The following is a 57,671-nucleotide window of genomic DNA, read 5'->3' as shown; positions in this document are numbered from 1 at the left end:
GACAGTGGCGAGCTCAGGTGTTTATCGGCGGAGCGAGTATGGAAAGAAACGGAAAAATGTCTGAGTGAGGGGCGGCCGGGGGTCTTTTTTCGCACTTTAGCTGAGACCAACGCACTTGGAGACTGGTTTTCCGAATGGTTGCCACATACCGATGCTTTGATCGCTCTCATGGAACAGGGAACGTCAGCACAGGCGGCCCCGGAAGAAATATGGGCACTACTTGGCATCGTTCTTACTGACGTAAACATCATCGACTTGTGTACGAGATTGAAGTGTGCGAACAAGTATTCCGATTTAGCTGTCCTATGTGCCCGCTATCACGGGGCGTTGCGTTATACAGCAGCTCCCACATCTTTGCTGCCGGTGCTAAAGCGTTGCGATGCCTGGCGCAAACCAGAGCGCTTCGAACAACTGCTTACCGTTGTTGGTATTGCCGCTGACACCCAGGAGCAGCAACAATTTAACCAAGTAGTGTTGCGGGCGGTGGACGACGCGCGCAAGGTAAATGCTCAGGCGTTTGTGGAGCGGGGCTTACGCGGGCCAGAGGTGGGGAAAGCCGTCGATGCAGCGAGAGATTCTATAATCAGGCAGCAAATCTCTTACTGATTGCCTCGTACTGATACCCAAGGAGCATGTTGCGATGATATACTTGCCCTTTGTGTTGATTACTGTGATTTACCATGACGTTTGAAGAATTAGAGCTTGATGACAGCCTTTGTCAGGCTGTGACAGATATGGGCTATAGTAAACCCACGTCTATTCAGTCTCTTGTTATCCCCCCGGCGATGGATGGAAAGGATATCCTGGCCTCTGCGCCTACCGGCACGGGCAAAACAGCCGCGTTTTTACTGCCTGCCTGCCAGTATCTTTTGGACTTTCCCCGTCAGGAGCCCGGCGCAACGCGCGTTCTCATTCTTACTCCTACCCGTGAACTTGCCCTGCAAGTACATGAACAGGCCCGGGCAATTACTCGACATACAGAACTGGTATGTGGCGTTATTACCGGTGGAATAAATTACGGCACCGATAGAGAAACTTTAAGTCAGAATCTAGACATTTTAGTAGCCACACCAGGGCGACTTTTCGAACATATCGAAAAAGAATCTGCCGATTGCCGGGATATCGAATGCCTTATCCTCGATGAAGCAGACCGGATGCTCGACATGGGTTTCGGCGGCATTGTTGGTCAGATTGCTGCAGAAGCGCGGTGGAGAAAACAAAACATGTTGTTTTCTGCCACGCTGGAAGGCGTTGGTGTGAGAAATTTCGCCCGCGACCTGTTGCAAGACCCCGAAGTTGTCGAAGCCAACCCGTCCCGCAAGGAAAAAGCCAAAACACACCAGTGGTACCACCTCGCTGATGACATGGCGCACAAAGAAGCCATGTTGATTCACATCCTGAAAAACGACATTACCAACGCAGTGGTGTTTGTGAAAACCCGCGAGCGGTTACAGGCGCTAAAAGACAAATTACTCTCTGAGCACGTTGACGTTTGCTGGCTTCAGGGTGAGATGCCTCAAGACAAGCGAAACTCCGCTTTGGCGCGCTTTAAATCCGGAGAGGTTCCTGTGTTACTGGCCACTGACGTTGCGGCCAGGGGCATTGATGTTCCCAACGTGAGCCACGTTATCAACTTCGACATGCCCCGCAAAGCCGACATTTACGTACACCGTATTGGCCGCACCGGCCGTGCGGGCGCAAAAGGAACGGCAATATCCCTGGTTGAGGCTCACGATTTTGACGTGCTGGGCAAAGTAGAGCGTTATACAGGCGAGCCTCTAAAGGCTCGTTATATCAAGGGGTTACGACCGCAGCACAAAGCACCATCAACGACAGCTAAAAAGAAAAAAAAGTCTGCAACCACAAAGAAGAAAAGTAAGAAAACACGCTAAGGAATGTTTATGACCTTTCCCGAAAAAATCGTACTCGCTTCAGGTAACGCAGGCAAAGTAAAAGAATTTACCCGGTTGTTTTCAGAACGCAATGTTACCGTTATTCCTCAAAAAGAACTCGGGGTGACAGAGGTGCCGGAAACCGGCACAACGTTTGTTGAAAATGCTATCATCAAAGCCCGTCATGCCGCCCGGGAAACCGGCTTGCCTGCCATTGCTGACGATTCTGGCCTGGTGGTGAATGCATTGGGCGGCGCGCCAGGGATATACTCAGCCCGCTACGCGGGTGAAGATGCGCTCGATACAGACAATGTTCAAAAGCTACTCACGACGCTGTCAAACAATCAGGATCGCCGTGCCCATTTCTTCTGTATGTTGGTGTTTATGCGCCATAAGGACGACCCGGTTCCGCTTATCAGCGAAGGCTACTGGCATGGAACCATTGCCCACGAGGTTTCCGGTACTGGCGGTTTCGGGTATGATCCTGTTTTTCACGTGCCGTCCCACCATTGCACTGCTGCAGAGCTCGACAGACAGGTGAAAAACGCCATTAGTCACCGGGGTCAGGCCATGACCTTTTTGCTGGAAAAAATGAGACAGACCTTTGCGTAATCCGCCTTTGGGACTATACATCCACATTCCCTGGTGTGTGCAGAAATGTCCATACTGTGACTTTAACTCTCACGGTTTGAAATCCGAACTGCCAGAACAAGAATATACGTCCCATCTTCTGGATGACTTACGCCAGGATGCCGCCTTGGTCAACGGACGGGAAATAACAACAATCTTTATTGGTGGTGGTACACCAAGCTTGTTTTCAGCCAGTGGAATCGGGAACCTGTTAAAAGGCGTAAAACAGATTGTTAATGTAGCGAAAAACGCTGAAATTACGCTCGAAGCCAACCCAGGTACCGTAGAAGCCAATCGTTTTGACGGTTATGCAGAAGCCGGTGTGAATCGCATTTCTATGGGCATTCAGAGTTTTCAGGACACCCACTTACAGGCCTTGGGACGCATTCACGACTCTCAACAGGCCCAGTACGCCATCGCGCTTGCCAATGCAGCTCCCCTCAACAGCTTCAATATAGATTTAATGCACGGGTTACCCGCCCAGACGCTTGCCAACGCCCTGGAGGATTTACAAACCGGGCTCGCCCATAACCCAGCACACCTATCGTGGTATCAACTCACTATTGAACCTAATACGCCATTTTATTCCCGCCCGCCAGAACTGCCGGACGACGACATTCTTTGGGATATTCAGGCTAAGGGACACGCCTTACTGGAACAAGCGGGATACCGGCAGTATGAAGTATCCGGCTATAGCAAGCCTGGCTTTGAATGCCAACACAACTTGAATTACTGGCGATTTGGAGACTATTTGGGCATTGGTTGTGGTGCTCACGGCAAAATAACTCAAGTTCAAGACAATACCGTTACCCGTACAGTGAAAGTCAAACACCCTCGAGGTTATATGGATATAGCCCGCCCCTACCTCGATACCAGCACCCTAGTTGCAGAAGATGATCTGGCGTTTGAGTTTTTTATGAATAGATTTCGACTGGTGGAACCATGTCCGAAACACACCTTCGAGGACTATACAGGTACAATCCTCACCAATGCACAGCGTGAAGAACTGGCAAAGGCCGTAAACACCGGCTTGTTAACCGAGGACGAAAAAAACTGGCAGGTTACCAACACAGGCCGACGCTATCTGAATACCTTGCTCTCGGCTTTTGTATAGACGCAATCGGAAGCAGGGCAACTAGTACGAAATGATAACATCGTAAGGTTGGAATGTCGGTACGTCTTTGCGCAACTTTTCTTCCAGCATGTCGAGTTTATGTAACTTGTTGCAAAACCATTGTGCTTTGCTGTTCAATGATGCGGGACCATTGTCGAAGTCGAGGTGTTCACCTACGGCTTCCAGTTGCCTGGTAATCTCTTCCAGGCGTTCATCACTGATTTCCACTTTATTTTCATCCATACCGGCAATGGCCGATAAGATGCCACCTACAGACATGGAAATCGCCTCCTCGAGTTCTGCTTCTATTTCACTGTCGACAAAATCGTCAACACTTTCCAGCGAACCCGGACCAATAAAGTAGTGGTTGCTGGCGTGTCGGAACTTGTCTTTAACTCTGTTGCGCACCCGTTGCATGGCGGTTTGTAACTTTTCATAGCTCTCGTGATCGGCACCCACTAACCCCTGATAGACACTATCCACGGTGTCGGTAGCTAACTCTACACCTTCAGTGGCAAGAATTATCATCTTGGGAACCACGTAATGCAGTCCCTTCGCGTAATCTCGCAGCCAGCGGCGTTGCTGTACGGTAAGCTCTTGCCAGCGCCCTTTAATGAACAACTGATCTCGTTGATTGATCTGCACCACAGTGCGACTCTTATCCATAATGCGCAATTGGTTGTCGTTCACTGCAATGCCATATGCAAAATCGATATCACAGGATGAACCTGCTAATACCGATGCAGGCACGAGTAACAGTGCCACCAGGCAGGCGCGAATGAAGGAGGGCGTTATTTTCGTATTCATAATTGTGATTGTGTACGCGCAGCCCGGAAATAAAAAGCCGTGATGGGTTCAACATGCTAAAATTCAGGTTGAATAATCACGGCTTGGCAGACCTGTCTAAAGAGGAATCGCCTGCTAATCCCCTTGGGTGCGGACTAGCCTGACATAGACAAACCGGTCTTTTTCTTTTATTGAATGGCTGGCATTAAAAAACGCCACCACCCATGCCCGAAGCGGATCTTCTAATGACGGCGTAGAGGTCCAAAAGTCATCCGGTGGCGTATTGGGAAAAATCGTGTCGTTAATGGCCGGCCTTACACATTGCCTTTCTGTGATACTTGCCAGTTCCTTGATGTTAGGCAAGCGCCAGCCTAACAACACAGTGCTGTCTTCTTCCTGTGCTTTTAGCAACGCCTCTTGCCAATTGTATTTTACAGCCGTACCACTGCAGCTTGTACCGTCCCATGTTTGTCCCAGCGCACAACGCTGCCACACGAGATCGGTTGCGACGTGCAATACTGAACCATCGCCCTGATCAACAAATTCACTGTCCGCCGCCGTTTCAATTCCCTCGGATATACAGGTTTGTGCCAACGCAGAAAACGACACTAACATTGTGAATAAAGCCATATACCTCTTCATGAGTTATCTCCCCGCTCTAACCAGTCGGATACGCGCGGCGCTGGACTTATTGAGAAAATTATCCAGGCCAGAAGCAAAATCCATCGCCCAGGCATTTTGTGCTGCATCGCCCGACACACCGTCTGCACTGGGGATCCGCGTCCAATACCACAAACGTTTATCCAAATTATTTACTGAACCGGCATGGGGAAAATACTCTTCATCAAGCATCACACCGCTAGCCAGACCGAAGTGTAGCAACGACATTAGTTCTTCGTGCGTTGGAACACGCCAGTCGTAAAAACCACACAACCCCGCGCTATTCACAGCTGACACGTAGGCTTCCGTATTACAATTGGTTAGGGTACAAACGGCATCAGCGCCGTTCAACGTGCCCGCGAAGCCTCCATTTTCATCGGTGAAGTACCACGAATAAGTATTCTCACCATCCAGTAAACCACCATCATCGGTTTTCTTTTCCCACACCAATCCGGTAATGTTATCTCTAACGCATGACCACGCTTGTGAAGTATCGTCCTCTTCATCACCGTTACTGTTCAGTTTGGTAAAATCAAAACCGGCTTTGCCTCGACCCGCTTTTTCAAATAAACCTGCAGCGTTCACCGTATCACTCCCACGCTGGCCATCCTGACCTGGAAAGTCATTTTGCTGAGTATTAGCATAGGCATTGTTACTGGCCTGTACGGTTACGCCAGTATCATTCATCAAGGGGATGGGAAACGGACGCACCTTCACCTCAATGTCATCAGATACCAAATGACCAAAACTATCAGTCACATCCAGTGTGTATGTAATTGTTGTTTCCTCAGTCACTGCCGGCGCAATCGCGTAAGTTGACAGGTCTGATGCATTGATAATGGTGCCGGATGTCAACGCCGTGCCGTCCCACCTTGTATTGAGCGGTAAGCCGGCATTGACGGTAGTTTCTGCCAGGCCGTTCAATACAATGCGCTCACCGCTGAACACGGCCTGATTAACCCCGGCATTTGCTTTGGGCTCAGTTTCGCTTTCCGATAACACAAAGAGGGTTACCAACTCTGTATCAGTAGCACCTTCTCCGTCGGTAACAGTCAGAGTCAGGGTAATGGACTGACCATCGGCCTCCACTGGCATTACCACTGACAGACTGGCGGCATTTGTCACTACGTTATTTAGTACACTATCGCCAGAAGTTTGCTGCCACTCCCAGCTGCGAATAGGATTGTCGCTATCTGCAGCGTCTGCATCAGTACTGCTGCTGCCTGATAAAACCAGGGTACTGCCTGCCGAAAAAGTGTTGTCTGGCTGGCCACTCTCCTGCTCAAAGGTAATAACAGCATCTGGAGCCACATTAATAGGTTTCACCACCACATTGACGGTGTCTGTATCGCTGCTACCAGACGAGTTGGTAGCGGTAAGAGTTAGTACAAAAGTTGTGTCAGTGGTTACCGAAGGTGCCGCAAATATGGCATCCGCCAGCGCAGTATCAGTATGAGTAATGGTTGCCTGCGGTGATGAAGACCACTGCCATACCACAGTTTCAGCCTGGCCGCTTGCCTGACCGGAAATGGACACTTCGGTGTTTTCAACCGTTTGAATATCAGCACCAGCATTGACAAAGATAGCATTAGTGTTGTCGCTATTACCGTCATCACTTCCGCCACCACACCCCGTGAGAAAAAGGGCTAACAAACAAGATATCAATAGGTTTTTTGCTAACCTAAATATAAAAAAATGGCGCATCACAATCAGTCACCTCAAGGATAATAAGACTTATGCCGCTTATGTGTCCCTCATTCACCTGTCCAGTTGTGACTGGTTTTCTTCACTGCTCACCTGCATGGCTTCCAACTGTTTTTTGCCTGAAGCAATGTCTGTCATGTCGTAAACCATCAGGCTAATATGGTCCGTTTTGCCTGTTGCCGATGTGAGTGGAGCCAAGGTGATGTTCTGGTACATATAGGGCTCATTTCCAGTAATCGGCCGATAGTTGTGAAACTTGAACAAATGTGGTCGCTGTTCCCAGGTCATAAATGCGCGAGTTTGCAACTCGAAAACCGGTTTAGCTTTTTGCGCAAACCACGGTTCACTAATGTGAGGAAATACACTGAAAAGTGTTTTATCGCGAACATGGCTTGGCAATAGACCACTGTGGCATTCCATGAAGCCATTCCACATTTTAATCTTGAACGTTCTGTCGAGTACTACAATGCCCACATCCACGCATTGCAACATGTCCATCATCCAGTGGAATGATTGCATCTGCTCCAGTTCACTGTCGTTCATCAAATATCCTCCAGCAAATGGGCCAGTTTTGCATTCATTGTCTGCATGGAATCCTCGGTGAACAAAATAATGAGATCACAGCGCACGTTATACCCCTCAAGACCATAACTGAGCTCGATAGCCAGCGTGCGCTTCCACTTCATTTTGCTGGTTTGAATTATATCGGTAATGGCCCGGTGCTGCCCCAGTACCAACGGTTGACCCTGCGCAAAAGTCACGTCCATTTGTTGCGCCAAACCAGTTAAGCAAGTGCCAATCAAAATACTTGCCGCATCCATGAGCAGTTCCAGTTGCAGCTGGTCGTCAACATCTTCCTTCACATTGAGAATTTTAGCGACATCTTCGAAGCTCGAATCGCTAAGGATACACATAACCTCTCCGCGGATCCCGGACCCGATAAAGCCCTGGCAAATCGCGGTAACCTGTTCCTGGCTTTCGATATCGGATAGCATCATATGCATCTCAGATGCTTCGATAAGGTTGACGTTGGGAATGGGAAGATGAACAAATACACCCATTGTTCTTGCCAGGTGGTCACCTGCCCGACCCATGGCAATGTTAGTAATTTCCTGATAGCAATCGCGGATGTCCGGTTCTAATTCAGCTGCATCTTCCGCTTCTTCGGGACCTGACATCAATCTGTGTTTTAACAAAACCTTTTCAAGTGTCGTCGGGTCCACCGGTTTGCGAATGAATTCCAGCGCACCAAGACGGGTCACCCGGTCATGGGCTTCGGGTTGGATATCACCGGAAATCACCACCACCTTGGTATGCAGATTATTGTCGAGAATAGCCTGGAGGGTTTGGTAACCATCCATAACCGGCATATTTAAGTCGAGCAAAAGCAACTGCCCCTTTCCTTGCTTCAGCGCGGTAATGGCTTCCTCACCGTTTTTGGCAAAGTGAATAGCTACGTCCCAATCAGGAGGTAGACATTTGGCCACTTGTTTCCTTGCAACTAGCGAATCATCGCACACCAACACTGAAACCATATAAAGAAAACCTTAACTAAAATCCCTACTACATTTGTAGCATGAATAAATCATTTTTCCATTCGTCATTGGTGTAAAAAGGTGGATTAAATCGCGTTTTTGAATTTATCTTCACAATCAGGCGAACAGCAGTGGAAGTAAAAGCGCAGTCAGAACTCCATTCATACACAAGCCCAGCGTGGCCAGGGCACCAACCCGCTCACCCATTTGCAACGCCTTGGCAGTGCCCACGGCGTGACACACCGTGCCCAAGGCCACCCCCTGAGCCTGGGGTAAGGTAACGTTAAGCAAGGCATACAGACAGGGGGCCACTATTGCACCAACGATTCCAGTAGCGATGACAAAAACCGCAGCCAATGCTGGAACTCCCTGAATTTTAGCGCTGGTATCCATGGCCAGCGGCGTGGTAATGGATTTAGTCAACATTGTCATTTGAAGTGCGGTGGGCGTATCGAACATAAATAACACTCCCCACGCGGAAATCGGAGCAATAATCCCCGCCAATACCACCGTCAACACCAAACGCCAGCCCAATTCCCGAATTTTTCGCCATTGAGTATACATTGGCAAAGCCAGCGCAACGGTAGCCGGTCCAAGAAGCCAGTGAATCAGACCCACTTGCTGTTGATATTCTTCTACTTTGTGATTCGACATCAGCAGACACAAGCCCACCAGTAGTGTTGTAACTAATACGGGGTTTGCCAGCGGGTTGCCTCTACTCACCTTTTGACTTGCAATTGACAGCGAAAATGCCACTAAGGTAATTCCTGTCCACACGACGCCATCTAATGTTGCGACGCCGGTCAATAATTTTGCAGAACTCATCCACCAGTCAGCGAACGCTTCGCTCAGTGTCATTCGCCATCTCCCTTCGGTAACGGTTTCAGCACGCGCTGCGCCAACCAGCCTACCGCGCCCAGACTCACGATAGTGGTTCCTACAATGGCAATGGTTATGGCCAAGAGGTTTTCATCAATATGTTGCCAATACACAGCCACGCCAAGTACCGCAGGTATAAATAACACCGACATGTATTTTAACAAAGGGGCTCCACCGGCGTGGAGCGCGGGAGAGGGGCGTTTCTGAATAAACTGAAACGCCAGCAATAGCAGTAAACCTACCAGTGTACCGGGCAGAGGCAACATGAATACTCTGACGGCAATTTCACCGGCTAAATAGAACAAAAAAATAAGGCTAAAACCCAGGCACCGTTGTGCAATAGACGGCATAAAACGCACGCAATAAAAGACAAAACCACAGTGTATCTGAGTGCTGATTTACGTCAAACCGACATTGGTCTTACAACCATCTGTCCAATTGCTTCGGATCCATTAAATAGCGACGACTTACTTTCAGTCTCACGCCGTCCTGCAAAATTAAATACACCACCCGCTGTGCGGGCTTCTCTGCTCGCTGTATCGCGTCGCAATTGACAATAGTAGAACGGCTAATACGAATAAACTGCGGGCCAAGTTTGCGTTGCATATCACATAGCGTGCATCTTACCACGTGATTATCGTCGTAGCAGTGTACAACCAGATAGTCGCCAGCCGCGTCAATCCATCGTACGTCCTTTTGATCGAGATAAAGCCACTCACAGGCCGATCGCAATGCCAGCTTACCGTTGCCGCCGAACCGCTTGTTAATGCGATTTAAGCGCGCCATTAATGCTGCCCTTGAAATCCCCGACTGGAGAGACAAATCACGACAGACTCTCTCGTATATTCGACGTTGCTGACTTTTGTGAATTTCCCTTAAACGGCGGGCAAGACAAGCATTCAGTTTATCCAGGGAGACAGGATAATGAATAAAGCCTGCCGCCCGCGCAGAAAAGGCATGCAACGCTTCCGCGTTGGTTTTTCCTACCACCAATACAGAATTCGGCTGCCAAGCAGTGCGCTGGAAATGCTCAAAACAGCAGATGGTAATAACCCCGTCATTTGTAGACTGTATTGCAAGGCATTGGTCGTTATCGTTTACAATACAAACGCGCTGTACAAGAGGCGACGCTGATAAAGCCGCTGCCAAACTGTTCCGAAGGGCAGGTGACCCCACCCTAAGTAATACAGAAACAGCTTCCGGCGGCACACTATACACCGTTTCACAAGATGTGGACTTTACCGGCATCACGCGCATTGTATTTATCTACGAGCAGTCATCGTGCGTTCTGACAGACGTAAGCGGCGTGCCAGTAAATCGCCGGATTGTGTAGCATCGTGGCGATCAGCAAAGGTGAGCATATCGTCACCATTGCAACGCAGCCCTTCTTGCAGGGCTTTGACACGAATTTTACTGTCACGGATGGCGAAGCGCAGTTTAGTCGTATTATCATCTCGGATGGCTTCGCATATTTTTACCAGCTCATCTGTTTTATGAGTGGGGTAAGACTCAGCAGATACAGAGACTGAGAATAATACAGCCATCAATGATCCTGCCATCAAGACAGGTAAATGGCGGCCAAAACGAATATCAGTATTAATTGCATGTGAAGTAGTCATGACAAATCTCCTTTTGTGAGAAACCTGACAACGAAAACGTCACCAGGGACACTCATAAAGTAGAGAAAAGTGATTAAAAGGTTTGTATATTCTCGTTGAGTTACCGTCTTTTGAGATTTTGCGATAAACGGCTCAAATCTGCTGACAGCTTGCCCGCCGTGACGGTCAGTTATCGCCAGCGTTTAACATTCTGTAACAACTCGGCAACAGAGAAACAATAAGAACCCGAGCAAACTACATCGATGTGAACGCCGCAGAGACCACTCCCATCGATTTGTGTCGTTATTCAATATTCACACCACACAATGTGCAGCTAAAAGGACATGAGAAGGAAATTCGACGTTATAACTCTGTACCTGCGAAGAGGTGGGGACAGTGACTAGCCGAAGGTGAGAAAGCCACTTTACAAACGATATCGCTAAAAGGCGCTATCCAGATGCACTTTGATAAACATGGACGAATCGGCCTTGCTATAGTCGATTTTGTATTCTTTTCCGTTGATGGTCTGTATAAACACCAGAGTTTTTTCGTCACCGAAAATGTCACTGCTAGTGATATCTACCATTTCCATATCCATCATTTTAGCTTCCCGCTTATTATCGGGAGTCTTACCTTCGTATCGCTTGATGCCCTTGTACGTCACAAGTACCGGGGGGTTGTCATCGCCATTGATGATCAGTAAATCCCATTTTCTGACTTTGTGAATTATCGTATTTCGGCCGCTTACCAGAAAGGGTTTTTCGGTCATTCTTTTTCTCCGCGCTGGCTGCCTAGTCTGTATTTTAGGAAAAGATAGCAAAGAATCTATAGTTGTGCACTATACCAAAGGTGTAAATAGTGCTTTTTCATTTAGTTACGTTAATACCGTTAGGATTTTAGGTATACCTTTTCCGGTGCATCCCACCGTAACCATTCTCTGCCGGTAAGATTTTTCATTACTTTTTCACAACTTTCATGGTGAATTTTGGCCATATTACACTCAGCGACATCGTTTAAATTAACCCTGAACAAGATCTGCTGCAAACTGGCCAACAGATTTAATTGAGAAACGTTTTGTGCCATGGGCAAACTTATCGTTACCCGATTGGGCTGATGACACACAGTGGGTTTGCTGTCGCTGGTTTCGCCGTCACACCCACCACTGGCCAATAAAAAAGACCAAATGGTTGAGGGTTCGCGGTAGTTTTGTAATTCTAAGCGAAAAAAGTTATGCCCTTCACGGGTAGACTGAAACATAGCAGGTTTATTTAACGGAGGTATCTGCTCTGCCTGTGGAATGTGGTTGTCGTCGAAGTCCAATCCCAGGGTTAGCCGCAGCGCGGTAGCACGTTTTAACAGCGCATCGTTAGCATCTACACGAATATGAGTATTGTTGAGAGTGTCATCACATGCGTGATGAAATTGCAAAAGAGCAACATCTTTTGATTGCCATCGATTCTCAATAAAGTTCAATGGCACCCAGCGGCCTTCAACTTTAATTTCAGGCTCGCTGAGGTACATGGCCAGATAATTTACCTTCCACAACGCCTTATTTACCACAACATCAAAGGCACACTTTTCACCGAGAGACAAATCGGTGAAAGTAACAGGTATATCCCCAGGTGCAGATGGTTTGCCAGTGAAATATTCACACCCTGAGCAAAGTACACACAACACACATACGCCAATCCATCGAAAAAACATAAGTACGAAAACCTGTGAAGTAAAAAGAACACTATTAGCACTGGCCAAGGGGTCCTACCCTTCACCAACATAACATGCATCTCGCTATAGTGTTGCACGGGAGCCAGCTACGTCAAGTGCACAAGAGACTAACTGATGAAAGCGTGCGGCATGCTGTTTATGCCGGGCACTTTAACCATCTTCAACACCTGCCAAAAACGCCTTTGCCGCGCTAAAGTGCCCGTTTCTGGTTTCTGGCGTCATCTTTTCCAACACCCTGGGCATCATAGACAAACGCTGATTGCCGTTGAAAAGCGCACTGTGTTTGTTGATAAAGTGCCAGTACAACCCCGTCCAGGTTTTCTCCCAGTTGCCGCTGGGGTAATCAGACATTTTCCGAATATAGTTTGCACCGCTAATATACGGTTTCGTTGCGAAGCTGCCGCCATCGGCAAACTGACTCATGCCATACACATTGGGCACCATCACCCAATCGTAAGCATCCAAATACATACCCATGAACCACTTGTATACATCGTGAGGCTGAGTTTCACTCAACAGCATCACATTGCCCAGCACCATCAACCTGTCGATGTGGTGATTGTAGCCCCAGGTCAGTGCTGTTGAAATTGCATGATCCACCGGCGGCAGACCTGTTTCCGCGAGCCAGAAGCTTTTAGGTAGTGTTCGTCGATGCAGCCAGTGGTTTGTATTTCGCATCTCGCCGCCGTCAACTTCGTAGCTGGCCCGTATAAACTCCCGCCACCCCAAAATCTGACGCACAAAGCCTTCCAGTGAATTCAGCGCAATATTGTACTCTTCGGCAAAGTCGAGTGCTCTGCCCAGTACTTGTTTTGGCGTAAGTAACCCTATATTCATTAAAGGGGAAATTGCACTGTGCCACAGTCGCACGCCGCGGGTAGTCATCGCGTCCTCGTAAGGGCCGAATTTTTCAAATCGCTGCTCGAGAAATTGCTCCAGATAGGCCGTTGCCCCGCTGTGGGTGTAAGGAAGCCAACAACACGCCTCACCATACTTTTCGGCATCAACTTGCTCTGCCCACTTCACCGCATCTGCGACTGCCTTGTTTTCAAATTTAGCCACGTCGACAGGCAGCGTTTCTGACTTCGGAATTTTTCTGCGATTATCTTCATCAAACGACCACTTCCCTCCCCTGGGTTGACGATCATCCATCAGAATATTTAGCTCCCTTCGCAATCCTTTGTAAAAATTCGCCATAAACCTGTTGCTGTCGTTGAATCGGGCAATGGCGGTCGCTTTTTTCAAAATAAAACAGGGGCTGTCGTACCAAATACGGTTTAGCCCCGATCCTGCTAACGCTTTTTCCAGGTAATTGTCGGTAGTATCGGCAACGTGAATGTTGCGAATACCATCGCCTTTTAACTTGTCAAATACAGACGAAGTGGTGGGGTAATTTTTAACTGATAGCCGGGTTACATGCATACCCGCTTTTTCTAGGCGTGACTGGTAAGCGTCCATGCTGAGCTTATGCAGCACCAATTTTGCCCTATGAATAGGGTTAAACGTCAATAGCAGTGACTCTTCAATCAAGTACACAGGGAGCGGCTCACCAAAAGCAGGATGGGCACTAAATAGCTGATGGGGGTAAATAAGTACGGCAGAAGACATAATGCAGATTCAATTAGCTCTTTGAGTCTAATACGTTGGTACTGTGATTTGGATTAGCGAGAGCCTCATGAACAGGCATGTCATAGCTGAAGTGATATAAATAAAAAGGCGCGAAGGTGAACCCCAGCGCCTTTTTTGCCCAGACTAAAAAGTCGTTAACGACCACCTGACATTATTTGATTTTGCGCATGCCCAACATCACCACGAGAATAACACTCAGCAAGCCAAACGTGGCAGGCCCTGGCACTTCTGTCACTCTGGCCGTTACAGCGGGCGGAGAAATCTCAACCGCTAAAGGCCCTGTGAAGAAATCACCAGCAAGCGCATTTACTAGTTTAAACGCCGTTTCCCCAGTCACTAGCGCTGTTAATGAAAACGTTGCAACGGTAAAATTACCACCGGTATAGGGCGTAAAATCGAGGAAAGATAGCGCAATACCGTAGGGTTGAGGTGATACATCGAGGATAAACGGTGACGCATCCATAAGATCACCGCCAACAGACGCAACATTAAAGTCGAACATGTCAGTATCAAACTCAAGTTCCACGTTGAGACTATCAAATGCGCTAAACCCCGTACCCTGTATGGATACATCCACAGATTCACCCACCGAAAGCTGCGAATCACTTAATTCGACGCTGATAATGCCTGCGTATGCCGGTAATCCAACGGACAAAATGCAAAGTGCTATTAACCATTTCATGTTAGCTTTCCTCTTTTATATGTTCTATTCGATGGCACATTGCGCACGTGTGCACACCGCCATCATGGCTCTGGCATCCAGGATATTCACTACGCCATCCCGGTTTAGGTCAAATACTATCTCAACGTCCTGACGCGCTTGGATTGCCATCATCAAACCGCGGACATCGTCATAATCCACGTCAGTATCGCCGTCCCAATCTCCAGCAACTGCCTTGGGCGAGACGAGGGTAATACCTGTAACGGGAATGTTGTATTCGCTCCCATCTGACGATTGAATGAGAATATACAAGAAGTAAAAATCACCATCTGGTAAAGCTGCAGAAGCCACAGCATCCGTTAGCGGAATGGATACAGTAGACGTGCCAGACTGAGTGCCAATAACACTACTATCTTCTACCATGATGTCTTTAACTACGGCCCAATCTTTTCGCATGTGACGCAACAGATATCGCACGCCATTGAATTTTTTATCCACTGAATTACCTGTGCCCATGTCGAAATGTGTGGTTACCTCCATTGTGCCACCCACTTCATATTCCGTAGTGCGATATTTATTGACGTCATCGATTGTAAACGTAGGTGTGTTATCACCCTGCTCAATATGAATCGGGAACACATTCACGCTTTGCGTACTACCTGACGAAGAGTGAATACGCACAAACAAGAAGTAAAATTCGCCATCGGTTAGCTCGTCTGAGGGCGTAAGTCCGGACAGAGGAATACTCACTGTCGACGTGCCACGCTGTTTGCCAACAGCACTGCTATCTGTGACCTTAATATCGCTGATCACCCCCCAGTTTTTATTCATATGACGCAGCAAATAGTTTACCCCGCCCAGATCACTGGTTACCTCAAATCCGGTGCCCGCCTCATAGTGAGTGGTTACCTGCATCACACCGTTGTTACTGTACGTTGTATTTACATATGTGGAACTATCATCAAAACGAAGAGACGCAGAAACAGGCGTTTCAACGGTAATCACCGACGTCGCGACAAATCCCCCATCGTCTGAGGTGGCCGTGATGGTGACGTTGCCGGGTTTTAACCCTCGAACCACACCTTCCTGGCTAACAGAGGCAATAGTGTCATCACTAGAAGCCAAACTAAACCCTTGATTACTGGCAAAAAATGGCGTCACTGACGCATTAACTTGCAGAGTATCCCCCACGCCAACCACGCCTGTATCCGGCGTGATATACATACCGTTTACTGCGCCGCCATCGGGGCGAATATCACTATCGAAACTAAACACTTTCATGTTTACGCTGGCCACATGTCCGCCTGTATCCGGGAATGTGATACTTACTTGGTTTACTGGTTTTACCAGCTCCAAAGATACAGGGATTTCCAACAGACCAAAGAAACGCGGACGTTCCCGTTGTGCATCACCGGCGAAGGTCGCCGTTCCTTGCAGTAATTCACCGTTAAATGTCACTTCAGGAGCCAGGGACGTGCCGTGATCACGTCCCACGGCAAGACGCAATATTACTTCCCCCATTTGTGGAACCAGAACATCTCTAATTTCGAAATTAATGGCGGTCTCGGCCGCTATTTCTTTGAGGTATTCAGTGGCAAAGTACTTCTTCTCAAATGAATTCGCTGTTTGAGGGATATCAGCGCTGTAGGTGTACTCAACAATAAGGGTAGCCTCTGGAGCCAATTCAAAAGTAGACGTATCTGCAGGTGCATTGATCTCATCCAAGATAGGCTTATCGCCTTTTAGATAGAGGTGTTTAATGTTCACTGCCTGAATGTTGGCACCTTGTGCGCCATACTGATGCAGCAACAGTGTTTCAGACGAATCAGTTAAATTACTGAAAATGACATAAGCTTTATCCTTGTCTACATAGCTGTCGATCAATATGTCGGGGTTTGTAGTGTAAGAATCTACCCGCGTACCTTTTACCTCAGACCACAACTCATAAAACTTTACCATTTCCGTAAAAACCCAATGGTCACCCTCTTCGCCAGCACCTTCGTGGGCTTGACGGAGCAGACGCCAGTTGTATGGGATCCCGTCTCGTGTTCCCCACAAGGCTTTAGTGGTAACAAAAGGAATCGCTTTTCCAATAGAATCTGGGCGATCCATAAACTGCATCATCATTGGGCTGGCTGTTTTTAAAAAATACCAATCGCGATACGGGGTCCAAGGTTGCTTCTCAATTGGACGATTGCGGCCACCGTATTCGGAAATAACATGCTCTTTAGTTTCACCCAATCTAAGCAGAGAATAGTGATCTATCATGTCTAGTGTGGCTTCTATACGACTGCCTTTAAACCGATTGGCGTCCTCAAGATCATAAAAATGGGTAGAGAAGAAATCCATTTCTGGTCCCGCAGTATCAATGAACAGCTTCATGCGTTCGTTCCACCGCGCAAAATTTCGCTCTTCAAAAATGGGGAATGCGACTGTGAAACCACCTATTTTCACATCTTGATTATGTTGTCTGAACGCCACTGCGACATCTTTGTGAAAATTAAAGATATCGATTGGTGGGATCGGATGCTCTAAACCCATCTCATGGGGCGCATCGGTAAGTTGGTAAAGAGGTTCGTTTAAAACTTCAAAGTAAGTGGGCCGCAAGTGCCCATTGGTCACCGCTTCGCCTTCACTGCGATAAAACTCATTGATGTATTGGCCGAGAAAATCTCCTACAGCCTCTGCGCCATCAGCCTGCCATACCGGATCCCCACAACACGGGTTTACCGCACCAAACCAATGTGGCCGTGGTTGTCCACCCACCATAATGTCGCCCCGACCATCGTACTGATGAACATGCGCTTTATTTTTACCATATCCGGTTTCTCGGGCGTATTTGCCCTGCGCTTTGATATGGGCAGGGTCGGCGTAACCGATGTTACCCGCATCCTGACGGGCCTGATTGAAATTCCAGGCCGGACTGCCGTTGTCCCGCCCGAAATACACATCCAGATCTTCCATCATGTACTTTAATTTGTCTTGCTCTCCCTCCCAATCACTCTCATTTAGCGTAGAGTGAATAGTAATGTATTTTTTGCGGTCGAACGTTGTTTTACCATTAACAGAATGGGTCACATTTAAATTCACTACAGCCTCAGTCTTAGCTAAGACAGAAATTGGGTTAAGTACTATACTCGCCCCCAATAGCATGTTGGAAAGTGCTTTCATTAACGTAAGTGCCTCTTGTGATAAATATTTCCTGTGTCAACGCCAACACTCATCAGTCCGACAACATACAACTCTGTCACTGGGTAAGACGTGCGACCACAAAATCATACAACAATAAAATAACATTGTTAACAATTTATTATTTACATTTAATTAGATTTAACAAACTGATGATCTCTTCACTTTTGCCTGTACGAGCAAGGAAAGAGCGCAAGTTTGCGCAACGACGAATGTCATAAGACAGCCTTGGGTAAACGAGAAAACGGCGGGAAAACTAACAGACAAAGCATCATACGCTCTGCGCTGCGATACATCTGGAATAAATTGCCTAGCTAAAATTCATTCGACACGTTTCACCTAACAGCCAACGCTGGTTATTTTGTATGCATTTAAAAAGTGAAAGATAAAATAGGTAATGACAAACCCTGGAGCTATGCATATAATGCGGCGCGTTACTTCGCAGGTTCACTCTGTGCACTTCACAGTAACACTTTAAAAACATAATATATGGCCCTATAGCTCAGTTGGTTAGAGCACACGACTCATAATCGTTAGGTCCCCTGTTCGAGTCAGGGTGGGGCCACCATCTCCACTAAATACGTGGGCTGGATGGTGAATAACTTCTCACTATTTTCTGTTTTACCAGATAAATCGCCAATCCCGACCAAGGTCAACTAACCATCTCTATTTTCCCTAAATGTCATTTTTTAAAGTCGCCACGTTTGATTGGGGATCGCCTCCAATAACGAAATTCGTGTAATTTTTTGGTGACTATGAATTTGGTTGAAACCCTGATTTTGACAGGGCTTAATCTCTGACAGCCCTATCAAAACGCGCATATCCAATAACAACATGGTCAAGCACATCGATACTGAACATCTTTGCGGCTTGTTTAATTTGTTCGGTAAAATGAAAATTAAGACCTTGAAGATAAGATTAGCTTTCATCAAGTTTTACACTTCTTCTTAATGCAACTAATTGACGCCCTAAGTCTTGGAAATAAACAAAATCTGAATTTACAGCAGTTACTTTTTTTAAGTAGAACTTTCCTCTTGTATTAAAAATACAATAGTCACCGATTTTCGTTCTTGCGTAAGGGTTATAATCGGAAGCATTGTCCAATGCCTTTGCTCTCAGTGCTGATTGGGTATCTGGACAGAAAAATGCACCTTGTTCTACATAACCTTTTCCATTTTTAATTTTTTCTTTCTCGACAAGGGTTGATAGTCGTCTTACATCATCCCATCTTTTATCTGATTCACGGTAATAATTCAAAGCTAACTCAATATCTTTATCAACTCCCAAACCGCCTTCCTCATATATTTTTCCTAGCATTGCAGAAGCATCCTTGAAGCCGCGGCCTTCAGAACGCTTAAACCAAGAAGCCGCTTTTTGGTAGTCCTTAGTTAAGCCCATGCCATTGTAATACATCCAACCTAAATTAAACTGAGCGTACCTAGTTTCTAAACCATTAGTATTAGCTGCTTTTTCCAACAATCCCCTTGCTGCTTCGTAATCTTGGCCAACTCCTACACCATTCATATAGTGCCAGCCTAGTTGTGCAAATGCAGGTGTGAATCCTTGTTGAACAGCTAATTTAATGAGTGCTACACCGTTGGCTTCATTCTTCGTAACTCCCCATCCGTTGGTTGTCATTCTGCCAAGTAAATACGTGCCCGATGCATTGCCTGAGCTATGAAGCTCATTGACAAGTTTTAATGCTTCAGAATTATCATTTCTCTCATACAAGTATATTCTAGCTAAATAATATTTCGCTTCATCACTTCCATATTCCGCTGCTATTTTGAAAAACTTCTGTGCATTATCAATTTCATTTTTTATATGCGGAGAATAATAATATAGCTTTCCAAGCTCTAAACTAGCGTAAGACAAAATTTCATTGGCATAAGAGCTTTCTTCGATGATAGCTTTGAAAGTATCGGCAATAAGATCGTATTTCCCTAATATCTCAAAAAATTCTATATAAATTTTTAACTTATCCAATGATGAAATGTCAGCGGAATTAACTAGATACCTTGTTAATGATGAATAAGAATTTTGTTGCTTCACTTCGTACTCAGACACAAGAAACACAAATTCCTTTTTATCTAAATTAATAGCTGCTTCAGCCGCCGTGTCAAAATAGCCATATTGTGCGAGCTTTTTAATCACCTGCCTCTGGCTATCACTATCTTTCAACAACATAAGTGACGTGCTTGCTCCAATAGGGTTGTTTTGCTCCACAAATGTTAACGCAATTTTTAGAATGTACGGTTCAGACTCTTTATTTTCACCAACAGCAGCATTACAAGCCATTAAAAATATCTCTGTGCCAGAAAAATGCGTTCTGGCAGACTTTATTAATTTATCATTCGATTTTTCGACTTGAGCCGATGATTCATATTCATCACATATTGCTACTCCACTGTTTGATATTTCGTTTGCTAAATACCAAGAGGACTTTGTTACTTCATGCGCTGACTTTGAAATGACTACAGCCAGTATTGAAACGATACCTGTAATAAATATCGCATTAAAATGATCATTAAGTTTTAAAGTCACCCACCTGTTAGCTGCTATATGCTGTTGTGACTCTGCTTGTAGTAAGCCCAATACAATCAAGCCACCAACTAAAACACCAATAACTAGGTGGCTGATTAATCTACCTATTGAATTTGCATCTTCAAAAGATTTAGCCCCAATGTTTACTAAGTAAATGATTGCAGTAAAAGTAAATATTACACCTAACACAATTTTTAATGTCTTTGACATTTTTTACTCCTTTTAAAGCAACATTAACCAATTAACTATTCCGTATGCACCAAGACAAAAAGCGGCAACAATAAAGAATCTGGATAAAATACTTGATTCTCCTGCATAACCACACTTAGGGCATCGTGTTGCTCTGGAAGAAATTTCAGCATTACATTCGGGGCAATAACCTAAACTCATTACATTTCCTTTGATTGTATTTTCAATTAAGCTTCCTTTCACTCAAGTGAAAAGAAAACAACAATAAAGGTAAGTAAATTCAGTCAATTGGAGGTGAACGAATCCGACAGATAGGTGTACATAGCCGACATTTTTGCAATTTCAGCTATGAATTTCACTTAAGTGACTGAGTTATAAACTCTTTTGGCGACTGCCCGAAAGCCGTTTTAAAACTTCGACTGAAATAACTGGAAGAATTAAAGCCAACTAAATCAGAAGTCAGTGAAATAGATTTACCTTCAATTAATAGTCCTTTTGCTTTTAGCAAACGGTAATTTCGAATGTACTCGGCTGGCGTTTGGTTGAATAGTGCCCTAAGCTTTCGTTGTAACTGCCTTTCACTCATGGCAATTGAATCAACTAGTTTTTCGACGCAAAATTCACTTTCCGCATAGTTCTTCTCGACTAGCTGATTTAAACGCTCAATGAATTTTTGATCGCGTTCGCTAATAATGCTTTCAATGGGGTCATCTGTATTTTGCTGAGTTTTAAACCTTAGCTTTTGTCGCTCCAGTGTGTTTTTAACTTTTAGGAGTAATTGCCGAGCATCAAAAGGTTTTGCTATGTAGTCCACCGCCCCCAATTCCAGCCCTTTTAATTCGCTTTCTTCATCCGCTTTAGCTGTTAATAAAATGGCAGGAATATGACTGGTATTATCATGATCAGCAAGGGCTTTCACTAACGAGAAACCATCTATTTGTGGCATCATGACATCTGAGATTATCAAATCTGGAATGTGTTCAATGGCGAGCTTTAACCCTTTTGAACCATTGGCTGCATTGAATGTTTTATAATCGCTTGATAATAAATCAACCAGGAAACCTCGTAATTCATCATTGTCTTCTACAATCAGCAGTGATTGTTGTTCTTTATTGCTAGATGCTGCCTTACCAGAACCAAGCTCTATTATTTGCCTTTGAGCTGGAGACTCTTGGTTGCTTTCTGTGTAAAAATCATTAATGGTTAAACTAAAAGCGACTGAACCTGTTTTACTTGAGCAGGTTATCTTCCAACCATTTTGGCTACATATATCTCGTACCAGCGATAAACCCAAACCAAAACCTGGTTCAGAATCGGATTGACCTAATCGTTCAAATCGATCGAATATTTTGTTTGTTTGCTCATTTGCTAATCCTGAGTGCTGATTTTCAACAATGAGCTGATATTTACCATCGACCAGCATTGAATCGAGTTTTACCCAACCTTCAGCACTTGTGTATTTCAATGCGTTGGAAAGTAGGTTTTCAAGTATCGAAACCAGATCTTCTTTATCTGCTTCTATGATTACATTGCTATTCAGATGTTGTTGTAATTTAATCTTTTTTTGCTGCATCAAAGGCTCAAAGGCAATCACATAACGTATAAGTAAGTCATCAATATTAATAGGCTTAACTTGCTTTTCTTTTTGTTCAACTTTACTAAGGTGTAATATCCGCTCAACTAAGCCAAATAATCGCTTGCCATTATTCTTAGCCAAATGAATAAGCTTTTTCTGCTGCTCAGTTAAGTTAGGTTGTTGAGCTAATTGTTCAATTGGAGCATTGATTAAAGTAATAGGAGTTCTAAGCTCGTGAGATATATTGGCAAACAACTGATTTTTTTGATCCAACGTAGAAGCTAGCTCAGCCGTTTTTTCATCTACTGTTTTCTGAAGTTGCGCTTTTTGCCTTAATAGAAAGCTTGTTCGATACCGATAATAACCATAGCCTGTGAATATCAATAATAAGAAATATAAGGTTAGTGCAATATCTGACTGATAATAAGGTGGGCTTACCAAGATGTTTACGTCACTTTGTGCATTATTCCATTCTGTTCCATCGTGTGAATACTGGAGTTCAATGCGATACAAGCCTTTTGCTAAACCACTGAGTTGAATACTGCTAGCATTACCATTATTAATCCACTTACCTTCATTTAAACGATACCTAAATCGGCGTTGTTCGGGTTGAAAGAAATCATCAACGAAGTACTCAAGTGCAATCGTGTCTGTTGACGCCATGAACTCTAAACTAAGGGGAGCGCTAACCAATGCTTTGCTATCGGGTGAAATCCATCTCAAACTAGCGGCAGAATCACCTTGCATTAATCGCTCGGGAATAATTTTTGAAACACCATCAATACCTGAAAAATAAAGGCTTCCATCAACGCCAGTTGCAACACCCTTGGTATTAAACTCACTACTTTGTAACCCATCGCGTTTAAAGAATGCTTTTAGTTGATTCGTTGATTTATTCCAACGATACAGACCATTAAATGTCGACAACCAAAAGATGTTTTGCGACTCCTTTGTTATAGCCTGTATGTAGTGACTTTTTAGCGGTAACGGATAGTGCTTAAATGTATCTGAAGATGGTTGATATTGATAAACGCCGTTGCTGGTGCCAAGGTATAGCTCTGCACCATCGACATACAGATAGTAGACAGTAATTTGGGGTTGGTTATCGCTTAATTGTAGTGTGTAGTGGTGAATTTCATCGCTTTCAATATCATAACGATTTACTCCGTCCATCGTCCCAATCCAAAGTTGGTTACTCTGGTCTTCTGCAAGTGCATAAATATTGGAGTTTGCTTTGATACCCCGTGCATTGCCACTAACACCCACTTGCTTAAAATCACCCTGATATTCATCCACCAGCGTTGTTAATCCACCACGCCAATTCGCTACAAAGATCTGGCCTTGTGTAGTTTCAACTACATCTAAAACTGCGCCTTCCCCAGCAATATCAGGTATTAATTTGGAATGGTCATTGTGTGAGATCGTATTCAGTGCGGCATCAAGGTGATACAAGCCATTGTTTGTCGCCAACCAAAAACTGCCGTCTATAGATGGTTCTATTTTTAGGGTAAAGGTATCAAGCACTAACTCTGCTTTACCCAACCTACCATCATCTGAAATTGGGTAGCGATATAAGCCACCAACGGCGCCAGTCCAGAGATAGCCATTGTTGAGCATTAATGAATTTATATCGTCGGATTTTAGGCTATTTTGAGCCTGTTCTGAATACTGATAGGTTTGAATTGCAAAGCCATTAGCAGGAATGGCTATCACACCACCTTGAAAACTGCCTAGCCAAATAGTGCCATCTAGACTGATAAATACTGAACGAACATCGCGGGTGATATTGCCAAGCTCATAAGGTTTAAGCATTGGGTAATTGCTGAACGTTTGAGTTTCAAATGAAAATTGACTCAGACCATTATTAGTTGCAATCCACAACGAATCTGCGCCTTCAGCCAAGTTAGGTACAGTCAATTGCTGATAGTCTGGATTTAGGTTTAATCGTTCAAAGCACTCACAATCTGCTTTAAATCGGCTTAAGCCACCAAGTACACTGCCAATCCAAATTTCGTTCTCAGTCGTGTTAAATACGGTATACACAGTATCACCGCTCAGGCTGCGATCATCATTCAAATCATGGCGAAAATAATCAAAGCGCTTTAACGTAAGATCATAGCGATTTAAACCGCCTCCCCAAGTCGCAATCCAAATGTAATTTCCTTGTATTGCCAATGAACGAATGGATTTATGATTGGTTCCATTACCATTACCGCTGACAGGGAAGACCGATACTTCTCGCGTGGTTATGTTGACTACATTTAAACCATTATCTGTGCCTAACCATAATTCATTACCTACTTTAAGTACCGCTTGAATATTGTTGTGAGACAAACCGCTAGAAATATCATAACTGGTGAAACTATCTGACGCTTTATGGTATTGGCTGATCCCATTATGGGTCGCTATCCATAGAGAATTGTCAGGTGCCAGATAAACTTGATTAATACTATTTCCCACCAAGCTATTTGCATCTGTCGGATCAAAGCGGTATACCTTGAAATTCTTTCCATCAAAACGGTTCAGTCCATCCTCAGTCCCAAACCACATATAACCATCACCATCTTGAGCAATGGTGTATACCATACTATTTGATAAACCATCTTCAATGTTATAGCTGGTGTAGTTTGGGTTAGGTAAAAGTTGTGCGGCTGATGATGCTGAATAGATAAAGATAAAAAGTAAAACCGTCCATAGTAACGCCATAATCAAGTTAAATTTTCAGTATTATTATAATGATAAGCAAATCATACTTTATTTCTTACTCGCTCACATACACTTAACCGACACACTCATGTCGGCATCCGACAAAGTACAAGAATATCCTTGTCTCAAAATCGAAACCACAGCAAGGTTATATGGTATCAATAAGGAGACATCGCGCTAACCATAAACGCCTGCTGGTATGAAAATGCGGATGTCATCTTAAATGACGTAAAAACACGGACGTTTTACCGGCACACCAACCACCTTTCAATTTGGTGTGCATGCCAATGCCGACGCCCCTGCTGGAGAATATAATGCCGTAGCCCGGGTTAATACTAAAACCGGTAGAGTAGACAGTTATAGCTTTGGGAAACATACATTAACAGAAGAGCCTCTTTTTGTGCCAACAGGCTCAAAGGAAGGTCAGGGTTATTTGGTTAATACCTGTCTTAATTTTCGTACTGGCCATACCTACTGCAACGCTTCTTCAGGGCGCAGTGTTAACACCTCATAGCCTGAAGGCGTAACCAAAATAGTGTGTTCCCATTGCGCAGAAAGCTTTTTATCCCGGGTTACCACTGTCCAGCCGTCTTTTTTCATCTTGGTTTTATGAGTACCTTGATTAATCATGGGCTCAATGGTGAAAGTCATGCCGGCTTCAAGCACCTCGCCCGTGTCGGCATCACCAAAATGCAGAACCTGCGGCGCCTCGTGCATTTCCCGCCCAATGCCGTGCCCACAATAATCCCTGACGACGCTAAACCCCTTTTCTTCAGCATAACGCTGAATAGCGTGACCAATATCGCCCAGTCTGGCACCGGGCTTGACGGATTTAATACCTTCCCACATGGCTTGGTAAGTGGCATCAACGAGGGAAGAAGCAAGGGGAAGTACCCGACCAATGCGATACATCTTGCTGCTGTCTGCAATAAACCCATCTTTTTCCAGGGTAATATCAATATTCACGATGTCGCCATTTTTTAGCTTTTTAGCCGGTGACGGTACACCGTGGCATACAACCTCGTTGATAGACGCATTCAGTACATATCCATAACCGTACTGCCCTTTGCTCGCCGGACGCGCCTTAAGTTCATTAACGATAAAAGCTTCTACAAAGTCGTTGACGTCCAGGGTGGAGATACCGGGTGCGATGTATTTGTCTAGCTCGACGAATACACGGGCAAGTAATTTGCCTGACTCACGCATAAGCGCAATCTCGTCTGCGCTTTTGACATTGGCCTTACTCATTACCGATCCTGACTAAAGCGACCTGCTGCGCACGCATTTCCTGCGCAATAATTTGTTCGTAGGTCAGTGTAGGATTTTGCTCGGCGATACGACCGATCTTGAGCCAAAATTCTGCTTGTGAATTGATAGACCGCTCCATGACCGCACTGGTTTTTCTCACTTCCTCGTGCAGTGCGTCGGAGATTTTCACGATACCCATAATATATCCTTAACTATGATTTGCTACATAACGTAGCAAATCATATATCAAGTAAGGCAAATTACAAATACCTTTAAACGTTACTACCCGATTTACGGGGCGCTAATGGAATCGTGCACCACAACCTTGTCCCACAGGTGCGCGTGCTCCTCGACAAACTTTACGTGTAGCGGATGGTTTTGATAGGTGTCCTGATCAGCCACAGAATGAAACATCATCAACTCAGAGACGTGAAAGCTGTTATCAATAACATCTCGTTTCAACGTTGAAGCTGGCAAGCCAACGTGTAAACTGGCAATTTCAGGAATGGCAGTCAGACTTCTTAAGCCACTGATAAGTTTATCTCTGTCTGATTCTGAAGACGGGTTGCGCAGCCAGAAATACACCATATGCACCACTGACGGTAACGCACCACTATCACAAGATGTATTGTTAGCAGAAGCTGGTAACACTGTCGCGGCACCCAGTGCCCCGGTCGCGACCAAAAGAGAACGCCGTTGTTTATCCATAGAGCTTGTGTCCTTATCAACATGGTTAATCAAAATAGCAGTATTACTTTATAACGGCTCAAGCGCAAAAAAAAACCGCGGTCGAATGCCGCGGTTTGGGTTTATATCCTACTTAAGCCTGTGTGGTTATTTTAACGTCACAGTAAGTACGGGGGCGTTGCCATCTGGCCCTGTCACTCGGAACTCGTATAACCCGGAGGCAGGTACTTCCATCACCAGATTGTTATTGCTGCCCCCCAACACTTTTCCTTCACCTACTACCACCATGTTAGATGCAGCATCGTTAGGGTTACCCAGATTCACCGTTGCCCAGTCTTCCGAAGCTACCTTAAACTCCACAGTGCCGGCGCTTAAGGAAACATCAGCTGTGTACACGCCTTCACCAAGGTAGGTAAACTTATCAGTCACACCCCAACCATTCATTCCACCGCGGACAAACACCTCTGTGCTGCCCCAATACGCTTCTTTGAATACACCGATGGTAGGGGCGTTCATGTCTGACGTGTCGAAAACAAACACATAGCGGGCGCTATCAGTAATAGTAAGCACTAAGTTGTCGTTTGTCGCCGCTATACCAACCGTTTGACCTGGTTCGATATTTCTATCACTGTCGTCACCCGACAACGCGCCAAAGTTCACTGTACTCCAATCTTCAGAGGCCACCTTAAACTCATAAGTACCGGGCTCCATGTCTCTGGCAAAGGTATAGACACGACCTCCCTGATAAGCAAACATTTCATCTGTGCCCCATCCATTCATAGCACCACGCAGATAAATAGCCGTTCCTATGTAAGGCTCTTCATTTTCTACGGTAAGTACAGGCGCTTCACTGTCAGAGGCATCCACTGTAAACAGATAGGTGGCGTCAATAGCCGGCGTAAACGCGAGGTTATTATTGGTTCGTGCCAGTACTTTTTCGACTTCTTCCATCATTGAACCATCGTCACCGTCATCGGCGCCAAAGTTAACGGTAGACCAATCTTCAGACGCGAATTTAAAGCCGTATGTCGTTCCACCCGTTAGTGCAACAGCCACGGTATATACGCCATCTCCCTGGTAGGTGAAAGCATCATCGGTACTCCAACCGTTCATATCACCGCGCAAATAAGCCACCGTATCGCCATAAGGCACTACATCAGGTGCGCCTGCCGTGGCGTAAGAAGACAAACCATAGCCCTGAGCGCCGGATTGTGGTTTTTCAAACACCGCAATGGTCATGGCGGGTACCGTGAATGTGCCGTTGCCATCTTCACCTTCAGTAAAGCTGGCGCCGCGCACCACACTATCTACAGAAGCGGCCTGAATACCGTGCAACATAAAACCAGTGGCGGTGTTCACCGTTATTGATTTCTCTTCATAGCCAGTGTTGACCAACACCATTACTGCATCGTTCATCATATCCAGATCGGTGCGGCTCTCTTCACTGTCTGGCGCAACACCATCGTCAATGCTCATGGCAATGAGCCCTTTTTGTTGGCGACTGCCAATATTGTGAAAGCCCACCCGGTCAATAATATCTTCTGCAGTTGTCAGGCGGAATAAGGGGCTCGACATGCGAATAGACAAAAGTTCGGCAAACACATCTGAAGCAAACATAATGTCTGACATCGCGGCCGCGCGTTCCGGACTATAAATGAACTCGCCCATTTCAGCCCAGCGATCTTCGTTTTTATCAGCAATAGGCAAGCCCACGTTCCAGTTATTGGTGTCGTAGGTGAAATCGATAAAGTTGAACCAATCGCCAGAATCATAGGAATCTCTGTCCATGGACTTGGAACGCAGCATATCACCGCCCATTTGCAGGAAGGGAATACCTTGAGAAACCAGATTAATGCCCATGGCAACATTTTGTGCCCGCACCCGCTCTTCCAGGGTAATGTCATGGGGCAAGGTGTAGTTGAGTTGATCCCACAACGTCTGGTTATCGTGCTTAGACACATAGTTAATAATGTCTGCAGGGTCTTCAGCATACCCGCCCAAATTACTGGTTGCGCCTGCCGTGCCCGCTGAGGTTTCAAGGATGTAGTCTTTGAGCGTACCAATCATGCCCATCTTCACCCGGTCCTGATCGCTTAACAGGGCGTCTGAATCCGGTCTAAAGATATTTCCCTGACGAATGGCCTCGCGAATGCGGTCATTATAAGTACCTATCTCCGTGCCCGCCATATTGAGCTGGTTTGCCTGCTCGTAACCACGGTCAATTTTGGTCCAGCCTTCGCCGTAGAAGTAGTTATCCTGGTCGATAGTTTGCACAGCATCGCGCAAACGTACCATGGTATCGCGGGTAGCCTGGCTCATGATGTCAAAGCGGAACGCATCATACTTGTAATGCTTCGCCCACATCATCAGCGAGTCCTGCATAAATTTCTCCATCATGACATTGCGCGGTTCCGTATCTTCGCAACAGGTTTCCCGAACGATAGCACCGGTGTCTGCCTCGTAGCGATGATAATAGCCAGGTACCACCTTATCGAGGACAGATTTAGAGAACACACTGGATGCATTGGTGTGGTTGTACACCACATCAAGTGCTACCCGAAGACCAAGTTCGTGCAATGCCTGGATCATAGCGCGCATTTCTACGATACGTTCAACGCCTTCTGCATTTGAGGCATAACTGCCTTCCGGAGTATTGAAGTGGTGGGGATCGTAACCCCAGTTAAACCCGTCTATGCCGCGCATGTCGTTGGTCAACTGCTGTGCTTTTGCCCCTTCGGCCAACGGGTCGTAGCTGTTGTAAACATCGATGAGCATCGCTCCTGCGCTTTCTTCCTCACACACAGCTGCACCGGCATTTAAACGGCATAAGTCGCCAACCGTATCGTATAAACCAACGGTTTTTACAGGGTCTTCATCAATGGTGGCGATGTCATTTGCGGGCAGAATGTGGAAGTAATTAAGCCCAGCGTCCACCAGCTTGCGCAGGTGTTCCACAGGCGCCGTATTTTGTTCTGTAAACGCCAGATACTTGCCGCGATAGGCTTCTGAGGTCGACATATCACGAACACTGAAATCCCGTATATGGCCTTCGTAAATAACCGCGTCTTCCGGGTTGGTAATAGCAGGAATAGTATGGGTATCCCATCCGTCCGGCTTTAAATCGTCATCGTCGAGATTAACAAACCGGGAGAATCGTCCATTGGTGGTCACTGACAGCGAATAGGGATCAGTCACAAGGAGTGTTTCCACCTTGCCAGTCGACGGGTGATACGCTGTGACTTCATAACGATAAAGCTGACGGTCAAAAGACATATCGCCTTCGTATCGCCACACGCCAGAGGTCTCGTCACGCGTCATATCATAACGCTGCGCCAGTGTTTTGTCGTCGTTATAACGCAACAGTGAAACGCTCTGAGCAGTTGGTGCCCAGAGTGCAACCGTTATACCCGCATCAGTGTAAATAGCCCCTAACTGCGCTTCATCAGCGTCGTCCTCACCAAGGGTATACAGAGCATCAATGGCGTTGGCAATTTGAATACCCGTAGCAAGCACTAACGCGCCATCCGCGTCATAACCACCAACTACCGCCTGTGTTGTCAGTACCGTTTTGGCGTCTTCATCCGACCAATCGCCTTCCCATGCAGTCAATGACGCAAGGTGCGGCGCCCTCGCAGTTTGTTCTTCGCTGAGCGTTGTTGGCATGAGTGTCACAGCTGTGCCATTAATGCCTGATTCTAAAGACGTCTTGAGCTCAGCTTGTGCAGAATAATGCAATTTCACTTCTGCGACGTTATCAGGCACATTCCACAATAGCGTTTGCGCATCTAACCAATGCGCGCCCAGTCCTTCAATGGCCACTGGTTGTGGTCCAAGAGATAAAATAGGAAATTCAAAAAGGGTGGGTTCACCAGACAACGTGAAATTCATACGTACAAAATCAGCGTCGTCCTGAATGAGCGAGCCTTGAAAATCGCCGCCGCCCATTTCTTTGCCCGCATCGTCGGTGCCTTTGTGAATAATAAAGTTATGGCAGCTTCCATAGCCTTCTTTTAATTCCAGTACCCAGTAAGCACCATAATTTGGGTCGATTCCGGTATGTACCCGGCCATTTGCCCAGTCAGTGTCGGCGTCGGCATACGCATCGCAGCTATCGTTGTTCCAGGTATGTAATCGCCAGCCTTCATAAGCCGGGTCGCTACTGCTGTTGTCAGCATCCACCGCCGCGCGGTTGTAATAAAGTACCGCTTGGTTGGCAGACGGTGTAAACACAGGCTCTGGCAGCGTTGGGTCTGCGCCCACCACACAAGCATCGTTAGTTTCATTAGGTACGGTAGGTGCATCACACTGAATAGGAGGTGGTGCTACACAGAACTCCCCTGTTGGGTCTGGTACATTGGGGGCTGAGCACGTGAGCAGCTCATTAGAGCCTGATTCCACACCAGATCCTCCGCATGCGCTAAGTAGTAATGCTGCTGTAATGAACGCAGCAATTTGCCATATCCGTAAGCGACTAAACATAGTTTTCTCCTGAGTATTTGCGTGCTGGTGCACTCGCCCTGTTTTTGTAGTTAGGATGTGCTTTTTCATAGTTGGTATGTCATCCCCAGGTAATATTGCGTGCCAAAGAACTGGATCGTGCCGGTTTGCTCATCGGAAGAAAAATAGCTCTTAGTAGGCTCATCGGTGAGGTTGTTTATCTGAAATAACACGCTCCAGCTATCGTCAATTTCATAGGATGCCTGGTAATCCATTACCAATTCAGAATCGAAGTTCACGACTTGATCGTTCACTGCCACTTGCTGCGACACAAAGGCATCGCGATATCGGGTAGAAAGGCGGGTTTCAAACCCTTCGTACTCCCAAAAGACGGTTAGCGTAGCCACGTTTTCTGACAGCCCTGGTAAGTCTGAAGCGTAGACACCATTGCCCAGCACCCGCTGTATTTCGCTTTCGGTGTACGAGAAACTGGCGTTCACCCCCAGCCCAGACCACATGCCAGGCAACATGCTGTAAATTTGCGTATATGCCACCTCTAGTCCGCGAACATAACCCCCTTCTGCATTGTTTACCGCAGTGCGGTAGCTGCCATTTTCCGTGGGCACGGTAACGAAAACAGGCGCCCCGTTTTCATCTCTGGCCAGTTCAGTTTCCTGTCCGGAAAACTCAGGGGCTAAATAGACAGGCACTTGAATGGAGTCAGGGATCACCACACCGTTGGCTGCAAAATCGTAAGGGTCAATCTCGATGTCTTCTACAAAAGATTCAATGTCTTTGTAAAACCCGGCAATCACCAGTGCACCGTCCGATTCGCTAAAATAGTACTCCCATGAGATGTCGTATTGCGTGGCATAAAAGGGTTCGAGATACGGACTGTTACTGGCATTACCATTTACCCTTGCGGTGGGCGTTGATAAGGTAATTTCTCCCGAATCCCTGTCTTGAAGGGCTGTCACCACCTCAATGTTGGTGGACGCATTGGCCGCAAACCGGTTAATTGGCGCACGGCCCATGACTTTTGCTGCTGCCAGTCGCAATTGCGTGTTGTCGGTAAACTTGAAGTTCAGATTGATAGACGGCAGTACGTCGCTGTATTCATGAGTCAGGAAGTCAGGACGATAAAAGTTATTGATAAGGCCCGCTTCATCAACAATATTTTGCGCGCCTGCCGTTGGGTCGCTCACCTCAACAGAAACACCGGTTTCCGGATCGGTTACCGTTTGTGTAGCCCGCTGCAGTGTGGTGGAACTTTGTTTACTTTTCACATAGCGCACACCCACATTACCTGTCACCGGAATATCGCCCACTTCGGTGTTAATATTGGCCATCAGATAGGCAGAATTCACCGTTTCAAACACATCGCCACTTTCTTGTAGCGTCCAGGCTGAAGACGGACCAGAACCCGGGCCATTGATCACACCCGCAGCACCCGGCCCCCAGGTTTGCAGAGGCTCTGGCCTGCCGTCGGGGAACCATGCATTCAACGCTCGGTTTAAATCAATGGATAGATAACTGGGGAAATAGGCAAAATCCCCCTGCCAATCCACCACTTCCACCATGTCGTTGGTTAATCTTAAGGGCGGCTCGCTAACCGAAAACGCGCTGTCGTTGCCATATTCAAATACCGAACGGTCGTTATTGTATTCCCTGTCAGAATAACGATAGCCAAATTCAAAGCCGGTTATCACAGGCAGGTCGACGTAATACTGGAAATCAATTTTATAGGCATCCAGCTCGTCTTTGTTCTCATAAGGATAAATGCCATATTTGCTCACCATTACACGATCGATATCAGAAAAAGCGTCTGTCTGGCTAAAGCCGATATCCGGTAAATTGAGTCCGTTTAACAAATAGGATATTTGGATATCTTCATCGAACGTTGGTGCATCTGCCGTGGCGTCTTCCGCCACCAGTGACCACAGCAGTCCGTTTCGAAAATCACTTTTTGCGCTAGAGCGTGAAACGTCAAACTGTACGGCAAAATCAGGGGTAATTTCCCACGCTGCGTTCACCCCTAAATTGACAATACTGTCGAAATCCTGATTATCATCGTTTACCAGTTCCACTCTGGTAAAACTGCTGTTGGTTCGGGAAAACGTGCCGCCAACAACACTATTATTCACAATAACCGGGTTAGTGATCCCTGCGTTCACGCCCCCTAGTTTTACCCGAAAGCCCCGGGCGAATTCTTCTGAATCAAATTTAGAAACAAACGCATCCGCTTTTAACGTAAAGGTGTCAGTGGGCGCCCATTCAAACGCCGCTACATAACCATCGCGGGTTTCTTCACCGCCTTTGTGTTGCATTTCAAAACCTTCCGAAATGTTTTCACACTCAGGACAGTTTTCCGGCCCGTCTGTATCACCCTCCACCATATCGACGTCGACATTGCCGTTGTAGGCAAGGCCAATAAATTGTGTTGACACACTTGGCTGAAACAACCGCGCATAACCCAACGATACGCCTAAGGTGTCGTCCAGAAATTTACCCTGATAGGAAAAACTAAGGCGATGTCCGTATTCCTTGGCATCGGATATTTCTGAAGCCCTGTCGTTATACATACCCCGTACATTGGCGCTAAATTTATGCTGTTCTTCAATGGCCAGTGGCGACGCTGTTCGAAGTTCAACAGTACCTGCGATACCGCCTTCAATCAGCGATGCTTTGGGCGATTTATATACTGCCGCTTCACTGATGAGTTCCGATGGATACTGGTCAAATTCAATGGCGCGACTGCCACTGGTAGACACCTGCTCCCTGCCATTTAGCGTGGAAAATACAAAGTCACCAGACAAACCACGAATATTTATCTGCGCCGCCTGTCCGCCGGTACGCACCGCAGATATCCCTGGTAAACGCGTTAATGCATCAGCCATAGACACATCGGGCAACCCCCCGAGATCATCTGCCGAAATCTGCTCTGAAACGGTATCGGAAAATCGCTTTTGGTTTAGAGACTGAATAAGGCTGGTACTGAACCCCCGCACCTCAATGCGCTCATATACCTCACCGTCTTTCTCCTGTGTGTTATTGCCTGACGAGTCAGGAGTTTGAGCGAAAGCGGGTATAGCGCCAATAGCTAAGCCACTGCTCATCAACGCTGCCATGATAGTGCTGGGTTTAAATGTTTTCATTTGGTGTCCCATTCCTGTTTTTTGTCGACATTTTCCGGCCTTCCATCCCCTTGGAATGCCACTTATCGTTCCACACCAAATGTTACAGTTTTGTTCAAAAAGAGAGCAATGCCCTGCATACGTATTCATTTACAATTTAAAAACACTTAAAAAACACAATGCGATTTAAATTTACAAACTCACGGAAAGCTGGTTACAACATATTGATATTAATTGGTTTTGAGGTGCGACAATTTGTCGCATTGCAGAATACATTGATTCAGAAAATACTTGGGCAGCTTTTAAGTTGTAGCGCCTTCTCGTCGTCAGCACTGTGTATCAGTGAAGCGTGAGCACGCAAAAAATAGGTATTCAGGTTATGCTAAACTGGCGAAAACTCCACAGACGTGTCCACTTCTATCTGGGACTGTCCGTAGGTTTAATTTTCGTCATTATAGGGTTGTCTGGTGCTGTTTTGGTGTTTTACAACGAGCTGGATTCATCTTTTAATTTGCCCGCAATAGAAACAGCGTCAAGCGTCGCCGATTACGATACTGCGTTTGTCACGCTCGGTAAGGCGTACCCTGAAAAGACCCGCTCCTGGCGGTTTGAAGTAAATCCGTCCAGTCCCTTCATTTCTGCTCGGTACTACCAACCCGAAGAAACGGCTGATGAAGATTTCGCTCCCATGATGGTTTGGTTAACAAAAGACGGCAAACAGGTGCTACGACGGGACTTTTGGGGACAATATTTCGCGACATGGATGTACAACCTGCACTTTCGCCTGTTGGCCGGCCCCATCGGTGGTATAGTAGTAGGTTACCTAGGAATAGGCTGCACTTACATACTGATCAGTGGGTTGTGGGCATGGTGGCCCAAGCCCAAGCACTGGAAAAAGCAACTCAGCGTAAGGCACACCCATAATGTGGCGGTAAAATTGTACGACTGGCACAAGCTAATCGGGCTCTGTTTTGCTATACCGCTGTTATTGCTTTGCATTACTGGGGTAATGTTAGCATTGCCGGAGGAAACTCGCCGCATCGCAGCGCCTTTACTCGGCCCTGCAGACTCACCAAAAGTCACCCCGCTCGCGTCCCAGAAGCAGAACTTTATTCCACCATCTGAAGCATTGCAGATTGCCCTTACACAGTTTGACAGCGCTGTTGGTGCATGGATAGAAACCCCAGATACAAACAGCGCGAAAAACTATTATCGCATTCGCGTTCAGGTACCAGGAGACCCTTCCCGGCGTTTTCCACACACCTATATTTACATCGATGGCTCGACAGGGCAGGTACTGGAAACGTTCGACTACTATGAACAGGGCAAGCTCAACACCATGATGAACTGGCTTCATCCTCTGCACGATGGAACCTTGTTCGGCATTGTCGGTAGAATTTTTTGGACTTTATGTGGTGTGACGGTATTCGTATTATTTGTACTGGGTGTATTCAGATGGCGATACCGGGTAACGCGAAAAGAGCGATCCACCCCAGCTTAAACTCACGTATACTTAGTTAGTCCCCTATCAGCGAGAAACAATGATGCAGAGCGCCTACACGCGAAAATTTTTATTATTGATAGCCTTACTTATCGCCATCGCCGGTTGCGCGTCAAACAAACCTGAAATCAGCATCAGTAAAGAACAGAACTTTGCTGCCATTGATACCTTCTACATTCAGCCTCCGGTGAATGTTAGCAATAAAACCATTGCAAACCATATGATGGCGACTATCAATACCATTCTCACCCACAAAGGGCTTCGCGCTGCAAGCCAGGGCGAAGCGGATGTCACCGTGGTGTTTTATCCTTCCACTGCAAAAAAAGAAGAGGGAAAGTCAATCAGCTTTGGCTTGGGTACCGGTACCTTTGGCCGTTCTGGTGGCATCTCTTTAGGCAGCGTATTTAGCGTGCCTGTGGGTGAGCAGGAGAGTCAATATCAGAATTTACAAATTGATGTGGTCAAAGGCGGGCAATTTATTTATAGCGCCGTGGGAAGTACCGAGCTCGATGCAAAAGACAGCATCGCCATTCAGCAAAATCTCACAGAACTGGTGACTGCCTTGCTTGCTCCTTACCCTGCGAAGAACATGCAGACCGTTAAGTAACCGCTTATCTGATTTGCCAGCTTGCCATTACCTTAAGCTTTTCTTAAGGTAATTGTGCTACCTTTTGAATATCTGCAACTAGCGAGCACAGCAGCGATGAGAGTGTTGTTAGTAGAGGATGACGTTCCGTTGTCAGCGGCGTTAACCCATTCCCTGCGAAAAGCCAATTATGTGGTCGATTGTGTTTTTGATGGCAAATCGGCCCTAAATGCCCTGGCTATCAATCAAAATGATCTGATAATTCTGGATTTAGGCCTGCCCGACATGGATGGTCTGGACGTACTTAAAACAGTGAGGCGGCAACAAGCTCAGTTGCCCGTTCTCATTTTAACGGCAAGAGACAAAACCACTGACAAAATTTCCGGCTTAGATACAGGCGCGGATGACTATCTGCCAAAACCCTTTGATATTGACGAGTTACTCGCCAGGCTCAGAGTCTTGGAACGTCGCATAGGTACCGCATCTCAGAGCGTTGTTACAGTGAAAAATGTAACCCTTGATACGGTGCACCACTCATTAACTATCAACGGAAAAAATTTACACTTACCCCGCAGAGAGCTCATGTTACTAAAAGCATTGATGGAAAATGCAGGACGGGTGCTCAGCAAACATCAACTTGAGAACAAACTTTACGAATGGGGTGAAGAAGTGACGAGCAACACAATAGAAGTACACGTCAGTCACCTCAGAAAAAAAATGCCTGACCACTTTATTAAAACCATACGCGGTGTAGGGTATTGTATATCTAAATCCGGAGACTGATTTGTCTTCTATTCGTCGCTTTCTTATTTTAACCCTAATCAGTGCGCTGGTTTTGGTGGTATTCAGCGCCGCCCTTCACGGTTACCGCGCCACACTTGCTATATCCAATACACTTCTCGACAGTGAACTTGTGCAACTCACGCAAGCAGTTGCCCTTATTCAGGGAGAAACCATAGAAGAAGAAACGGCGCTATTTTTTCAAATCTGGCACAATGGCAAGCTGATGAGCACGTCTATTGATAATTTTACGCGCCCATTAACAACATTCAGCAGTGGTTACTCAGAAGTGAATGCAATGGGTAAACGTTGGCGCGTTTACGCCTATTCGCAAGATAAAGGACAAACCTGGTACATGGTTGCTCAACCCCTTAGAAACCGCTATGCGTTAACCGATGCGCTAACAGTAGCAGCCATCACCCCGTTTATTGTGAGCGTCCCCATTCTCGCCCTTATTTTATTTTTCGGTATTAGCTGGGGCCTGGCACCGTTGAAACAGCTATCCCGCTCATTGGCACAGCGACAAGGAAACGATTTTGCACCCATTGAATTAAGCCGCGAGCCCAGCGAGCTCAAACCTGTGGTTAACACACTTAATTCCATGTTCAAACGATTAAGCGCAGCATTTGAACGGGAACAACAATTTGCCTCAAACGCAGCCCATGAGCTCCGTACCCCGTTAAGTGTCATGAAAATTAATATTCACAATATTACCGAGGAGTTAGGAGACAAAGGTGACTTACTCAGTTCACTTCAAAACGATACTGACAGAATGATTCACGCCGTCAACCAGTTCTTAATGCTTACTCGCACCAGTCCAGACACATTTGTTACACAACGTGAGCCAGTAAATCTTTACTTTGTCGCCCAGGATGTGATTAGCGATTTATATAGCCAGATTGAATTGAAACAACAGGATATTTCCTTGGAAGGAGAAGAGGCCTGGCTTAGCAGCTCACCTTTTATGCTGTATACATTACTGCAAAACCTCATTGCCAATGCCAGTCATTATTCGCACCCCGGGGACCAAATTATCGTTGATATTCAACGAAATGGCGCTGCCGTAGTACTGAAGGTCAGTGATTCTGGCCCGGGTATTCCAGAAGAAGAGCGCCTCCGCGTGTTAGAACGTTTTGTCCGCGCCGCGAATAGTAACACAACCACTGGAAGTGGACTGGGTTTAGCCATCGTATCACAAATTGTAGAATTACACTTCGCCACCATGACACTGAAGCAAGCAAAATTAGGCGGCCTTGAAGTTGAGGTTGTTTTTGGCCATGACAGCATCATTTAAATTGCCTTTTACTGTGCTACTAAGTGCAATGACTTTTTATCCACCATATGCCCTGGCCCTGCCTGAGATTATCGTGGAGATACAAGAACACCTCTTTTATCCGCAGGAAGTAACTGTACCCGCCAACAAAAAGGTAAAGCTGACATTCATCAACCATGACGGCACCCCTGAAGAAATCGACAGCTTTGCGTTAAACCGCGAAAAAGTAATCTTTGCCCGCAGTAAGGGGACTATCTTCATCGGCCCGCTACAGCCCGGTGAATACCCATTCTTTGGCGAATACCACCCTAACAAAGCGGTTGGCAAGGTAATTGTAAAACCCGCTCAGGAGACAGAAAATGTTAATTAATACTGTTGTACTGTTTCTTCGGGATACCCTGCCCGTTTTTCTGTTAGTCAGCTTTTTGCTGGCATTTTCTGACACGACCCGTCTGTGGCTTTCCTCGCGGCTAGTGGCAATAGCGGTTTTGGCGTACGTAACCCACCTATGGTTAGATGATATTTCACAATTAGCAGATGGCGCTGGTTTCGAGTTACTCAAGTCCCTGCTGCTGTTTACGGCCTGGACAGGACTTTGTCTTACTGGGTGGAAGCTAGCCATTAATGCTCCGTTGCCGGCTTTCGGTATGACTTTACTGCTCGCGGGTATCAGCCTGCCCAATACACTGCATTTTATGGTGTATTTTCTATCCGAATTATCCAGAAGCAATGACAACACACTATTGCTACTGGGTACAACAATTGGGCTCGGCATTTGTGTGAGTATTTCAATACTACTAAACATTGGCCTCACCTGTTTTGTGAGTACCAAAGTAACGTACTTTTTGTTGTGTATATTTGTTGCAGCCCAAGTTGCCAACGTCGCTATTCTTCTCGAGCAAACAGACGTATTTCCCACACCACAACAATTGTGGGATAGCAGCACGGTAGTGAGTGACAACAGTGAGTACGGTCATTTGTTGAACGCGTTTCTCGGTTACGAGGCCACACCGTCTTTGAGCTACTTGTTAATGTTTGTGATTGCCGCTATCGCCCCTGCACTCTTAACCGCACTTTTTAGTAAACGGGCAGCGTTGACAAAGGAGATCTCTCAATGAGCCGTCCAAGTGTTGCTATCGCGTTGTTCATGGCACTGCCAGGCTCGCTAGCTCATGCCGACAACTTCACTGTTGATAAGGTTTACCACCCTTATGTACTGCCCTTCGAAAGAGAATTCGAATGGCGTTTGACCTCTCGGCAGAATGACGACGGCAACATATTATTGCAACGTTTCTCGTTTGGTCATGCCCTCTCTGAATTTACGATTCTTGAAGCATATATCGTGGGTTCCAGGGATGAGTACGATAACTTTGGTTTGGAAGGTTACGAACTTGAACTGCGCTGGATGATGACAGAACAAGGCCAGTACTGGGCGGACTGGGGAACTTTATTTGAACTGGAGAAACAACACAACACTAACGACTGGGAAGCTAAAGCAGGGCTACTTACTGAGAAAGAGTTTGGACAATACAGTCTGACCACGAATATAAATTTGGTTTATGAATGGGGCGAAACAGTGCCCAATGAATGGGAAAGTGAGCTAAAAGTGAAATTTCGCTACCGTTGGTTACCTGAGGTACAACCCGGTATTGAAATCTACGTGGCTGAAGATTACGTCGGCGTGGGCCCGGCATTTATGGGCATCAAGCGCTTCGACCGTCAAGAGCAATTAAAATGGGAGTTAGGTTTCATTGCGGGGTTAAATGGCGATAGCAAAGATCACACACTGCGCATGTCTTTAGAGTATGAATTCTAGCCTGACAAACTTAAGTTTATCTTAAGGTCTATCGTATAGAGTTACACTTCTTTCACTCAGCGATGTATAACTTATGCTTCCAATTGATGTCAGCGTTGTGCTGCCGGCCAAAAATGAAGCCGCAAACCTGTCGTCTTTACTTCACGAAATAGTCGACGCCATGTCTTGCTGTTGCGCTGAGGTAATTGTGGTTGACGATGGCAGCAGCGATAACACTCCCTCACTAATTAATTCACTCAATGAGTCATTGCCAATAACTTGTCGTGTAATTTCTCACCCTTACAGTTGTGGTCAGAGTACCTCGGTATACCGAGGTGTACTTGCCGCACGAGGAATATGGATAGTAACACTGGATGCTGATGGTCAAAACGACCCTGCTGATATACCGCGCCTGCTAAACGCCGCTCAGCGATCACAAAACCCTCATTTTTGTGTAATTGGCCATCGACAAAAAAGGCGGGACAGTGGCTGGAAGAAACTGCAATCAAAAATAGCGAATACGGTGAGACGGTGGCTACTTCAAGACGACACACCTGACACAGGATGTGGCCTTAAGCTCATCCCCCGACAAACCTTTCTGATGCTTCCCTATTTTGACCACATGCACCGCTATATACCCGCACTAACCAAGAGACTGGGTGGAGAAGTAATTTGTGTCCCCGTCAATCACCGGTCACGCGCTGAAGGTCATTCAAACTACACCGCATGGAATAGAGGTTGGGCTGGACTTATCGACATCATGGGCGTGCGCTGGCTAATGCACCGCAACAAACTCCACCACACCGTTGATGGCGTACCCGATGACGAATAGCCTCTTGTCCGTCATACGCTTTTTCACAAAGCTGTCTGGCACAATTGTGATGATAGTACTGGGTTACTTCGCGTTAACTTTTACCGCTCAAATTTGGGATCACGGTCAGGACCCGGCTTGGTTGTCTCAATTTGTTGCTCAAACCAGCCCGTATACGCTTGCTCTCCTGTACAGTTGTTTCATTGTATTAATGAGTATAGGTTTCCCTCGTCAGGCAATTGCTTTTTTTTGTGGCGCGGGGCTTGGTAGTTCCATCGGAACACTAGTGGCGCTGACACTCACCGCTGTTTCAGCATCAATAACCTATACTCTGGCAAAAGGCCCACTTCGCGTTTTCGCAATAAGGGCGTTAGGCAAAAAGCTCTGCACGGCACAAGTATTTGTCTCTCGGTCTAGCTTTCGCAATGTACTCATTGCCCGTTTATTTCCAATAGGTTCCAACCTTGTCACCAACTTGCTCGCCGGTGTCTTGCAGCTTCCTTTTCCCGCATTTTTTTTCGCCAGTTTACTGGGTTTTTTACCCCAGACTGTATTGTTTTCCTTACTGGGCAGCGGTATCGACAATATCCCTTACCTCCAACAAGTTCTACCTGTCGGCGGGCTGATTATTTGCATAGGGTTAGTGGTATCACTGCCAGGCATTAAATCCAAGGCAGAACAATGACGCTCCTTCGGCCCCCCAAAAGCACGCTTAGTAATCAACAATTGCGCTTTCCTTACTTCGGCCGTTTTCTCTCATCAGGGTATGGGCTAATAGTAATTGCGTCTGTTCTAATATTCAGTGGAATAGGCCTTCGTGATGCCTGGCCTCCGGATGAGCCTAGATTCGTACTGGTAGCCAAATCAATGGTAGAAACCGGGCAGTGGTTGATTCCTATGAGGGGCAACGAAATCTACCCTGACAAGCCACCGTTTTTTATGTGGACGATCGCATTGATATACGCCGTTTCCGGCAGTCTGAAAGTGGCCATGCTGTTACCCAATGCCATCGCCAGCTCAGTCACACTGGCACTTACCTACAGGCTTTCTGTAAAACTATCTGACGAACACACAGCCAAAGCCAGTGTGCTGGTTTTACTCCTTTGTCCACAGTTTTTGATTCAGGCAAAGTTTGCTCAAATAGATGCCATGGTGGCCTGTTTTATCTGGATAGCCATTTACGGGTTTATTCAACACTTTTTTCTTACTCCACACTGGCGATGGTATTTTATTTCTTGGTTTTTTATGGGTTTGGGCGTGATCACCAAAGGCGTTGGTTTTCTTCCCGTCTTATTATTACTCCCCATCGCTTTTTATACCCTCAAACATCAGATAACGGCGGCAGCCTGGCGCAAGCGAGCAATGTTGGGCCCGCTGGTCATGCTATTGGTTATCCTTCTATGGCTGGCACCTGTACTGTATTTAGGGCTAATAAAGCAAGATGTCACTATCCAGCACTACTTGTCCAACATACTGCTCAAACAAACAGCACAGCGTTACACTCACGCCTGGCACCATATCGAACCCTGGTACTATTTTTTGTCTTCAGTCATTCCATTGTTTTGGCTGCCTGCTGTAGCCATCCTGTTTGCGCATATCAAACATTTCGGTGAACACTTAGCACAAAAGCCTGCCTACGCATCTTTGTTTATTTGGGCAGTCCTTGTCGTGATTTTTTTTAGTATCAGCCCTGGCAAACGCGGCGTTTATATTCTCCCCGCTTTGCCTGCTCTGGCTATGACAGCAGGTAGTTTGCTTACCCGCTTTGGCACGCCAGTTCTACTACTACGTGCTGCGGTTGTACTTACCGCTGGCCTCTCTATACTGAGTATTGGCGCGGGAACAGTTTTGTTTTTTGATACCCAAATAAGCGAAAAACTGATGGTTAAATATCAAGCCGACAGACACATTGTCGAGCACATTGGGGCACTTTGCTTGTTTGTCGGCGGCTTGGGACTAGCCAGTTTCGCGGTATATAGCCAACGCCTGCGAGCTTCCTTCTCAACACAACTTGTCATATGGCTAAGCGCGCTAGTCCTGCCGGTGTCAACCTGCGGTGCATGGCTGTTAAACCCTTACCGAACCCCAGTGTCTTTACTTGCGAAAGTGGAGAACTACTTACCGGCGCCACTCGCGAATACCGAACTCGCTATTGTTGACTTTAAAGAACAGTACCTGCTCTATGCCCCATTTCCACTAACCCACTTTGGCTATCACACGCCTAAAGAGCATGAAAACGGTGCTGCATGGTCATGGTTAAAAGGCTCGCAGGTCAAAGCTCGTTTCCTCTTAGTACCAGAGAGTTATCATTTCAGATGTATCAATTATGCCTTGATCACAAAGCTAGGCATTGCACACAGGGAAACATGGTTACTCGTGCCAGCTGCAGCAGCATCACCCCATTGTTCGTTACCTACTGGTGAAGCGATTTATCTCACTAACTGAACATTTGTTATCACTGGCGTAAGGTTTACTTAAGGTCAACAGCGCATACTCACAGCACAGATTAATTAAAGAGTATGTGTATGGACTGCGCTTCAAAACCAAATACGTCGGTTGCTTCTGCGATTAACAGACGGCATGTTACCAGCTCCCTGTCGAAAGGCTCACGGTTACTTATTGCTGGCGAAGAGCACAGCAAAAGAAAACAGATAGAAACCTTTATCGCAAATGGGTTTTGTACGCATTACAACGCCACCATCAGCCAATTTATGCCATTGATATTTGCCTTGGAGCAAAATGGAATTAAAGCTGCGGTGGGTGTTCGATATGGTATTCACAGGGAGAAAGAACACCCCCTCTTTGTTGAACAATACCTGACTATGCCCATAGAAAACACACTTGTACAGCACGGCATAAATACAAACCGTGCTGATATAGTTGAAGTGGGAAATCTATTAAGCTGCTCCGCCCGTTATACCATACCGCTGCTTTTATCACTGCTTATTTGCCTGAAAAAACTCAATGTGCAGTATCTTATCTTTACTGCTACCTCACAATTAGCCCAGCTACTCAGAGGTGCAGGCATCACACTGCGCTCATTAGGCAAGGCTGATCCTGCGCGGTTGACAGAACACCGCGAAACCTGGGGAACATATTACGACACTGCGCCAGAAGTGATGGCGCTTTCGCTGGATACTACATCACGCTGTATCCAATCCTGTGCGTCATTAAATACCCATTATCAAAACGCTATTCGCCTCATCTCTTTCACAAATTTCCCTCAACAGTTAGATGGAATTGCCGTCCTGGAACCTTCGGAGAATTATTGTGTTGCCTAATTATTCATCTCCCAACGCAATTGCGTTAAAAGAGGGAGCGACAACATTGACCTATAGTGAACTTCAACTGGCAGTAAACGGCGTTGCCTCCTGGTTAATTGAAGAAAAGGTTCATCGCGTAGCCATTGCTTTTGACAATCAAATTGCCTGGGTGATTTGCGACCTTGCTTGCCAACACGCTAACGTGTGTTGTGTACCCTTGCCCCTGTTTTTCAGCGCATCCCAAAAGGCTCATGTGTTACGCGCAAGTCAGTGTGAGTGCTTACTAACATCAAAGAACGTGACAAACATTACACCTGTTTATCGCACCATCAATTCTGTACTGGGTATTGTTGCGCACAAGCTGGATGGTTCAGGCAAAGTACACATGCCACAAGGTACAAACAAGATCACTTTCACATCGGGGTCCACGGGTTCTCCAAAAGGCGTGTGTTTGTCCACGGAGTCTCAATGGAAGGTGGCCCGCTCGATACACGCAGTCTTTGGTAACACTCCTGTTCATCATTTGTGTATGCTTCCTCTATCAACCTTACTGGAAAACATTGCCGGCGTATATGCGCCATTAATTCACGGAGGCACAGTTGAGCTTGTTAGTGCCAAAGCCAGAGGTTTCGAAGGCAGCAAACTGGTTAACCCCAAAGCATTGCTGTGCAGTATCGACAATGCGCAACCCACTTCCGTAATCCTCGTACCGGATTTACTGATAGTACTGCTCATGGCTTGCCAGCGAGGATGGCGACCGCCGACATCACTTCAATTCATTGCTGTGGGCGGTGCCCACGTTGCACCAGATTTACTTAAACAAGCACATCGCTACGGGCTGCCCGTTTATGAAGGATATGGATTATCCGAAGCCGTCTCGGTATCAACTTTAAACAGGCCTGAGCACCACTTTCCCGGTACCGCTGGCCCTGCTTTAGGTCACAACCAGCTTCACATTGAAAATGGCGAGGTCGTCGTCACAGGAAACCACTTTTTAGGGTATCTGAATCAACCAGATTCCTTTTACCCTAACAAGGTATATACAGGTGATCTTGGTCACATTAAAAACGGTGTGCTGACATTAAATGGGCGTAAAAAAAATGTCATGATAAATAGCTTTGGTCGCAATGTATCACCCGAATGGATTGAATCACTCTTATTAGCGACCGGATTGTTCCGTCACGCAGTGGTTTACTGCGAGGCAAAACCCTACTGTATTGCACTGATTTGCCCTTTGAGTGCTGACATGACTTCAGAACAAATAATGAGAATAATTCAGCAGGTTAATCAAACGCTTCCCGACTACGCGCAGGTTTTGCAGGCCACCATCATAGACCCGTGTACAACAAATAACGGCTTACTGACGGAAACCGGAAAGTTAAAACGCGCCGCTGTTCTCTCTCGCTATCAAAACCAAATTTCAACTCTCTATCCATCACAGCATATTGTAAACGGAGACTAAAGGATGCTTTTTTACCAACAATTACAAAGCAGCACTGAGCAAGCCAGAAGTACATTTTTGCAGGCACCAATTATTCAGCGGTGCTTTCAGGGAGATTTTACGCTAAATGATTATATCGCATTTCTGAAACAAGCCTATCACCACGTAAAATACACCGTCCCTCTGCTCATGGCTACCGGTGCAAAACTTTCAGAAGAAAAAGAATGGCTAAGAGAAGCGATTGCGGAATACATAGAGGAGGAAATGGGTCATCAGGAGTGGATCCTTAACGATTTGGCTGCCTGTGGCGTAGACAAAGAGCAAGCTCGCGGAAGTGACCCTGCTGCAGCAACTGAACTCATGGTGGCCTACGCGTTTGATGCGATTGCCCGTAAAAGCCCTTTATACTTTTTTGGTATGGTTTTTGTGCTGGAAGGCACCAGTATCGCGCTTGCCGATGCCGCTGCCAAACAAATTAAAAACAAATTGTCGTTGCCAAAAGCCGCTTTTAGCTATCTCACCTCACACGGCGCTTTAGATCAAGAGCACATTGTGTTTTTTGAAACCCTGATGAACAGAATCACTAACCCTGTCGAACAACAAATGATTATTCACAGCGCCAACCTCTTCTACCGGCTTTACGGTGATATTTTTCGTGAACTGTCACCTGAACACGGCTTAACTAAGGTGGCCTGATATGAAAATTGACTGGAGTAACCAGATAGCATTACTTACCGGAGCCAGTGGTGGTATAGGCAGTGCCATGGCAAAGGCATTGGATGAACAAGGTGCCCAACTTATTCTTGTTGGCCGATGCAAGGAAAAGTTAGTGCAGCTAAGGGACACGCTTGATGGGCATCACTTTATTGTCGAGGCTGACATTATCACCCCGCAAGGGCGTGAAAAAGTGGTACACACATGCCAGCGTCACCCGGTCACTATGCTCATCAATAACGCTGGCATTACCCATTTAGGCGAGTTTACACTGGCACCTGTTGACGATGTGGTCGCCACAAATTTACTCGCTCCCATGTTGCTCACCCAACAACTACTGCCAATACTTAAGATGCGTCAGTATGCACACGTCATTAATATCGGGTCTACATTTGGCAGTATCGGATTTGCGGCACATGGAGCTTACTGTGCAACCAAATTCGGGCTCAAGGGCTGGACTGAAGCAATGATCCGGGAATATCACGACAGCGATATTCATTTTCACTATCTGGCACCCCGGGCAACCTGTACAGCGATTAACGACCGTCGCGCGGTTGCCTTGAACCTGGCAATGGGCAATAAGGTAGATAGCCCGGAAGACGTAGCCAGATCTCTGATCCTGCTACTAAACAAAAACAAAAGCCGGGTAGCCATGGGCTTACCTGAAAAGGTTTTTGCCATCGTCAATGCCCTATTACCGTCATTGGTTGACAGCTCGCTAGCTAAAAAGCTCGCCCTAATAAAGGCGTATACATTCGAACAAACCACGTCCATTGAACAGCAGCAAGATAATCCCCCATTAGCAGACAAACAGGTTTAACCTGAGGATCGCCATCATGAAACAGATACAATTTCTTACTATTGCCGTTGTGTTGACCATAAGCTTTACACTCCACGCCCAATCAAACAATTACAACAGCTCAGGCACAACAGATGTAGGGTTACATGAAAACCCGTTGCAAACACTTCAACAACAGTGGGCACATATTAATTATGAGATAGAAGAGGAAAAAAAGAAGGATGCTTTTATTACCCTGACCAGACAGGCAAAAGCATTTTTAAAAGCCAATCCCAACGACACGGGATTACTCATATGGCAGGGTATTATTCAATCGAGTACGGCTGGCGCAATAGGCGGATTTGACGCCCTAGATTACGCCAAAGCAGCGCGCAAAAGTTTTGAACAAGCCATGCGTGTAGATGAAAACGCGCTGTCTGGTTCTGCCATGACTAGTCTGGGTGTGCTTTATCACAAACTTCCCAGTTGGCCAATTAGTTTTGGCAGTGATAAAAAGGCCGAGAAACTGCTAAAACACGCGCTGGAAATAAACCCTAATGGAATCGATCCAAATTATTTTTACGCCGAATATTTGTTTGACAATGGCAACTATGTGTTGGCTCAAAAATATATTGATAAAGCCAAAGAAGCCCCCCCGCGCCCAAGTCGTCCATTGGCTGACAAAGGTCGCTTGCAAGAGATTGCAGCGTTAGAGCAAAGGATAGCCAGGAAAAACTAGCCATTAGTGAACTGGCAGCGAATTGCATTTACAGAACCCGTTCTGTCATAGCTGCTCGCAGAACTAAAAAGCGCGACGATTCTCATCGCCGCGCTTTTTTCTCTGCTTTTATCAATACTAATGCCAAACAGTATCCGTTAGCCGCTTTGCTTCGCAACCGCGGCTCTCACCATTAACCCGTACGCCGGGTCGGCCTGGTCATATTGACTGAACATAGCCTCTTGGACATCGGACGTTGCCTGGCTTAAACCTTCAGCAATATTGTTCACCAACTGGCGCTTTTGATCATCCGACATCATGCGGAATAAATCACCAGCCTGGGAAAAATTATCCTCATCCTGAATGTCATGCACATCCAACCATGCATCTTCTTCAAGTGGCATGGCTGGCTCAGCAACGCTTACGACTTCTGCTGGCGCACCATGCTCACTTCGATTATTCGGGTAGAAGTTTGCGCCACTTCCCGCCAACGCAGGCTGAATACCGGCAAATGCCCCATCGCGCTGATAGTTGTGAACCGGGCATCGCGGCGTGTTTACCGGAATTTGATTCACATTAGCACCCACGCGGTAGCGATGAGCATCCTGATATGCCAACAATCTTGCCTGCAACATTCTGTCAGGTGAAGCACCAATACCGGGTACGAGATTACTCGGCGCAAAAGCAACCTGCTCAGTTTCAGCAAAATAATTGTCTACGTTGCGATTCAGTTCCAATTGCCCCACTTCGATTAACGGAAAATCGCTGTGTGACCACACTTTTGTTACATCAAAAGGATTGATCCGATAGTGTTTAGCTTCCTCTTCCGTCATGATTTGTACATTCACTGTCCAGGAAGGAAAGTCGCCGTTGTCGATACTTGCTACCAAATCTTGTTGCGCGCCAAATGCAGGCATACGGGCAGCTTCTTCGTTGGTCAGCGTTTTAATACCCTGATTAGTTTTAAAGTGCCATTTAACCCAGTATCGCTCGCCTTGCTTGTTCCAGAAACTTAAGGTATGCGAGCTGTAACCGTTAACGTGACGATACGACAAGGGAATGCCGCGGTCTGACATCAAAATGGTAGACTGATGCAACGATTGAGGGTTGTTCGCCCAGAACTCATAAATTGCCTGAGGATCTGGCAAGTTAGTACGCGGGTTCTTTTTCTGGCTGTGAATAAAATCGGGGAACTTGATCCCGTCGCGCAAGAAAAACACTGGTGTATTGTTACCTACCATGTCCCAGTTTCCCTGTTCGGTGTAGAACTTCACCGCAAATCCGCGAGGGTCGCGGGCATAGTCACTGGAATCCTGTCCACCGCCCACCGTGGAAAATCGTAAGAAAACGGGTGTTTGTGCGCCTTCTTCCTGCAAGAAATCAGCGATGGTGTAATCAGACAAGCTACGGGTTACGGTAAAGGTTCCGTAAGCAGCACTGCCTCTGGCGTGCACCACTCGCTCAGGAATGCGCTCGCGATTAAAATGGGCCAGCTTTTCAAATAAATAGTGATTGTCGAAGGTAACCGGCCCACGCCGTCCCGCCGTTCGACTCTGATTATCGGAAGCAACCGGCGCACCGTTACTGCTGGTCAACGGCACAGATGTAGAAGCGTTTTTTGAAAAAGGGCACTGACTCATAATACATTCCTCAATAAGTAAAGCCGGCAAGTTAATCTTGCCAGTCGATTATTTAGGGTAATTATGAACCACAAAACAGATTAAAAATACAGATATAAAACAATCGTGTAAATCTATTTTAGCGATTATGGCGCAAACATTACTAGCTCCAGAAGAAGTAAGTTGCGTCAGTCTTCGTTATTTTTGCTCTGCCTCATACATCGAGGCGAGTAAATCGTCGATCCGCTCCACCGACAGTGGCCGATAAAAATAATAACCTTGAAAATTGATACATCCCTGTTTAGACAGAAAATCAAACTGGGCCTGATTTTCAACACCTTCGGCGATGGTCGTGAGGCCTAATGTGGACGCAAGTTCAATGATTGTAGAGCAAATCTTTGCATCATCTTTGTGTTTAGCGCATTCAATGACAAAAGAGCGATCTATTTTAAGGACATCAACCGGTAAATTTTTAAGGTAGTTTAATGAAGAGTAGCCCGTACCGAAATCATCAATGGAAATTTCAATCTCCATCCCTTGTAGAATCTTTAACACTTCGATGCAGTGATCAATATCATTTAGAAAGACGCTCTCCGTGACTTCAAATTCAAGCCACCTTCCGGGAACTTCATAGTGATTCATGCAGTAGGTCAAAAAAGGCAGGAAGGTATCTGAAAGAAGATGTATACCCGACAGGTTTATTGAAACTCGGGGTATTCCCGGGTATTGCTTATGCCAGCTTGCTAGCTGTTTAAAAACCAAGCGTATAATTATTTCTTCAAGTGCTACTATCTGACCGGACTCTTCAGCAATAGGGATAAATTTTGCTGGCGAAGTGAATTGACCGTGGTTAAGTTCAAGGCGGACTAACGCCTCAAGACCGACAACCTGTTTCTGTTTATTTACTTTAGGTTGATAGAGCATTGTAAATTGGTGTGCTGATTGAATTGCCTGACGTAGCGTTTGTTCAAAGTTGAACTGCTCTGATGCAGATTTCGCCATCTTCTGTTCAAAGAGTTTAAAGTTATCTCGCCCCGCTTGTTTGGCATTATACATGGCAATGTCAGCCTGCTGAATAAGCGTCATTGGCTGACAACTAGCATCATTAGATATACTGATCCCAATGCTCGTAGGAATTTTCAGCTCCCTTCCTTCAAGGTTGACCACTTCGCGCATCACTTGCAAAATTTGAGTCGCGCTAGTGACAACCGAAGCTTCATGATGGGTGCCAGTCATCATTATTACAAACTCGTCTCCGCCCCAACGACAGATAGTATCGCTCTGGCGGGTCACTTTAGTTAATCTTGTGGCTACTTCGGTAAGCAATTCATCACCCGCTTTATGACCCAGGGTGTCGTTTATTTTCTTAAAGCGATCCAAATCGAGAAAAAAGACCGCTACCGAGTCACCTTTCTGATGTATTCTTCGCAAAGCAACGCTTAGGGCATCAAGAAAAAATGTTCTGTTATATAGGCCAGTTAAAGGATCACTGTATGCTAGCTCCCGTAACTTCTCCTGTAACCGACGTTGACGAGTAACATCGCGAATATGCAAGGTAAACTCATTACTGATATTACTGCCAAAAGTAGTTCCAGTGACGGCTATTTCAGCTGGAAAAGTATCTCCGGTGGCGCGCCTGAGCGTTAGCGTATTACGACGGTTGATCAATAAACCACTGGATGTGACAAATTTACTTTTCAAGCTTTCAGTAACAGAATTCTGATCTTTTTCAGTGACAAATAGCGCAATGAAATTCCGGTTTATCGCTTTCGACTGCAGACAGCCAAATGTTCGTTCAGAAGCTGGATTAAATTCGAGAATAATACCATCCAGGTTAATTGTAACAATGCTGTCCATTGACGAGTTGAGAATAGCACTTTTACGTTTTTCGCTGCTTTTGAAATCCTGCAGTAACGCATCCCGTTGACCCATCTCGAACTGTACTCGCTCTATAACGCGGTTGTATTGTCGTGCAATTTGACCCACTTCGGTAAAGGGCTCTTCCTGGACGCGCTCACTAAAATTAGCCTGTTGCTCCTGGAGCCCCATCGAATTTAGTAAATCAAGCAGTTCTGTAGTTGCATTGTGTTCAGTGACGTTCATACCGAGATATTCCTGTTCTGCACTCACCCTAAGCGGAACAAAGCGGTTAATTAGTTTTAGTCCCAGCCACGCCAACGTAAAGCTATAAAAGCCAATAGCAATAATACCGAGTACCTGAACCCCGAGTTGCAACCAAAAAGCATGACTAAAGATCACGATGCTTTTATGGAAGACAGCCACAGCAAGTGTTCCCAAGATACCTGCAAATAAGTGAGCAGGAACGACGCCCAGAGCATCATCAAGCCGAAATCTCAGTAGTATGTATTCCCCTGCGTACATAACAAGCCCACCGACGATGCCGATCAGTGCTGCAGAAGCAGGGGTAACGACGTTGGCACTAGCGGTGATGGCTACCAGCCCGGCGATCACACCGTTGAGCATAATACTGACATCCAAAAAACGATGTCGGAAAACAAACAACACACTGGCGCTAAGCCCACCGAAGGACGCAGCTAAACACGTATTAACCAATATAACCGGTACTTCCTCAGTGAGAGCAAGTGTACTACCGCCATTAAAACCAAACCAACCGAGCCATATTAGTAATGTACCCAGAACGGAAAGTGGCAGGTTACTACCGGAAGGAAATTTGTGTGTATCATCAAAGCGGCCTTTTCTTGCGCCCAATACTATAATTGCAGCCAGGCTTACCCAACCGCCTACAGAGTGAACGACGGTGGAACCAGCAAAGTCAATAAAGCCAAGACTTTCAAGCCAACCAAGGTTTTGTGATGAATAAAGAGAACTCCAAGCCCAGTGCCCTACAAAGGGATAAATAAGCGTACATAACACAACGGTAATTAACAAATAACCACGATAGGACATACGCTCGGCCACCGCACCGGACACCAGTGTGGCCGTGGTACCGCAGAACATTAACTGAAACAGGAAAAAGCTATACTGCCAGGCAGTTTGGTTTGCACCAAAAAGAAACCCGGATGAACCGAAATAGCCCATAAACGACTTGCCAAACATGATGGCAAATCCGAATAGCCAAAAAATTATGGATGAAAAAATAAAATCTGAAAGGTTTTTGGCCGCAACGTTAATACTGTTTTTAGTACGAACTTTCCCTGTTTCCAGGCATAAAAAGCCTGCTTGCATACAAAAAACTAATAGAGCAGCAAATAACAACCAACCTGTTTCCAAAATCCCACCTATTACTGCAGGTGCGATTTACCCCCTGCTTTATTATCTACAACAAGGTGCTTAAGCAACATTCGTTCCTTTTAACTTATAGAGTGAAGATACACAAAACACGACAACCTTGCTCGCAAGTGCACTGAAACACCCGCGAACAAAATGGGAATGACTCACTATCGTCAGTGACTGGATTTCCTAACAGCAACTCCTTAACCTGTTACAGGTTTTCTCCACTTTCAATAATACTTATAACGCGTTTAGCAACATCAGCTGATGAAAGATGGTTTTGGCCCGTAACAATTCGACCATCAACTTCCACATGCGCTTTATTGCGCGCCGCATGAGAGAATATGCCTCCATGCTTTTCAATTGTCGCCTCAATCAGAAACGGCAATTCTTGGAAATAAGCTTTAGACTGATTTTCGAAGTGAGCCGGATAACCGGTTATACGGCGATCTTTCACTAAAACTCACCCCTGCAGGTAATTCGGAATCACCATGAAAGCGAGAGATATAACAACCAATTGACGTTCACGATCCGATATACGTAATCTGTCCACAGCTCGATATTGCTATTGTATGGGAACACAACCCCAAACGTTATGGTAACGACAATCAATATTATAAAGTGCAGATAAGAACCAATAGCTTAATGTTGCGCGCCGGGTCAGCGCAACATACCCTGCCAAAACAAAACCATTAAAGGCGCCTAATGCGCTAAGAAAAAACAGTAAATACTCACTCATTTCATGCATAAAACACGTGACTTGGTGTAGTTCCAGTAGAGGACACTTTTCATTACAAAAAGTGCAAACAAAAACACCTGAAATCACATATTTACTATTGCGTTTTTAAATAGCTTTTAGCGTATTAATGATGTCATCAGGCTCCGAGCGGGTTCTGTAGTCCACATCCACATATCGCCATACAACCTCTCCGTCTTGATTTAACACAAAGGTCGCGGGAATGGGCAAAATGGTGGCGTTGCCATTGTTTATTTCCTGCAAATCGAGACCGCGATCTACGCGCATATGCTCAAGCAAAAAATCAGGCACTTGCCACGCGACGCCATAGTTTGCAGCGACCTCTGCATCTTGATCAGATAAGACTGAAAAAGGCAGCTCACTTATCTCTTCAGCGCTAAGCGTGCCATCAGGTCGTTCCGGGCTAATGGCAATCAGCTTCGCCCCCAAGGAGGTAATATCACCAATACGTAGCTTTAAAGCGTTTAATTGTAAGTTGCAATACGGGCACCAACTTCCGCGATAAAAAGTGAGTACTACCGGGCCTTGATCTAAATAATTTTGCAGTGAAACTTGCTCGCCAGAGGGGGCTGGTAAAGTAAACAATGGCGCTCTTTCACCCACCAGCAGCGCCGATTCACCTTGTTGCAAAGCTTTCGCCTTTTCTATTTCTTTATCTACACCAGCCATAAATTCCGGGTTGTTCTTTCTGCCGGCATCAACTTTGGCTTGGGTTTGAGCTATTAAAGATTTCATTGTTTATGTATTCCTGTGTGGGAGAAAAAACTCACCTTAATGACATTTTTCACACATTAGCACCAACCAAAACCTTAGCTACAGGAAAGAGTGGGATGGATAGACTTTTGAGGTAAATAACTATTACACAACCTGCCCAGCCGCCCAACCACTGCTCCACGCCCACTGGAAATTAAAGCCGCCCAGCCAGCCGGTGACATCGACCACTTCACCAATGAAGTAAAGCCCATCGACGTTTTTCGCCATCATGGTTTTTGATGAAAGTTCGTTAGTATCTACGCCACCAATGGTGACTTCTGCTGTTCGGTAACCTTCTGTGCCATTGGGTTGTATTTCCCAGTTTTCTAGGGTGTGTGCGATGGTATCGCACTCACTGTGAGATAACTGTTTGACCGGCACGTTTCGCCAATGGTGATAATCGATAAAACTCTGCACCATACGCTTGGGAAACACTTTGTTTAAACAGGTTGCTAAAAGCGCGTCAGGCGTGTCGCTGCGTGCGGTTTGAATAATTGTTGCAGCATCTTCGTTTGGCAATGTATTGATACTCAATGTATCACCCGCTTGCCAATAACTGGATATTTGCAACATGGCTGGGCCACTTAAACCTCGGTGAGTAAATAGCATGGCTTCTTTGAACGTGGTGTCATTGCAACTGGCGTAAACATCAACAGCGATTCCACTGAGTTCTGCCAGTGTATCCTTATCTTTATCGTGTAAGGTAAAAGGCACAAGGGCCGCGCGAGTGGGTAAAACATTCAGGCCGAACTGCTCGGCAATTTTGTATCCGAAGGGAGTGGCACCCAGCTTTGGCATACTGAGGCCGCCAGTGGCGATGACCAAAGACTCGCAGGCATATTCACCGTTTGACGTTGACAAAACAAACCCGCTCCCTGACTTTTCCACCTGGAGAATGTCGCATCGTGTGGTGATAGTAACTCCCGCTTTTTCACACTCTTTTAGCAACAAATCGACAATGTCTTTTGCGCTGTCATCACAAAAAAGCTGCCCTAAGGTTTTCTCGTGATAGGCAATGCCGTATTCAGCAACAAGACTGATGAAATCCCGCTGGGTGTAGCGACTCAGTGCCGATTTACAAAAGTGAGGGTTTTGCGATAGAAAGTTCTCAGGCCCTGCGTATATATTAGTAAAGTTACAGCGGCCACCGCCTGACATGAGTATTTTGCGGCCTACTTTTTTTGCGTGGTCGAGCACTTCAACACTGCGCCCTCGGACACCTGCCTGAGCCGCACAAAATAACCCAGCGGCTCCCGCTCCAATTACCACAACATCGCATTTTTTCACTGGGTCACTACCTTTTGCATCACCATTTTTAAACGCGGTATTGTAACATCAATCATGTTTCGATTGATGCGGTAAACTCAATTCATCCTCTGCCTACTGTAATAGATTTACATACCAATCAGAGTACCAGGTCTTCAGATCGGTCTGTTTTTTCATGATTTTCTCTCATTCTTTAGTCGAAAAATATAAATTTTAATACTTTTTAACAATACTAAACATTGTGGCGTTAGCTTATAACTGTCCACCAAGCTGAGATATTACGCAGCAGTACATTCATTCACTTGTTGTTAAACAGAGGAATCTACACCATGGAAGAATTCATTGCTTCACTGGACGTTAATCAATATCTACCTGGCGCTTTAGCATGGGCAACTAATATCTTACTTGCTTTGCTCATTCTGATCATCGGACTATGGGTAGCAGGAAAGGCATATAAACTCATTGTATCCATCGCCAACCGTCACCCCCAGTTGGACGACACACTATTTAAGTTTTTCGGCAGTGTGGCTAAATACACCATACTGGCCTTTGTCGGCATTGCGGTACTGAACCGGTTTGGTGTTCAAACAGCATCCATCATTGCTCTTCTCGGCGCAGCGGGATTAGCCGTTGGCTTAGCACTTCAAGGCACATTGTCTAATCTTGCTGCGGGTGTCATGTTACTTATTTTCCGTCCGTACAAAGTGGACGATTTCGTAGATGCGGCAGGTAAATTTGGTAAAGTTACGGAAGTAGATTTATTTACCACTATTTTGCAAACCTTTGATAATCAGCAAATTATCATTCCAAACAGTCAGATTTGGGGTGAGCAAATCGTGAACCATTCACACCACGAGATCCGTGGTGTCGACATGACCTTTGGTATTGCCTACAACGAAAACACCGATGCTGCTCGTGCCGTTATCGACAAAGTACTGGCCGATCACCCACATGTACTGAAAGATCCGGCGCCGTTTGTTGAAGTATCTACGCTCAACGACAGTTCTGTTGATTTCATCGTGCGCCCCTTCTGTCACGGCGAACACTACTTCGATATCCGTTTCTCAGTACCTGAGCAAATTAAGAAAGCCCTGGACGAAGCGAACATAGAGATACCGTTCCCACACCGCAAAGTCATTGTGGTTAACGAGAACGCATAATCGCCTTTACAGTCACACCCTGATAATTATTCGGGTGTGACTGATGCTTCAAGAATACTACTCTTTAATGCAATAAGGTTTTCTTGATAATGAGAGAGGATCTCTTCTATTACCACTACGGCTTCGCCCGGTAACCCTTCACGCACCTTTTCTGCTTCGCTTTTTTTATCATTCAGCGTATTGAGTTTTGTCTCTAAAATTTGGTAATTACTCAGAAGTTCTGAATTTGTCGTCTGGAATGTCTCTAAGTTACTTTCAGCAGTGGTAAGTGCATTTTTTAATCTTTGCATTTCTTCATTGGCATCTTTGTATTCTCGGAGCAGGGTTTTCGAGGGTTTATCACTTGCCGTCACTTCAGTCTGCTTTGTGTTCAGGCCGTGTGAAAACTCATATTTATGGTTGCTGTTTTAAATTGAATAATACAGTAATTCTGAGGTCACTATCGTTTTTGAATGAGTGTTTCCACAACTCTCATGTCTTCATTGCAGATATGAGACCGCTAACGCCCATGATATTCATCATTCTTTTGAAGTTGTATGCCAAGACCTGCAAACTTACCTCTGTTTTTACATGTTTTAATGTTCTTGTCAGTAGTTGTTGCGTTCCTGCCCATTGCTTTATTGTGCCAAAGGGATGCTCGACGGTTTGATGCCTCAATGTCATTGCGTTTGGCATGTTTTT

At 46.0% G+C, this 57,671-nt stretch carries 49 protein-coding genes, 1 tRNA gene and 2 pseudogenes (1 of these 52 running past the window's edge); 22 read left to right on the top strand and 30 right to left on the bottom strand.

What is annotated here, in order from left to right; genetic code table 11:
- The 4 genes from KO518_RS09595 to hemW form a co-directional block, all read left to right on the top strand.
- Positions 1-606, top strand: the 3' portion of a protein-coding gene (locus KO518_RS09595) for a CCA tRNA nucleotidyltransferase (RefSeq protein ID WP_216025637.1). 492 nt of this gene lie to the left of the window's left edge; the window shows 606 of its 1,098 coding nt (coding positions 493-1,098); the start codon falls outside the window, past its left edge; its stop codon occupies positions 604-606.
- A gap of 74 nt (positions 607-680) precedes the next feature.
- On the top strand, positions 681-1,892 hold the full coding sequence (gene srmB / locus KO518_RS09590) for an ATP-dependent RNA helicase SrmB (RefSeq protein ID WP_216025636.1): 1,212 nt from the start codon (positions 681-683) through the stop codon (positions 1,890-1,892).
- A 9-nt stretch (positions 1,893-1,901) separates the two neighbouring features.
- Positions 1,902-2,504, top strand: coding sequence for an RdgB/HAM1 family non-canonical purine NTP pyrophosphatase (rdgB, locus tag KO518_RS09585; protein WP_216025635.1), 603 nt, complete (start codon positions 1,902-1,904; stop codon positions 2,502-2,504).
- Positions 2,497-3,636, top strand: a complete 1,140-nt coding sequence (hemW, locus tag KO518_RS09580; RefSeq protein WP_216025634.1) for a radical SAM family heme chaperone HemW — start codon at positions 2,497-2,499, stop codon at positions 3,634-3,636. The genes rdgB and hemW overlap by 8 nt, the downstream gene beginning before the upstream one ends.
- A 21-nt stretch (positions 3,637-3,657) precedes the next feature.
- On the opposite strand, the gene KO518_RS09575 is transcribed toward hemW, so the two are convergent.
- The 14 genes from KO518_RS09575 to KO518_RS09510 all read right to left on the bottom strand — a co-directional run bounded on the left by KO518_RS09575 (position 3,658) and on the right by KO518_RS09510 (position 17,984).
- Positions 3,658-4,443 (bottom strand): DUF2884 family protein, encoded by a 786-nt coding sequence (locus KO518_RS09575; protein WP_216025633.1) that lies wholly within the window; start codon positions 4,441-4,443, stop codon positions 3,658-3,660.
- A 114-nt stretch (positions 4,444-4,557) separates the two neighbouring features.
- On the bottom strand, positions 4,558-5,064 hold the full coding sequence (locus KO518_RS09570; protein WP_216025632.1) for a DUF1566 domain-containing protein: 507 nt from the start codon (positions 5,062-5,064) through the stop codon (positions 4,558-4,560).
- A 3-nt stretch (positions 5,065-5,067) separates the two neighbouring features.
- Positions 5,068-6,735 carry a DUF1566 domain-containing protein gene (locus KO518_RS09565; RefSeq protein ID WP_252736086.1) on the bottom strand — a complete coding sequence of 556 codons (1,668 nt, stop codon included), beginning with the start codon at positions 6,733-6,735 and terminating at the stop codon, positions 5,068-5,070.
- A gap of 105 nt (positions 6,736-6,840) precedes the next feature.
- Positions 6,841-7,329, bottom strand: coding sequence for a PAS domain-containing protein (locus tag KO518_RS09560; protein WP_216025631.1), 489 nt, complete (start codon positions 7,327-7,329; stop codon positions 6,841-6,843).
- The gene (locus KO518_RS09555; protein WP_216025630.1) at positions 7,329-8,321 is read right to left on the bottom strand and encodes a response regulator; all 993 of its coding nucleotides are present in this window, start codon (positions 8,319-8,321) and stop codon (positions 7,329-7,331) included. Before KO518_RS09555 ends, KO518_RS09560 begins: the two co-directional genes overlap by 1 nt.
- 117 nt (positions 8,322-8,438) lie before the next feature.
- Complete coding sequence (locus KO518_RS09550) at positions 8,439-9,179, bottom strand: LrgB family protein (RefSeq protein WP_252736085.1); 741 nt, start codon at positions 9,177-9,179, stop codon at positions 8,439-8,441.
- Positions 9,176-9,550, bottom strand: a complete 375-nt coding sequence (locus KO518_RS09545) for a CidA/LrgA family protein (RefSeq protein ID WP_216025629.1) — start codon at positions 9,548-9,550, stop codon at positions 9,176-9,178. The genes KO518_RS09550 and KO518_RS09545 overlap by 4 nt, the downstream gene beginning before the upstream one ends.
- Before the next feature lie 70 nt (positions 9,551-9,620).
- Positions 9,621-10,409 (bottom strand): LytTR family DNA-binding domain-containing protein, encoded by a 789-nt coding sequence (locus KO518_RS20245; protein WP_216025628.1) that lies wholly within the window; start codon positions 10,407-10,409, stop codon positions 9,621-9,623.
- Between the two features lie 53 nt (positions 10,410-10,462).
- Positions 10,463-10,819 carry a DUF3718 domain-containing protein gene (locus KO518_RS09535; RefSeq protein WP_216025627.1) on the bottom strand — a complete coding sequence of 119 codons (357 nt, stop codon included), beginning with the start codon at positions 10,817-10,819 and terminating at the stop codon, positions 10,463-10,465.
- 418 nt (positions 10,820-11,237) lie between these two features.
- On the bottom strand, positions 11,238-11,567 hold the full coding sequence (locus KO518_RS09530; RefSeq protein WP_216025626.1) for a hypothetical protein: 330 nt from the start codon (positions 11,565-11,567) through the stop codon (positions 11,238-11,240).
- Between the two features lie 119 nt (positions 11,568-11,686).
- Entirely contained in the window at positions 11,687-12,502 is an 816-nt protein-coding gene (locus KO518_RS09525; protein WP_216025625.1) for an MbnP family protein, read from the bottom strand.
- Between the two features lie 171 nt (positions 12,503-12,673).
- Complete coding sequence (locus KO518_RS09520) at positions 12,674-14,131, bottom strand: cryptochrome/photolyase family protein (protein WP_216025624.1); 1,458 nt, start codon at positions 14,129-14,131, stop codon at positions 12,674-12,676.
- A 172-nt stretch (positions 14,132-14,303) separates the two neighbouring features.
- Positions 14,304-14,834: a cohesin domain-containing protein gene (locus KO518_RS09515; protein ID WP_216025623.1), complete on the bottom strand. Its 531-nt coding sequence runs from the start codon at positions 14,832-14,834 to the stop codon at positions 14,304-14,306.
- Positions 14,835-14,858: 24 nt separating this feature from the next.
- The gene (locus KO518_RS09510) at positions 14,859-17,984 is read right to left on the bottom strand and encodes an Ig-like domain-containing protein (protein ID WP_216025622.1); all 3,126 of its coding nucleotides are present in this window, start codon (positions 17,982-17,984) and stop codon (positions 14,859-14,861) included.
- A 509-nt stretch (positions 17,985-18,493) separates the two neighbouring features.
- Here KO518_RS09510 and KO518_RS09505 point away from each other — a divergent pair.
- Positions 18,494-18,570, top strand: a tRNA-Ile gene (locus tag KO518_RS09505).
- A gap of 221 nt (positions 18,571-18,791) precedes the next feature.
- On the opposite strand, the pseudogene KO518_RS20240 reads toward KO518_RS09505, so the two are convergent.
- The 4 genes and pseudogenes from KO518_RS20240 to KO518_RS09485 form a co-directional block, all read right to left on the bottom strand.
- Positions 18,792-18,887 (bottom strand): annotated as a pseudogene (locus KO518_RS20240) (hypothetical protein); the annotation flags it as partial.
- Between the two features lie 33 nt (positions 18,888-18,920).
- Positions 18,921-20,756, bottom strand: coding sequence for a tetratricopeptide repeat protein (locus KO518_RS09495; protein ID WP_216025621.1), 1,836 nt, complete (start codon positions 20,754-20,756; stop codon positions 18,921-18,923).
- 12 nt (positions 20,757-20,768) lie between these two features.
- Positions 20,769-20,936, bottom strand: coding sequence for a zinc-ribbon domain-containing protein (locus KO518_RS20235; protein WP_216025620.1), 168 nt, complete (start codon positions 20,934-20,936; stop codon positions 20,769-20,771).
- 154 nt (positions 20,937-21,090) lie between these two features.
- Positions 21,091-25,017: a two-component regulator propeller domain-containing protein gene (locus KO518_RS09485; RefSeq protein ID WP_252736157.1), complete on the bottom strand. Its 3,927-nt coding sequence runs from the start codon at positions 25,015-25,017 to the stop codon at positions 21,091-21,093.
- 250 nt (positions 25,018-25,267) lie between these two features.
- On the opposite strand from KO518_RS09485, the pseudogene KO518_RS20230 reads away from it, so the two are divergent.
- Positions 25,268-25,531, top strand: a pseudogene (locus KO518_RS20230) (carotenoid oxygenase family protein); the annotation flags it as partial.
- Here the strand turns inward: KO518_RS20230 and map are convergent.
- The 5 genes from map to KO518_RS09455 form a co-directional block, all read right to left on the bottom strand.
- Positions 25,489-26,265 (bottom strand): type I methionyl aminopeptidase, encoded by a 777-nt coding sequence (gene map, locus KO518_RS09475; protein WP_216025617.1) that lies wholly within the window; start codon positions 26,263-26,265, stop codon positions 25,489-25,491. The pseudogene KO518_RS20230 and the gene map overlap by 43 nt on opposite strands.
- The gene (locus tag KO518_RS09470) at positions 26,258-26,464 is read right to left on the bottom strand and encodes a ParD-like family protein (protein WP_216025616.1); all 207 of its coding nucleotides are present in this window, start codon (positions 26,462-26,464) and stop codon (positions 26,258-26,260) included. Before KO518_RS09470 ends, map begins: the two co-directional genes overlap by 8 nt.
- Before the next feature lie 92 nt (positions 26,465-26,556).
- On the bottom strand, positions 26,557-26,973 hold the full coding sequence (locus tag KO518_RS09465) for a Dabb family protein (RefSeq protein WP_216025615.1): 417 nt from the start codon (positions 26,971-26,973) through the stop codon (positions 26,557-26,559).
- A gap of 126 nt (positions 26,974-27,099) precedes the next feature.
- The gene (locus KO518_RS09460) at positions 27,100-31,431 is read right to left on the bottom strand and encodes an alpha-1,6-glucosidase domain-containing protein (protein ID WP_216025614.1); all 4,332 of its coding nucleotides are present in this window, start codon (positions 31,429-31,431) and stop codon (positions 27,100-27,102) included.
- A 65-nt stretch (positions 31,432-31,496) separates the two neighbouring features.
- Positions 31,497-34,544 (bottom strand): TonB-dependent receptor, encoded by a 3,048-nt coding sequence (locus KO518_RS09455; protein WP_216025613.1) that lies wholly within the window; start codon positions 34,542-34,544, stop codon positions 31,497-31,499.
- 328 nt (positions 34,545-34,872) lie between these two features.
- Between KO518_RS09455 and KO518_RS09450 the strand changes: the two genes are divergently transcribed.
- The 15 genes from KO518_RS09450 to KO518_RS09380 all read left to right on the top strand — a co-directional run bounded on the left by KO518_RS09450 (position 34,873) and on the right by KO518_RS09380 (position 48,204).
- Positions 34,873-36,024 carry a PepSY domain-containing protein gene (locus tag KO518_RS09450; protein WP_216025612.1) on the top strand — a complete coding sequence of 384 codons (1,152 nt, stop codon included), beginning with the start codon at positions 34,873-34,875 and terminating at the stop codon, positions 36,022-36,024.
- Between the two features lie 40 nt (positions 36,025-36,064).
- Positions 36,065-36,631, top strand: a complete 567-nt coding sequence (locus KO518_RS09445) for a DUF4136 domain-containing protein (protein WP_216025611.1) — start codon at positions 36,065-36,067, stop codon at positions 36,629-36,631.
- Positions 36,632-36,727: 96 nt separating this feature from the next.
- Positions 36,728-37,393, top strand: a complete 666-nt coding sequence (locus KO518_RS09440; RefSeq protein ID WP_216026854.1) for a response regulator transcription factor — start codon at positions 36,728-36,730, stop codon at positions 37,391-37,393.
- A gap of 1 nt (position 37,394) precedes the next feature.
- The gene (locus KO518_RS09435; RefSeq protein ID WP_216025610.1) at positions 37,395-38,684 is read left to right on the top strand and encodes a HAMP domain-containing sensor histidine kinase; all 1,290 of its coding nucleotides are present in this window, start codon (positions 37,395-37,397) and stop codon (positions 38,682-38,684) included.
- Positions 38,668-39,033, top strand: a complete 366-nt coding sequence (locus tag KO518_RS09430; RefSeq protein ID WP_216025609.1) for a cupredoxin domain-containing protein — start codon at positions 38,668-38,670, stop codon at positions 39,031-39,033. The genes KO518_RS09435 and KO518_RS09430 overlap by 17 nt, the downstream gene beginning before the upstream one ends.
- A complete protein-coding gene (locus tag KO518_RS09425) occupies positions 39,023-39,781 on the top strand; it encodes an FTR1 family iron permease (protein ID WP_216025608.1) in 759 nt (252 codons plus the stop codon). Before KO518_RS09430 ends, KO518_RS09425 begins: the two co-directional genes overlap by 11 nt.
- Entirely contained in the window at positions 39,778-40,479 is a 702-nt protein-coding gene (locus KO518_RS09420) for a hypothetical protein (protein WP_216025607.1), read from the top strand. The genes KO518_RS09425 and KO518_RS09420 overlap by 4 nt, the downstream gene beginning before the upstream one ends.
- A gap of 73 nt (positions 40,480-40,552) precedes the next feature.
- Entirely contained in the window at positions 40,553-41,290 is a 738-nt protein-coding gene (locus tag KO518_RS09415; protein WP_216025606.1) for a glycosyltransferase family 2 protein, read from the top strand.
- On the top strand, positions 41,280-41,954 hold the full coding sequence (locus KO518_RS09410) for a TVP38/TMEM64 family protein (protein ID WP_216025605.1): 675 nt from the start codon (positions 41,280-41,282) through the stop codon (positions 41,952-41,954). Before KO518_RS09415 ends, KO518_RS09410 begins: the two co-directional genes overlap by 11 nt.
- Positions 41,951-43,714, top strand: coding sequence for a glycosyltransferase family 39 protein (locus tag KO518_RS09405; RefSeq protein WP_216025604.1), 1,764 nt, complete (start codon positions 41,951-41,953; stop codon positions 43,712-43,714). The genes KO518_RS09410 and KO518_RS09405 overlap by 4 nt, the downstream gene beginning before the upstream one ends.
- A gap of 80 nt (positions 43,715-43,794) precedes the next feature.
- A complete protein-coding gene (locus KO518_RS09400; RefSeq protein WP_216025603.1) occupies positions 43,795-44,550 on the top strand; it encodes a thermostable hemolysin in 756 nt (251 codons plus the stop codon).
- Positions 44,540-45,994: an AMP-binding protein gene (locus KO518_RS09395; RefSeq protein WP_371742288.1), complete on the top strand. Its 1,455-nt coding sequence runs from the start codon at positions 44,540-44,542 to the stop codon at positions 45,992-45,994. Before KO518_RS09400 ends, KO518_RS09395 begins: the two co-directional genes overlap by 11 nt.
- Before the next feature lie 3 nt (positions 45,995-45,997).
- Complete coding sequence (locus KO518_RS09390; RefSeq protein ID WP_216025601.1) at positions 45,998-46,669, top strand: TenA family transcriptional regulator; 672 nt, start codon at positions 45,998-46,000, stop codon at positions 46,667-46,669.
- Between the two features lies 1 nt (position 46,670).
- A complete protein-coding gene (locus tag KO518_RS09385) occupies positions 46,671-47,507 on the top strand; it encodes an SDR family oxidoreductase (RefSeq protein ID WP_216025600.1) in 837 nt (278 codons plus the stop codon).
- A 16-nt stretch (positions 47,508-47,523) separates the two neighbouring features.
- On the top strand, positions 47,524-48,204 hold the full coding sequence (locus KO518_RS09380; protein ID WP_216025599.1) for a hypothetical protein: 681 nt from the start codon (positions 47,524-47,526) through the stop codon (positions 48,202-48,204).
- A 137-nt stretch (positions 48,205-48,341) separates the two neighbouring features.
- Here the strand turns inward: KO518_RS09380 and KO518_RS09375 are convergent, their stop codons facing one another.
- The 5 genes from KO518_RS09375 to KO518_RS09355 form a co-directional block, all read right to left on the bottom strand.
- Positions 48,342-49,823: a catalase gene (locus KO518_RS09375; RefSeq protein WP_216025598.1), complete on the bottom strand. Its 1,482-nt coding sequence runs from the start codon at positions 49,821-49,823 to the stop codon at positions 48,342-48,344.
- A gap of 177 nt (positions 49,824-50,000) precedes the next feature.
- Positions 50,001-53,009 (bottom strand): ammonium transporter, encoded by a 3,009-nt coding sequence (gene amt, locus KO518_RS09370; protein WP_252736154.1) that lies wholly within the window; start codon positions 53,007-53,009, stop codon positions 50,001-50,003.
- A gap of 256 nt (positions 53,010-53,265) precedes the next feature.
- Positions 53,266-53,511 carry a hypothetical protein gene (locus tag KO518_RS09365; RefSeq protein ID WP_216025596.1) on the bottom strand — a complete coding sequence of 82 codons (246 nt, stop codon included), beginning with the start codon at positions 53,509-53,511 and terminating at the stop codon, positions 53,266-53,268.
- A 387-nt stretch (positions 53,512-53,898) separates the two neighbouring features.
- The gene (locus KO518_RS09360; protein WP_216025595.1) at positions 53,899-54,546 is read right to left on the bottom strand and encodes a peroxiredoxin-like family protein; all 648 of its coding nucleotides are present in this window, start codon (positions 54,544-54,546) and stop codon (positions 53,899-53,901) included.
- Positions 54,547-54,669: 123 nt separating this feature from the next.
- Entirely contained in the window at positions 54,670-55,851 is a 1,182-nt protein-coding gene (locus KO518_RS09355) for an NAD(P)/FAD-dependent oxidoreductase (RefSeq protein WP_216025594.1), read from the bottom strand.
- A 308-nt stretch (positions 55,852-56,159) separates the two neighbouring features.
- Here KO518_RS09355 and KO518_RS09350 point away from each other — a divergent pair, with 308 nt between their 5' ends.
- Positions 56,160-56,990: a mechanosensitive ion channel family protein gene (locus tag KO518_RS09350; RefSeq protein ID WP_216025593.1), complete on the top strand. Its 831-nt coding sequence runs from the start codon at positions 56,160-56,162 to the stop codon at positions 56,988-56,990.
- Between the two features lie 26 nt (positions 56,991-57,016).
- Here KO518_RS09350 and KO518_RS09345 read toward each other — a convergent pair whose 3' ends face one another.
- Positions 57,017-57,343: a hypothetical protein gene (locus tag KO518_RS09345; protein WP_216025592.1), complete on the bottom strand. Its 327-nt coding sequence runs from the start codon at positions 57,341-57,343 to the stop codon at positions 57,017-57,019.
- 118 nt (positions 57,344-57,461) lie between these two features.
- Positions 57,462-57,671: transposase (locus tag KO518_RS09340; RefSeq protein ID WP_216025591.1), on the bottom strand; the 210-nt coding region annotated here is incomplete at its 5' end.

This window comes from Aestuariibacter sp. A3R04 (genome assembly GCF_018860805.1).
Lineage (GTDB): Bacteria > Pseudomonadota > Gammaproteobacteria > Enterobacterales > Alteromonadaceae > Alteromonas.
This window is presented reverse-complemented; position numbering and strand designations above follow the sequence as displayed.

What these genes read in the sequence shown, in the direction of transcription:
- srmB (WP_216025636.1), top strand. Translation starts at nt 681, where the DNA reads ATGACGTTTGAAGAATTAGAGCTTGATGACAGCCTTTGTCAGGCTGTG.
- rdgB (WP_216025635.1), top strand. Translation starts at nt 1,902, where the DNA reads ATGACCTTTCCCGAAAAAATCGTACTCGCTTCAGGTAACGCAGGCAAA.
- KO518_RS09575 (WP_216025633.1), bottom strand. Translation starts at nt 4,443, where the DNA reads ATGAATACGAAAATAACGCCCTCCTTCATTCGCGCCTGCCTGGTGGCA.
- KO518_RS09570 (WP_216025632.1), bottom strand. Translation starts at nt 5,064, where the DNA reads ATGAAGAGGTATATGGCTTTATTCACAATGTTAGTGTCGTTTTCTGCG.
- KO518_RS09560 (WP_216025631.1), bottom strand. Translation starts at nt 7,329, where the DNA reads ATGAACGACAGTGAACTGGAGCAGATGCAATCATTCCACTGGATGATG.
- KO518_RS09555 (WP_216025630.1), bottom strand. Translation starts at nt 8,321, where the DNA reads ATGGTTTCAGTGTTGGTGTGCGATGATTCGCTAGTTGCAAGGAAACAA.
- KO518_RS09550 (WP_252736085.1), bottom strand. Translation starts at nt 9,179, where the DNA reads ATGACACTGAGCGAAGCGTTCGCTGACTGGTGGATGAGTTCTGCAAAA.
- KO518_RS09545 (WP_216025629.1), bottom strand. Translation starts at nt 9,550, where the DNA reads ATGCCGTCTATTGCACAACGGTGCCTGGGTTTTAGCCTTATTTTTTTG.
- KO518_RS09535 (WP_216025627.1), bottom strand. Translation starts at nt 10,819, where the DNA reads ATGACTACTTCACATGCAATTAATACTGATATTCGTTTTGGCCGCCAT.
- KO518_RS09530 (WP_216025626.1), bottom strand. Translation starts at nt 11,567, where the DNA reads ATGACCGAAAAACCCTTTCTGGTAAGCGGCCGAAATACGATAATTCAC.
- KO518_RS09525 (WP_216025625.1), bottom strand. Translation starts at nt 12,502, where the DNA reads ATGTTTTTTCGATGGATTGGCGTATGTGTGTTGTGTGTACTTTGCTCA.
- KO518_RS09520 (WP_216025624.1), bottom strand. Translation starts at nt 14,131, where the DNA reads ATGTCTTCTGCCGTACTTATTTACCCCCATCAGCTATTTAGTGCCCAT.
- KO518_RS09515 (WP_216025623.1), bottom strand. Translation starts at nt 14,834, where the DNA reads ATGAAATGGTTAATAGCACTTTGCATTTTGTCCGTTGGATTACCGGCA.
- KO518_RS09510 (WP_216025622.1), bottom strand. Translation starts at nt 17,984, where the DNA reads ATGAAAGCACTTTCCAACATGCTATTGGGGGCGAGTATAGTACTTAAC.
- KO518_RS09495 (WP_216025621.1), bottom strand. Translation starts at nt 20,756, where the DNA reads ATGTCAAAGACATTAAAAATTGTGTTAGGTGTAATATTTACTTTTACT.
- KO518_RS20235 (WP_216025620.1), bottom strand. Translation starts at nt 20,936, where the DNA reads ATGAGTTTAGGTTATTGCCCCGAATGTAATGCTGAAATTTCTTCCAGA.
- KO518_RS09485 (WP_252736157.1), bottom strand. Translation starts at nt 25,017, where the DNA reads ATGGCGTTACTATGGACGGTTTTACTTTTTATCTTTATCTATTCAGCA.
- map (WP_216025617.1), bottom strand. Translation starts at nt 26,265, where the DNA reads ATGAGTAAGGCCAATGTCAAAAGCGCAGACGAGATTGCGCTTATGCGT.
- KO518_RS09470 (WP_216025616.1), bottom strand. Translation starts at nt 26,464, where the DNA reads ATGGGTATCGTGAAAATCTCCGACGCACTGCACGAGGAAGTGAGAAAA.
- KO518_RS09465 (WP_216025615.1), bottom strand. Translation starts at nt 26,973, where the DNA reads ATGGATAAACAACGGCGTTCTCTTTTGGTCGCGACCGGGGCACTGGGT.
- KO518_RS09460 (WP_216025614.1), bottom strand. Translation starts at nt 31,431, where the DNA reads ATGTTTAGTCGCTTACGGATATGGCAAATTGCTGCGTTCATTACAGCA.
- KO518_RS09455 (WP_216025613.1), bottom strand. Translation starts at nt 34,544, where the DNA reads ATGAAAACATTTAAACCCAGCACTATCATGGCAGCGTTGATGAGCAGT.
- KO518_RS09445 (WP_216025611.1), top strand. Translation starts at nt 36,065, where the DNA reads ATGATGCAGAGCGCCTACACGCGAAAATTTTTATTATTGATAGCCTTA.
- KO518_RS09440 (WP_216026854.1), top strand. Translation starts at nt 36,728, where the DNA reads ATGAGAGTGTTGTTAGTAGAGGATGACGTTCCGTTGTCAGCGGCGTTA.
- KO518_RS09430 (WP_216025609.1), top strand. Translation starts at nt 38,668, where the DNA reads ATGACAGCATCATTTAAATTGCCTTTTACTGTGCTACTAAGTGCAATG.
- KO518_RS09425 (WP_216025608.1), top strand. Translation starts at nt 39,023, where the DNA reads ATGTTAATTAATACTGTTGTACTGTTTCTTCGGGATACCCTGCCCGTT.
- KO518_RS09420 (WP_216025607.1), top strand. Translation starts at nt 39,778, where the DNA reads ATGAGCCGTCCAAGTGTTGCTATCGCGTTGTTCATGGCACTGCCAGGC.
- KO518_RS09415 (WP_216025606.1), top strand. Translation starts at nt 40,553, where the DNA reads ATGCTTCCAATTGATGTCAGCGTTGTGCTGCCGGCCAAAAATGAAGCC.
- KO518_RS09410 (WP_216025605.1), top strand. Translation starts at nt 41,280, where the DNA reads ATGACGAATAGCCTCTTGTCCGTCATACGCTTTTTCACAAAGCTGTCT.
- KO518_RS09405 (WP_216025604.1), top strand. Translation starts at nt 41,951, where the DNA reads ATGACGCTCCTTCGGCCCCCCAAAAGCACGCTTAGTAATCAACAATTG.
- KO518_RS09400 (WP_216025603.1), top strand. Translation starts at nt 43,795, where the DNA reads ATGGACTGCGCTTCAAAACCAAATACGTCGGTTGCTTCTGCGATTAAC.
- KO518_RS09390 (WP_216025601.1), top strand. Translation starts at nt 45,998, where the DNA reads ATGCTTTTTTACCAACAATTACAAAGCAGCACTGAGCAAGCCAGAAGT.
- KO518_RS09385 (WP_216025600.1), top strand. Translation starts at nt 46,671, where the DNA reads ATGAAAATTGACTGGAGTAACCAGATAGCATTACTTACCGGAGCCAGT.
- KO518_RS09380 (WP_216025599.1), top strand. Translation starts at nt 47,524, where the DNA reads ATGAAACAGATACAATTTCTTACTATTGCCGTTGTGTTGACCATAAGC.
- KO518_RS09375 (WP_216025598.1), bottom strand. Translation starts at nt 49,823, where the DNA reads ATGAGTCAGTGCCCTTTTTCAAAAAACGCTTCTACATCTGTGCCGTTG.
- amt (WP_252736154.1), bottom strand. Translation starts at nt 53,009, where the DNA reads ATGCAAGCAGGCTTTTTATGCCTGGAAACAGGGAAAGTTCGTACTAAA.
- KO518_RS09360 (WP_216025595.1), bottom strand. Translation starts at nt 54,546, where the DNA reads ATGAAATCTTTAATAGCTCAAACCCAAGCCAAAGTTGATGCCGGCAGA.
- KO518_RS09350 (WP_216025593.1), top strand. Translation starts at nt 56,160, where the DNA reads ATGGAAGAATTCATTGCTTCACTGGACGTTAATCAATATCTACCTGGC.